The following is a 57671-nucleotide window of genomic DNA, read 5'->3' as shown; positions in this document are numbered from 1 at the left end:
TTTTTCACTCCCCTAATTTTATCTTTATATTAAAATCAGTTATTTATTAAATCACTTAATTTTAATTCTCCAAAATGCTATTGTTTCTCTTTTCCACGTGTAAGAAATGAAAACCTCATCTCCATCTGCTATGATTGCGGGATATGAGAACTCCCCCTCTCCACTATCTAAATCTAATAGTTTACTCCACGTTTTACCATTGTCCTTTGAAATTACAAGAGATATTGGTGTTCTGTCCCCCCAATTAATTCCTATAGGATTATATACTAGGACTAAAGTACCATCTTCTAGTTTTGCTAAATCAATACCGCTATTATTATTAGGAAGTGACGTTTCATAGGCTTTAATCCAAGTTTCTCCATAGTCATTTGAATCGCTCCTGTATATTTTACCCTCAGTACTTCTTAAAAGCATATGTATATTTCCTTTTACTGACTCCCATAATGTTGGCTGAATCACCCCTCTACCAAAGAATGACTGTTCACTCACTTGTATATTGCTTTCATCTGCTCTTACGGTACGCTCAAATTTACTTCCCACAATGCCTTCAATAATTATGCTATTACTTTTAGTCCAAGTTTCCCCACCATCGTCAGAGTAATCAACGAACGCACTCCATATTCCACCTTCTAATGATCCTGGTGCTAAAATTCTTTCGTTGGATAATCTAATTGGTTTATTTCTAACAGGTCCTCTACCACCTTCATCTCCTTTTACCATCTCATAGGCCTTGTCCCAGGTGATGCCATCATCATGGGATATTTTAATCATGGTCCGCCACTTGCTAATTTCTTTACCTACCTTATAAAACAATACTATCTCATCACTTTTATGTTGGAAAAGTACTGGATTCCAATGAACATTTTTTTCATTTGTAATCTTAACCGGTATACTCCAAGTATTGTCTTTTCTTTTGGACATCCATATAGATACGTCATCATTTCCTTCCTTACTTCCTCCAAACCATGCACATAATATAGTTCCATTTTTTAACTTTAATAGACTGGAAGCATGGCACATATCCGTCATAATTTTATTTGTTATAAATTCTCTACTTATAATCTCATACACTTTAATTCCTCCTATAGAGTAATTAGAAATCTTTATAGTTGTTCATCATTATAGAACATTGTTCATATATTTATATATTTTTTTAGGGAAAAATGTATTTTCCCAAAGGTTACGTGTTACGTTTTATTAATTCCGCCTTTTCTTTTAACATATTTGCAAAAATTTCAATATGTTTGTCGTCAAATCTAAGTGATGGGCCCGTTGTACTTAATGCACCAATTAAATCATTGTTTTTATCAAATACTGGTACACCAACACATTTGATGCCATATTCATGTTCCATGTTGTCTATGCTGTATCCAAATTTACGTATATTCTTAAGCTGCTCCTTAATTCCTTCTGGATCAAGAATTGTATAATCTGTAAATTTTGTTAGTGGCTTTTGTAAAATTGTCTCTATTAATTTTTCATCCAAAAATGCTAGCATCGCTTTCCCAATGGCAGTACATACAAGTGGTGCTGTTAGTCCCTGTATCCATCGTATATTATATGCTTTTTCAGGGAATCCACCCTCCATGTACATAACATTTTCTCCATCAGGTATACCAAAATATACAATTTCACCAATGCTGCCTGTAAGTTCATTTACGCACTTATGAACAATACTCTGAAAACCAATTGTTCTTGCACTAATATGAGACAATTTGATTATTTTACGACCTAATCTATACTTTTCATTATCCTTGTTTTGCTCTATATACCCACAAGCTTCTAGAGTTGAAATTATGTTATGAACATTACTTTTACATATATCTAACCTTTTGCTTATATCTGTAATGCCCAGCTCTAGTTCTTCTAGAGAAAAACATTCAAGTATATCTAATGCCTTTTTTAAAGATTTTACTTTTATTTTATCTTCCATCCCAAACCTCTTTCGTTCTTGTATGCTGAACATTGTTCCAAATTTACCATCTATATACAGTATACATCTTGACAACTATATTTTCAAGAGTATTTTGTAAGAATATTCTCTTTTGCTTTAAAGTTCTGCAATTATCCAGGATTAGCTACTAAGCATTGAAAATAGATTATAATTAATGCTACTTGATTACTTTATTGCAAAACTAAAAAGGAAATTGAATCACAATTTCCCTCTTCATCTCTATCACAGTATGCCTTTATTCATAATGCATCAATGTGTAAAACGTTCTTTCCTAGATAACATAATATCTTATTTATTTTTATCCTGCTAATATCGGTCCAATGAACGCCCAAACCATAACCCAAATCCAAAGTGCAGCCGCTCCAACCCAGGTCGCCTTTAAAACCGTTTTGGTATTGCTGCAGCGTGCTATACCTAACTGCCCTGCAAGATTTGCAGTTGGATATAAAGAACCTGTAATTCTTGTAGCTGCTAGTATTGCTGTGGCCCATATTTGCATTGGCAATCCAACTGAATTAACTAGATCTATAAACATTTTGTGTACTATTGTAATTTCAGCAACTGCAGCTGCTTCAATACCAAATCCTCCAACTAAAGAAGCAATAATTAAAACGCCTGCCTTTCCTCCACCAGCAACTAATCCTGTTAGAAGCTTACCTAAAGCATCAAATCCACCGCCAATATTTATCATGCTAAACATTACTTCAAAGAAAATAAACACAAAGAACATGTTTGTCATCTTTGATGCACCTTCAACAAATGTATCAATTGCTGAATCAATTTCAATTCTGCTGCTAATGGTAAGAATTGCAGATAAAATTAACATTACAATAATGGCATAATTTGTGCCCTGTTTTGTAACGACCCCATACCCAACTAAAATAGCAAATACTATTAAAAATAATATTGTTGTTCGTTTTTGCTCTATACTTACAACCATTTTATTAATATCAATCATGTCTTCAGTTATCTCATATACTTCAACGCCTTTTAGCTTCTTTTGAATTTTATTTGCTGCAAAAACTGTAGCACCAATCCATACGATACTAAATGGAATAACAGCCCAAAGCATTAATTTACCGTAAGAAAGCCCTGTAATACCCATAGTGGCAATAGTAACCCCAGTTAGCGGTCCCATAATTAATCCAACTTCTCCAGCAACTTTAAACAAAGCACATACAGTACTTGGAGTAAGTCCAACTGCAGCTACAACAGGAATAATAACAGGAGCAATAATTGCATTGCCGCCAGCTAATGTTCCAAGTAATCCACATATAACAATGGAACTAATTATAACTGCTGCCATACCCTTTTTTTCAGTGTTGACTCCAATTCCCTTTACAATCCAGTATACAAGTGTTTGACTTACCTTTGTTTTATTCATCAAGTAGCCAAGCCCACTTCCACACATAATTATAATTCCTATTATTGCCAAAAATGAACCTAATGAAGTGACAAATATTCCGGCTAGACTTTTAACTCCCTGTCCAGTTAAAATTGCAGCTACAATTACACCAATAATCAAACCCGATAAATTGGATTTATTTCTAAAAACCATTATCAAATAGGCTAGTAACGGTAATAGTGCTATTAGCGACGGAGCTGAAATCAATGCATATTTTCCTAATTCCATTTTCCTTCCCCCTTCGAAATTTTAATTATCTTTTAATAGAATTCTGCCTTTTTTATTTTCAGTTCTTACGTCGTTAAGAAGCTCAGGATTACCAGCTATAAAAACATGGTTAATTCCTACAGGCTTTACAGGAGAATGTATGAATGTAGACATATCTTTTATTTCATTAAAATCAAATACAGTTATATCAGCAATATTATTAACTTTTAGCGTTCCTCGATCCTGTAATTTAATAATACTGGCAGGAAGCCCTGTAATTTTATATACAGCATCCTCTAATGACATTAAATTATTTTCACGGATCATCTGCAAAAATCTCGGAAATGTTCCAAAACATCTAGGATGTGGATTATAGCTTAAATCATAACTAAAGTTATACCCGTCGCTTCCTACGGCTATATCTATTTCCTTCATAATATTAAGCACATCCTCTAAACTTAGTGAATAATATATGGCTGATGTCTCACCGCTGCACTTAAGTAAAACTTCAATTACAGCCTCCTCTGGTGATAATTTAAAAATCTTTGCAATTTCTTCAATGTTTTTTCCATCAAATTTGGTAATATGTCCATGTGTAGAAGAAATCCCTACTTTACTTGCTCCCCCACGTCGTTCCATCTCGCTTTTAATATCTAAAAGCAGCCTAGAGTCCTTTGCTTTAAGTCTTTCTAACATCCTTGAATTGCCGCCATCCTGAGCCCAACCAGGTACAAGTGCTGAAAGTCCTGTAGACGTTGCTTCATAGGGATATTGATCACAAGTAATAGTACATCCTCTTTGACGTGCTGCTTTAATATTATTGAGAAGTTTTTCTGAATTTCCCCATTGCGGTTTACCAATGAGCTTTAAATGTGAAATGTGCAAATGAACACCTGTACTTTCAGCTACTTTAATCATTTCATCAACAGCTTCAAATACTAAATTGCTTTCATTGCGTAAATGTACAGTAAGTATACCTTGATTTTCCTTTATTACCTTTGCAAGTTCTATGAACTCATCTAATTTTCCATAACTGCTTGGTGGGTAAATTAGCCCTAAAGACATACCATATGCTCCATTTTTTAATTCCATATCAAGGATATTCTTCATCTTATGAAGTTCTTCAGCAGTAGCTTCTCTATCATCAAAACCTACCACGCAAGCTCTAAGTGTGCCATGGCCAATTAAGGTACCACTATTAATTGTCAATTGCTTCTTACTTGCAATTTCAACATAGTCTTTCATACTATCCATTTTTAAAGATGTATCTTCAGGAATTATCTCAATTGTTCTAGAAAAAAACTCTCTAATTTCTTTTCTTTTTGATTCATTTGATGGAACTAAAGAAATGCCACAGTTTCCTGTAATTTCTAATGTAACTCCTTGATATAGCATACTTTCTGCTTCTTTTGAATTGAGAGGACATGCATCTGAGTGGGTGTGAAGGTCAATAAATCCCGGTGAAATAACTTTTCCCTCACAGTTAATTATTTTACTACCCGTAACATTTTGATTTTTAGTGATTTCTACAATTCTATCGCCTTTAATGCACACAGTGGCCTTATAAGGAATCTTCCTTGTACCGTCCACTACTAGACCGTCTTTTAGAACAAAATCATACATAGCTAGCACCCCCAAACATTATTTATAAAGCTTCTTTCATATTGTTAATGAAAGACCTTATACACCTCAAGTTAAGTATTAAACAACTCAACTCTCTTCCTTTGTGGGTTATAGTAATATATGAAATTTATTTGTCTTTTATTACGTTAATATATATGAAAAAAGCCTCCAAATTAGGAAGCTTCTTATTTTAAAGTTTTTCTATTATATCCACTTAGGACCAGTAAAATCTGTGATGGGAGATAAAATATCCATATCAATATAGATAAGTCTTTTAATATAACTGATAACGCCACGTTTATATCACAAAGCAAAAACAAAGTCATACCTATTACAACTAAGTACCTACTATACATTGGATAAAAAGCTCCCTTAAGAGTTTTCCATCCTGTATAGACGCTATAAAGTAAAATAACTGCATAAATAAATCCTATAATCAGAGTGACCTTTTTTATACCTTCATATCCTAGGTCTTCTATAAGTAAATTATTTGCAAGAGATATAACTATTAAGATAATAAATATAATAGTAACTACTAAAAAGTTTAAATTATATCTTCGCTCTACAGCCCTCCTATGACGTATTATGTAAGTAATTTGTACTAAGCAAAAAATCATTATGCCTAATTCATTTAAGCCTAAAATTATCATACACAAATCGGCTAAAGCAGTAAGAAAAATTGCCAATCTTAAAAATATAGTATCCATTTTATCATGTCCGTTGCTTCCTATTAGAATAGATAAAAACAAACACAATAGTATTCCAAAATACTTTAACACAGATGAGTACACTGTTTTAAAATTATTAGTGTAATCAATATAGATAAATGCACAATATATAATTAACTCAATAAAAAGTACAAGCTTTACGATTAATATCTTAACATGATTTTTTATAATAATCACTTCCAAAACATAATATTTTCCTTATATTATATTTTGCTAAATAATAAGTTTAAATATAATATCTTATTATAATAACCCATTAATAATTTTTATCCACTCATATAAAAATGCACCTCCAAGTGCTAGATTTTGTCTAACATTTGGGGCGCACTTCAAAAACAGATGCTTTTCCTTATTCTTCTTATCCTAATAGCTCTTTCAAATCATCTTCTGGTGTGCTAATTGGCCTAATATCAAAATTATCAACTAGGAATTGTAATACATTAGGACTTAAGAAAGCTGGTAAGCTCGGTCCAATATACATTCCTTTTACTCCTAATGAAAGTAATGCTAATAAATCAGCTACAGCCTTTTGCTCATACCAAGATAAAATTATTGACAATGGTAAATCATTAACTCCACAGTTAAATGCATCCGCTAACGCTAAAGCTATTCTAACCGCTGAATAAGCATCATTACACTGACCTACATCAAGTAATCTTGGAAGCCCTGCCACTTCTCCAAACTCTAATTTATTGAAACGATACTTACCACAAGCTAAAGTAAGTATAATACAATCCTTAGGTACTTTTTCCGCAAACTCTGTATAATAGTTTCTTCCAGGCTTTGCACCATCGCATCCACCTATCAAGAAGAAATGTTTAACTTTTCCATCCTTAACTGCATTTATAATTGTTTCAGCATGACCTAAAGTTGCCTTATGTCCAAAACCTACTAAAATTTCTTTAACTTCTTCATCTTCCTTAAATCCACCTAATTCCAATGCCTTGTTTATCACCTCAGAAAAATCCTTATATCCATTTTCATCTTTAGGTATGTGCTTAATACCATCCCATCCAACAACGCTTGTTGAAAAAATTCTATCTTTATAAGAATCTCTTGGTTTCATTAAGCAATTTGTTGTCATCAAGATACAACCTGGTATATCATCAAATTCCTTTTGCTGATTTTGCCAAGCGCCTCCAAAATTACCTACTAAATGAGGATACTTATTTAATTCAGGATATCCATGAGATGGCAGCATTTCACCATGAGTATAAATATTTATACCCTTACCATCCGTTTGCTCTAGTAACATTTCTAAGTCCCTTAAATCATGTCCAGAAACCACAATAAATGGTCCCTTCTTTATATTTACATTTACTTTCCTAGGAGAAGGAGAGCTATATTTTTCATTATTAGCTTTATCTAATACCTCCATAACCTTAACGCTCATCTCTCCAGTTTTTATTAAGTATCCTATAAGATCCTGAAGAGTTAAGCTATCATCAATTAAAGCTTTTAGAGCTTTAAAGTAAAATTCATCCACTTCATCATTATTATATTTTATAAATCTTGCTTGATGAGCATAAGCTGCAATTCCTTTCAAACCATACTTTATAGTTTCTCTAACGGAACGAATATCCTCATCTAAGTTTTTATCATACATAATTCCTGCTTTTTTAGCATCCTCAAGAATTTCTTCTTTAGAATTGCTTAGATCGTACAATGCTTCTTCACTATTTATATCTTCTTGTCCAACTTTTCTCCTAATTTCTTCTTTAATCTTTTGAGATTTTTTTAGCATGTCCAAATGAGTTTCAGGATCAAAATTTACATTGGTTAATGTCATAAATAATGAATCTTCAACAAATGAAATCAATGACTTATCTAGCTTTTCTCCCTTTTCTATTAATTTAACAACATATGAGCTAATTCCTTTTAGTTGATAAATTAACAAGTCCTGCATTGCAGCAATTTCTGGTGTCTTTCCACAAACCCCTATTTTAGTACAACCCTTACCTCCTGCGGTTTGTTCGCATTGATAACAAAACATTTCTTGTTGCATATATAATCCTCCTGAATTTTCAAAGTATTTTATTATTATTTTACAATTAACTAATATAATATGCAACAAAAAACCGACATTAACCTATAATTTTTACAAAAACATCTAATTTTTAACAATTTATTCATTTTCATTTTAGTTTATACTAACATCTATAAACGTTGTTTCCCTTCATAGTAAGGCTCTAAATGAAGTATAACTTGAGATTTTTCACCTAGCTCTTCTTTTACTCTATTTTCAATATTAATAGCAAGAGTATGTGAATCCTCAACACTCATATAGGCATCTACCATTATGTGAAAATCTATATACATTTCATCCTCTGTACCCCTACTTCTCACATTATGTGCATCCTTAACCTCTTCAAATTCAAGGGCTATATTCTTTATCTTTTCTGCATCTATAACCGCCTTATCCACTAGCACTCCACTGGTATCAGAAAATATTTCATAAGCAGCATGGAATATAAAACCACCTACTACTAGTGATGCTATCGGATCAATTACTGGAGGTAATCCAATTTTAATACCTATAAGGGTTATTATAACTCCAATAGAAACATAAATATCTGACCTTGTATGCATAGAGTCAGATATAAGAATCTGACTGCTTAGTTTTTTTCCTTCGCTATATTCAATCTTGCTTACAAATATGTTTATCAAAAGAGTTATAAATAAGGCAATTATACTTTCTAGAGTTATATTAGGTGTAACTGGATTATTAAATTTTTGAAATGCTCCAGCAACTACCTTTACTCCAACTATAGTCAGCATCCCCCCAATAAAAAGACCTGCAAGAGTTTCAAATTTTTTATGCCCATAAGGATGTTCTTCATCAACGGGTTTTGAAGCAAACCAAATACCTACTAATCCTACAATATTAGAAGCTCCATCAGAAAGCGAATGAAACCCATCAGCTGTTAAACTTGTACTTTTAGCAATAGATCCAATTACAATTTTAAGTACCGCAACAAAAATATTTGCAAATAATATAATAAGTAAGACATTCTTAACTCTTTTCATATTATGATTCATACTAGCACTCCTTTTTACAAATTAATATTATTTATTTTTATTTAATGTAAAACATAATTCAAAGCATTCAACACCTCAACAACATTATCAATTGATAATGTTGTTTTGATTTTACAATAGATATTATATGCTAACATCTATTGATTTGTCACTACTTTTTAAGGTGAATTTTAATTTCAATTGATAATGATAATCTAATTTATTTATTAAATATTTTCACAAGATTACTTCAACTACATTAAAAACTTTATTCACACTCTTAATTTAAAAATATAAAAAAAGCCAATATCATAAAGTATTGACTTCAATCTTCTATAAATGTATTCAGTTCTTTTTTAATTCCTCTCCAATTTGGCATAAACTTATCCATATAACCTATAAAGATATTATTATGACTCTTCTCAAGCAAATGAACTAATTCATGCACAATAACATATTCAAGGCACTTTGGAGGCTTTTTGGTTAACTGTAAATTAAGCCATATACGCTTATCTCTTACATTGCAAGTCCCCCACCGTGTTTTCATATTCTTAACTCCCCATTCTTCAGCTGTAACACCTATGATTTTCTGCCACTTCTCCAAAAGCTTAGGTATTTCACTTTTAATATTTTCACGGTACCATTCATTTAATAACTTTTCTCGCTGCTCCACTGTGCTATTTTCACGCACTTGCAATATAAGCTTATCTCCATTAATCTTTATATCGTTATTCTTATTTAAATAAACCACCTCAAGAACGTATTTCCTTCCCCAAAGATATACACTTTCATCTGATACATATTCTCGAATGCATTGTTTAGGCTGATTTTTATATTTATCCTTGTGTTTTTTTATCCATGGCATTTTAGAAATAAGAAACATTTTAATAGCTTCATCTTTCATATTTTTAGGGGCTGAGACTTGTACCCTTCCTTGGGGAGCTTCCACTCTCAAATATATATTTTTCATTTTCTTCTTTTGTACCCAAATTTCTATATCATCAATTATCAAACTTGTCACTTTAGCTTCTCCTTAGTTCACTGCCAACTTTATTTTTTAATCTATTTTATTTAATCTTAACTTAAATATCATACTAATAACAATATATATTAAATAATGTTAATGATAAATAAACATACATATAGAAAAAGGATAGAAGATATTAAATCCCCATCCTTTTTAATAATAATTATTTACTTATTCCCAATAGGTTCTTTATAACTTCTCCCCCAATAATCATTCCAGCTACTGGAGGCACAAAAGAAATGCTTCCTGGAATTTGTCTCTTTATGGAGCATCTTTTACTGCTTTCTGCTGTGCAAACACAGCCTCCCTTACAAGTTACAACTTCATCTTCTTTTGGCCTTGTTGGAATTTCTTCAGAGTATAATACTTTAAGCTTCTTTACTCCTCTTTTCTTAAGTTCATGTCTCATAACCTTAGCAAGAGGACAAACTTTTGTATTATATATATCAGCAATTTTAAATTGAGTTGGGTCAAACTTGTTTCCTGTTCCCATTGAGCAAATAATCTTCTTATTATGCTCCTGGCACCAAAGTACAAGTGCAATTTTTGAGGAAACTGTATCTATGGCATCAACCACATAATCAACATCCTCAGTTATAATCTCACCAATATTTTCTTCAGTAACAAAAGTTCTGTGTGCTATTACATTGCATTCCCTATTTATATCTAAAATTCTTTCACGAGCAACCTCAACCTTAGGTTTACCCACAGTTTTTAGAGTGGCAATAATCTGTCTATTTATATTAGTTAAACAAACAGCATCGTCATCTACAATAACTATACTTCCAACTCCAGCTCTTGCAAGTGCCTCTACTGTAAAGCTGCCAACTCCACCAACACCAAATACTACAACTTTACTATTTTTAAGTTTTTCAAGACCTTCTTTCCCTACTAAAAGCTCCGTTCTTGACAATGAATGCTGTGCCATATTTTTCTCTCCTTTAGTACTTTAATCAGTATATATTATATATCAACATTAGTTTAATTTAAATACTATAAAACAAATTTTATTATGGCGACTATATTTTACAATTTAAATCTCATGATGATAGATTGTAAATTTTGTGCTAGCTCTGACATTCCTTCGCTGGAACTTGCAATTTCTTCTATCGAAGCAGCTTGTTCTTCAATAGAAGCTGTTACTTGCTCTGTAGATGCAGCATTTTCCTCAGCAATAGCAGCAAGATTTTTTAAAGTATTTAGTATTTCATCTTTTATTTTTTCCATTTCTTCTCCTGAAATATTTAACTGTTCTATTATTTTTTCTACTTCTTCCATTGATTCAGCAATTAACATATATTTATCTTTGCTATTGATTACACTATTTGTCTGCTCATCAGTTATGACTGATACCCTTTTCATTGTACTTACAGCATCTTCAGCATTCCTTTGCAATTCATTAACAATTTTATCAATATCCTTTGTAGAAGTTGACGATTGCTCAGCTAACTTTCTTATTTCCTCTGCAACTACCGCAAACCCCTTACCTGCTTCTCCTGCTCTTGCAGCTTCTATAGCTGCATTTAGAGCCAACAAATTAGTTTGTTCTGCTATGGAGGCAATTACATCACTTGCTTGTCCAATTTTAATAGAACTATCATTTGTCTTTAATATAATCTCAAAAATCCCTTTTGTTGCATTATTGCTTTCTTCAGTTATTTTAGATAGTTTATCTATTTCTCTTAATCCTTCTTCAACAACCTCTGTTACCTTATTTGAAGCAGCATTTAAATTTTGCATATTACTTTGATCTTTTTCAATAGTTTTTTCTAACAAATCAGCCTTTAAAGAACCTGTTTCTGTATTTCGTGCTTGCTCTGAAGCACCCATTGCTATTTCCTCAACAGTTTTGGAAACCTCTTCTGCAGCAGTGGCGGATTGTTGTGATGCAGCTGTCAATTCTTCCGAAGCACTAGCCACTTGTTCTGAAGAATTCCCTATTTCTTTAATTATTTCTCTAAGGCTATTAATTATATTTTGTAATGCAGTGGCTAAAGTTCCAATTTCATCTTTTTTATTTATATAATTTTGAGAAATATCCTCAGTAATATCCAAATTAGCTATCTTTTCTGATTGTTTTACTATTTTAATAATAGGTTTTACAATTGAACTGCCGATTAAATATGTAATAATGATGCTTATTACCAAAACAATAAACATAACTGACACGATAACACTTATTAGTTTCGGAACCTCAGACAAAACTTCCTTTTGATTAGCAGTGATAATAAGCATCCAGTTAGTACCTTCAATAGGAGCATACCCAGCGTACATATCATTCCCATTAAAAGAATAGGAACTAACTCCCGTATTTTCCTGAAGTACCTTTTCAATCATTGTTGCTACTGATTTCTGATTTTCATCATTTTTTGCTTCATTAATTGGATTGTATTGATTTAAGACCTTCTCTCTGTCTGGATGACCAACTACTGTTCCATTGCTATTAATGACATAGCCGTATCCTTCTTTACCATATCCAGTATCATCTATAACTTTGCTTACAGAATCCCCATTTCTACGACCTATTAAAGCTCCAACTACTTTCCCATCCCTTTCAATGGGAGCAGCATACATAAGAACAATCTCATTTGTCACACGACTAACTAACAAGTCAGATACATTTACTTGACCATTTAAAGCTTTTTTCACGTAATCTCTATCACCTAATTTACTAGTTGTTCCATTTGAATAATGAGCAGTTCCATCAAGACCAACAATAGCAATGTCAAGAAAATTTGCTCTTTGTACTTGCCTTTTTAGTATAGGCTGCTGAATCTTCCAATCCATACCTTGAATGTCTGATCTTAGTGCTATCATCTCCAAAGCCTTTTTTTGAACTTCAATTCTACTTTGTATTACTTTTGATCCTTCCTTGGATAGAGAAAGCAGTGATTTTTCTGCTTCTACAGTAAGAGAATTGCTGGCTCTAACTATAGAAATCACCCCTAGCGAAATAGAGGAAAATAAAATCAATATGGAAAAGCATACTATCATCTTTGTTTTGACACTCTTAGAACTTTTAATATTCTTAATTCTAATTCTTTTCATTCTGATGCCCCCGTCTCATGCTAATTATTTTGCTTTTGATATATTTCTATTTTTCAGTTTGAAATTAATATATTTTTTCTAACATCTTTAATACCTCCTTTCAAAAATAAAAACCCCTTTTATTTGAAAAACACAAATAAAAGGGGTTACTAACAACACTATGCAACCGGCTGCCATATTTTTTTCAATTTAGGCCCTTGGCTTTGCGTCCTTATCTTTCGATAAGTTTGCCCTCTTAAATTAATGTATATATTTTTATTTCTAATGATTAAGTATTTCCACACAATTTAAACATACTTGTGTAAATTATACCATTTAAGTATATTTTACACAATACCTTTTGGTACAAAACTTTTCGACATATATTTGATTTTTATATTTTGTAAATTTTTTAATTTTACCAAACTTTTATATTTAAATTCAAAATTTTATCGTTGTTACTAAACCAAATAACATAATACTTAAATCATTAATCAACTCATACATTACTAACAAAAAAAATAATCATTAAAGTCGGATATTTAATTTTTCCGTCCTTAATGATTTCTCTCATTTTCTAATTTATTTACTTTTATGTGATTTTTCTTCTATAGGTTTGAATACCCATTCATAACCACCTTGTGCTGTCATGGTAATTAAAATAGCATTAATAAAAGTTAATAACAGCTTAGATATATCAAATGTACCCGACATAATTTGATATCCTATAATAAGTATTAATGAGTATATAAAAGCTACATATTTTGTAGGCAGCCCTTTAAATACCTTGTCAATTAAATCTTTTGTAAATTCAGTAATAAGTACAACTACAGCCACCATACCTCCGAATGTTGAAAGATAGTCTAATGTTATTAAATTATCCATAATAAAATCCCCCTATATTTTTATTAAATTATATTATTTTTAAAGGAATCTTATTACAAACTATTTTATATAAATCAACATCAATGTTTATTGATGCTCTTTGAATCTTTTTATAAAATATGACTTCTTACAAAAGTCAAAATGTCTTTTGCTCCTGTTCTTCCTATAATGTCTTTTAAATAACCCAACCCTTTACAAAAATCTATAGTTTTATTAGATCTTACTTTTACTTTTTTTCTTTGTCTACCAACTGCCAATTCAGCATTTAAATTTCTCAAATCAATAATTTCTCTATGTTTAATACCTCTTAATATTTCCATGGAAATTTCTCTACTAAGATCCTCAACTGAAAAATATGTATTTTTATCATTTCCTTCAAAGCATTTATATATTATGTTTTTTAAATTTTTATCTATATTCTCTGGATAATTATCTTCTATAAAAATATCTAACACTGTACGCGGCATCTTTCCAGTAGCCATAAAATACATAATCTTGCCTACGTTGTATAAATCATTTTGTTTACTAAGCTTCCATAATTTATAGTTTCTTAAATTATCATTCTTATTGAGCAGCATATGTGAATAGCTGTTTTTTTTAACTATTTTAACCTTATTATTTTCCATAATAATTATATTACGCGGATTTAGTTCTCTAAGAGTAATAAAAAAATCTTCTTTATGAAATTTTTCTATGATATCACACAAATTTAATGTAATTTTATATATTTCATAAAGATTAAAACTTTCTTTACCTCTTACATAATCCTCTAATATTTCTTCTTCTACTAATTGCGCATCCTCAAAAGCTCCAGTATTGCTCACTTATATTCCACCTTTTGTACTAAATCTCTTGTAACTTATCTTTTAATATATACGTATAAACTTGTTATTTTTGAGGTGTACAATTCTTATTTAATAAAATTTAAAATGCCCCATTAGTTCAAAATAAACCTAATGGGACATTTTAAGTTATGATATAGTTTATTAGTGCAGTCTAGTAGTATTATTATTTTCATATTTTTTCATTATTTTTTTTACTCTTCTTAACTGATTGCCATAGTCACTTACAACAGCCTTTACTTCTTCTAATAAACTTAAATCTAAGTCCTCATTTTCATCTATAAATTTCCCACCTTGATATATACCCATTTCCATAGCCTTTATGGCATGCTGGCAAACTTCTAAATCTGTATTTACAGGTATTAATTTAACCTTTTCAAAGAATTCTCCCATAGTTCCCATTAACCCAAGAGTATCTGCGGCATCTCCGCCTATTTTTTCTATTATATTGGTTATAGCCTCTTCATGTCTTTTGAAAGATTCTAGAATTGTTTTTAGTTCATTTTTAAGTTCTAAGTCTTCAGCCTTAGTAAGATAATCTTTAAACGTACTTCCACCCATATGTATTCCTTTTAAAAACTTATTAATTTCCTTCATATCATTCCCTGATTTTGTAATCATTTTTTTCACCTCACCATATTGTCTGTAGTCAGAATTCTTATTATTCTATAACTTTCATTTGTTATAGGAATAATTGATTATATATCTTCACAAAATAATTAAAGTGTATTAAAAACGCTGTAATTAAGCGGAAAAGAAATATAAAGAGGTGTTTATTATGGATTTTACAAATATTAAGAAGGTTGAAGATTTGACCATTATGAGTGATACAAATAAAAGATTAAAAGAGGGTTGGCTACTTATTGGTACATACACAAATAGTTATGACCCTCAATCCAATCCAGGTGAAAATACCTTTCACTATGTGGTAGGTCTTCCAGATGGAATTGCCTACACAGATATACCTCAAAATACTTATTATGATCATCCAGAGGATCTTGAAACATAAAACTTTACTACAACTATTAAACAGTAGAACCCTTAAACTTAAACACTTTAAGGGTTTTTTATTTGTTTAAAAATGGCTTTTCAACCACATCTATGCTATTATTATAACATTGGACAACTTCAAAATATAAAAAAATATACAACAAAGTAATTGTTATTCTAATAAAGGGAGGAATTTTATATGTGGAAAATTCTTTTATCCTTGGTAGTAGGAGCTATCATAGGGTATTTTTTTAATTTATCTTATAAACAAAAAAAGACAAATAGTAAAGTCCAGCAGTTTGCTGTGGTTTTTTTACTCTTTTCTATGGGAATTTCCGTTGGTGCTAATAAATCAGTTGTAGCTAACTTAAAAAACATAGGGACCACTGCTCTTACTTTTGCAATTTTAACATCTTTATTTAGTATAATATTGGTTTTTATAGTGACTAGTAAATTCATGAAGGGAAGTGACTAGACGTGACAATTGTTTTACTTGCAGCTGTGATAGGCGGGATTTTATGTGGTTACTATTTCGTTCCAGAGAATATAGCAAATAACATTAGCATTATCAGCAGTTTTGCACTTAATCTTACAATTTTATCCGTTGGAATTGATGTGGGTTCAAACAAAGGGCTTATAAAAGATTTAAAAAAAGCAGGTTTTAAAATATTATTGGTTCCCTTTTCCATAGTTCTTGGAAGCCTCCTTGGAGGTATTATGACATCAATAATTTATGATTTACCAATAAAATCAGGTTTATCAATAGCTTCTGGCTTTGGATGGTATAGTTTATCTGGAATAATGCTTACAAACCTCGATAGTGCACATGTTGGAACCATCGCACTTCTTACAAATATTTTTAGAGAATTAATTGCGGTAATATCTATTCCTATTATTGCATCAAAATTAAATCATTATACTGCCATAGCTCCAGCTGGTGCTACATCTATGGATACCACTCTTCCACTTATCTCGGAGGTTACTTCCCCTGAGGTAACGATAATATCTTTTTTAAACGGGGTGGTATTAAGTTCTTTAGTTCCTATACTTATTAGCTTTTTTTATACGCTATATTAGGTTTCAATTATCATGCACATAACACTTGCATATAAACTTTAAATATGTTATTATAATCTCACAACTTAGATAGATTACTTTTTCTGAAATATTCGTTAGGCTCTTATTTTGAACCTACATTTTAACTTCGGGAATCCAATATTTAGATGAGGAAATGTACCTTCTTATGAGTCCTTTTTACGGCATTGAAGGCGATTGATGCATCTGTGAGGATACCCACCTATCGAGAGATAGGTGTCAAAATTAGAGTACCGGTATTTTGGATATTATCTTTAAAGATTGTAAGCCAATACTTGATTATATCAAGCGTTGGCTTTATTATTTTTACATTCCTTTTTTTCTTTTACTATCAATCTTTTAATATAAAATTATTAATAGCATAAGCAATACCTGACTCATCATTTGATTTAGTTATATATTTTGCATGTAATTTAATACTATCTATAGCATTCTCCATAGCTATAGGCATCCCTGCACATTGAAACATCTCTAAATCATTATTATTATCTCCAAACGCAATCACTTTGCTTAAATCCACATCTAGTTTTTCTGATAAGATCTTTAAAGCATTACCCTTTGAGATATCAGATGCCATAATATCTAAAAGTCCATTAAATGAGCTTACTACTGTAAGATTATCAAACTTTGAGAACTTACTTTCTAAAATCTTAAATTTTTCTCCATCATCACAAATTAATAAAACTTTTAAAACATCAATATTATCAGTGTTTTTAATTGTTATATCATCTATATACTTTATAGGGACATACAAGTCCTTGGGAAGATGATTATTTAAATTTTCATAATGCTCTGCTCTAGGATTGTTTTTATTAGAATACACTAAATCAGTTGTATAAATAAGAAAATTTATGTTGTTTTCTAAACAATAAAATATTATATTCCTTGAAGTATCTTTATCAATTATTTTTGAATAAAGTATTTCCCCTGTTTCTATATTCTTAATTAAGCCTCCATTGCAAGCTATAATGTGTCCCCTTAAATTTAACTGCTTTATATAAGATTTCACTAAAAGATCAACTCTTCCTGACGCAATAATTATTTCTAGTCCTTTTCTCTCTAGATCTTTTAAGGCTTTCTCATTTTCTTGTGATATAATACCTTTTGAGTCCAAAAGTGTTCCATCCATATCACATACGCACCACTTATACTTAATCATAAGTCCTGTCCCCTTTGTCACTAAAAAATTATAGGTGTATATAATTAAAAATTACTACACCAAAATTATATTGTCATTATATTTTTATTTTTGAACTATTTTATTTATAATTTTTTCTTCCACAAGTTCGCTTTTACTAAAGCCTCTTCTAAAATATCGTATTTGTTTATATTTGATTCCATTCATCTCGAAATCTAAAACATCTATTCTCTCTCCGCTGTAAACCACAGGTTCCTTTTCACCTTTTATAAATACATGTACTTCCATAAGTAAATCACATCCTTAACTATATGTTTATCTAAGATTATTATATATATTAAATGTATTATCATCAATTATTTATATCTAAAAATTTACTCGGAGAATAACCTATATACTTTTTAAATACTTCAATAAAATATTTATAGTCCTTAAACCCAACTTCTTCTGCTATCTCATAAATCTTTAAATTCCCTTGCTTCAATAATGCAATAGATTGCAATATACGATAACGATTTAAAAAATCATTAAAAGTATAGGAAGTTTCCTCTTTAAATTTAGTATTAAGATAAGCAGAAGAAACATTAATTTCCTTACTTAAGTCTTCTAAAGATATTTTACAATTATATTTTGTTTCAATAAATTTAATCATTTTTCTCACATACTTTGTTTTAAAGGTTTGCTTTTCATAATACCCTATATCCAATACCTCTGAAGATTGCATATTACTAAATTTATTCATAACTTCCTTAATCTTATTTTTTGATTGAATCTTTTCAGTTAATTTCTCAATAGTTTCGTAAAGATATTCAAAATCTATAGGTTTTAATAAGTACTCCGTAACATTTAATTTTATAGCCTTTTTAGCATACTCAAATTCGCTATATCCTGAAATTATAATAGTTTCGTATTCATGTTCAAATATGGTTTCTTCTAACATCTCAATTCCATCTTTATATGGCATTTTTATATCTGTAATTACAATGTCCGGCTTTATTTCTTTGATTTTTTCTATACCCTCTTTCCCATCACTAGCTTCTCCTGCTATAACACAATTTACCTTCAACCAATCCACCATGTAAATTAACCCCTTGCGTATTATATCCTCGTCTTCAACAACCAGAATTTTATACATCACCATCACCTGCTATTATTGGAATTTTTAATATTATCTTTGTTCCGGAGTCATATTTACTATAAATATTTAAACCATAATCCTCCCCATACATTAATTTAATTGCTCTATTTACATTATATAATCCTATGTGTTCCGGCATAGCATACTCATCATTTAATATATTCAATAACTTTTCCATATCATTTCTTTGTATCCCCTTTCCATTATCTTCAATGGAAATTTCAATTCTATTCTCCACTATTTCTCCCCTAACATTTATTATAAGTTGAGCAGAATCCTTCATACCATGAACTAAACTGTTTTCTACTATTGGCTGTATAATTAATTTAGGTATTTTGCAAAGCATCAATTTTTTATCTACGTGAATATAGTATTCCAACCGATTATTATATCGAATCTTTTGTAGCATCAAGTAATTGTTTACATACTCAATATCTGTTTGTAATTCGACTTCAGAACTGCCGTAATTAATGCTGTATCTCATCAACTTAGCAAAGGAAACTAACATCTTTGAAGCTTCCTCAGGATTTAAAAGTATTTCATAGCGTAAAGTTTCTAATACGTTAAATACAAAGTGAGGATTTAATTGCCCTTCTAAATGTTTTATTTCCATGATTCTTTTTCTCTCAGAAATTTCTTTATTTTTATCAATTAAATATTGCACTTTAGTTATCATATTATTAAATTTATTATAAAGTATTTTGAATTCTTCAAAGGTATCTAAGCTTATTCTATATTCTAAATTCTCACTAGCACATTTATCTATAGCTTCTAACAAAGTATCAATTGCATTGATATTTTTATTAGTCATTTTATTAGCTAAAAAGCTTACTAAGATAATCACAAAAAAACCAATAATACAAATAATTATTACTCCAAAAATCAGCATTTGCTGCTGCACAGCAATAGAAGACATTGTTATTATTCTTATATTATTTGGTAGTTTATTATTTATGTTAGTATAATAAGATTTCTCATTAAGCTTAGTAATGTTATTTGAATTTATATCGGGGTTAAACTTCCCTGCAGAATCTATTAAATTATTATTATTAGAATATATTACATTATCAAACCTGTCATTAATACTTATAATATCCGCATCTGTGTTAATTACAAAATTATTTATATCACTATCTCTTAATTGAAGCATTAAATATCCTATAATACCATCCTTATCTGCAATACATTTAGCAAATGCGTAATCAGACCTTTGTCCATTATGATATTGTGTTTTATTAATAGTAGCTAACACTTCATCCTTTTCCTCATTTATCCTATTAATAATATCCCTTATTTCAGTACTGTTTGCAGAAATCAAAGTATTAGATTCATATAAATTAGTTGCCTTAATATTTTTATCTGCATCAAAAATTATAAAATTTGATTTAATATCTTGTCCATTTGAAAAATTATATAATAAAGTAAAGGCTTCCTTTCTGTTTTTTCCACTACCTATAAAATCTTTTATAATTTTATTTTGCGATAGCTTTTTTGTGTTTTCATAATATATATCATATTGCTGTTGAAAAAAATCACTTACTTTCCTATTCCCTGATTTATTAGTTTGAATAGAAGATAATTTGAAATTTATAATCATAGAAGTAATAAACAATATGAACACAAAAGAAATTAGTATTATTGCATATTGTATAAATGAATGTCTCATATAATCCTTGAACCTAGAATATTTATTCATTATTTATCCACCTACAAACAACCTTTTTATATAAATTATACCATATCAAGCGAAAATAATAGGTCCCCAGTTTTCGAAGTCCTATTATTTACTCTTCATAAAAAGTATTATATACTTATTTCACGTTTACCAGATATCTTAAAAAATAATAGAAGCGATACTACAGCTGTAAGTGTTAATACAGTAGAGTAAGCAGAAGCATTACCATAATTTCCACGAATAACTTCTGTGTATATTGAAACCGTAAGTGTTTTAGTTTTTGTAGTATATAGTATGATAGATGAACTTAACTCACTGATTACAGTTATCCAACTCATTATCGCCCCTGCAAGCACTCCTGGCAGCATCATAGGTACTGTAATTTTCGTAAAAGACTTTATCTCCGATGCTCCAAGACTTATAGCTGCTTCCTCCACACTAGGACTAATTTGTCCTATTATTGCTGTACTTGAACGTATAGTATAAGGCATTCTCCTAATTGCAAAAGCTATAATCATAATGGCAGCGGTACCGCTTAACAGTAAAGGTTTTTTATTAAAACCAAATAAAAATGATATACCTAGAACGGATCCCGGTATTATATACGGAAACATTGTTAGTGTATCTAATAAATGAGTAAAGAAATTTTTCTTCCTTACAGTTAAATATGAAATCAGAACTCCTATTATAACAATAATAGCTATTGCAACTAACCCAAATAAGTAAGTGTTTCTTATAACAGAATTATCCTTTGCAAGCAAAGTAGCTTTATAACTTTTTAGCGAAAATCCTTTTGTAAATACCTGTCCTCCATTATTATTTAAGAAGGATGTATATATTACTACGATTTGTGGGATTATTGAAAGAAATGCTACAAAATACACGAAAGTATGAGCTAATACATTTCTAAGTCCTTTTTCTTCTTTAGCTTCCATAGGTTTCAACGCAGACATTGAATAAGTATTTCGGTTTGCCAAGAATCTCTGAAGAAAGAATAATAGTATAGTTACAATTATTACAATAACACAAAGAGCTGCAGCAAAACCATCATCGCCACCTACTTCACTCATGAATTGAGTATATATAAGCACTGGAATTGTTTTAAATCCCTCCCCTATAAGCATAGGTGTTCCGAAATCTGCAAATACTCTCATAAATACCAATAAAGAGCTAGCGAACATAGTCGGCATTATTAATGGCATAATAATTTTTACAACGCGATCTACTCCTGTACACCCTAAACTTTCTGCTGCCTCATTTAACGAATTGTCTAGATTCTTTAATGCTCCTGTAATATACATGTAAACTAATGGATAGGATTGCAGAGAAAATACAAGCACAATCCCCGGAAATCCATATATACCATTCATTTTTACATGAAATATAGAATTAATTATATTAGTTAAAACTCCATTTCTTCCTAATAGCTGAATCCAAGCATATGCACCTATAAATGGTGGAGAAAGATATGATATTACAATTAAAATGCCTAACAATCCACTTCCTTTTATTTTAATTCTCTTCATTATATAGGCCATAGGTAATCCTATTAAGACAGAAATTAATGTAGCACAAATAGTAACCTGAAAACTATTTAATAGAGTACTCCAATAAAACTTTTTAGAAAAAAACTTAGTGAAATAATTTAAAGTTAGTCCTCCTGATTCTGGATCTATAAAACTTTTATATAAAACTAGAACTAAAGGATATACAATAAATAAAGCAAATATAGCTAAAATTGCTAAGGTTAATATGTTCCATATGTTATGACCCTTCTTGTTTATGGATTTCATCTATATCACCTCTTTTATTAAAGTATATTTACTTTCATAATTAAAAACATTTACTTTTTTACTATCAACGGTTAAGTAAATAGGAGTTTCATTTGGTATAATATCTTCTACATCTGAATTTTGTATAACCTCTACTTCTTGTCCATTGTCTAACTCAATAAAATAATGAGTAGTTAATCCTAGAAACACACTGCTTTTTATGGTTGCTTTAATTCCTTTTCCATTTCTATTAATAATAAACTCCTCAGGACGAACAGAAATTAAAACCTTTTCTTCATTTATAACATCATCCGAAACATTGTCCATTTTAACTTGATAGTCCTTATTAAATTCAATCCATTTATCGCCATTATCGTCAAATTTGATGACTGCTTCTAAAACATTTGATAGTCCAATGAATGTAGATACAAAGATATTAGCAGGTCTTTGGTATATTTCTTTTGGCTTACCTATTTGTTGAATTATTCCACCATTCATTACAGCTATTCTGTCTGATATAGCAAGTGCTTCTTCCTGGTCATGTGTTACATATACTGTAGTTATACCTATTTCATTTTGTATTTTTTTTACAGCATTTCTCATTTCAACTCTCAATTTAGCATCAAGATTTGACAATGGTTCATCCATAAGAAGTACTTCTGGTTGAATTACAATTGCTCTCGCTAAAGCCACACGCTGCTGCTGCCCACCAGAAAGATTTGCTGGCATCCTATCTTTTAAGTGATCTATTTTTACTATCTTTAATATTTCATCAACTTGTTTTTCTATCTCTTCTTTAGAAATTTTACGATTCTTCAACCCAAAAGCTACATTATCTTTTACAGACATGTGAGGGAAAATAGCATAATTTTGAAACACCATTCCCATATTTCTTTTTGCAGGAGGAATATTGTTTATAACCTTATCCTCAACTTTAATTTCTCCTCCATCAATAGAATTAAATCCTATAATCATGCGTAGTAAAGTAGTTTTACCACATCCAGAAGGTCCAAGTAAGGTAAAAAGCTCTCCTGGATTAATCTTTAATGATAAGTCTTTAATAATCACATCATTTCCATATCTTTTTACCGCTTTATCTATATTAATAGAAACACCCATACTATTATCCCTGCCTCTCCCGCTTTGTTTGTATTTTATAAAAGAGCATTTCTTTTGATGAAATACTCTTTTATATGAAATTACTTTAATATAATTATTATTTTACTTTTTCAATATGCTCATTGAACTTAGCTGTTACTTTATCCTTATTTTCTGTTACCCATTTTTCATCATAATTAGGTGTAATTTTAATTTTATCAAGTGGAATCATATATGATGCAAGCTTAGCGCCTTTTCTAAGAGGACGTACGGTTAATTCAGTTCCTACTGCATTTTGTATCTTTTCAGAAAGCAGATAGTCAACAAATTTCTTAGCATTTTCAGCATTTTTGCATCCCTTAATTATTTGTACAGATTCTCCTGGAAAAATTGCTCCTTCCTTAGGAAATACTACTTCTACTGGAGCACCATTTTTAATATAGTTAGCTGCTGGATCTTCCCAAGTTAATCCTACTGGATATTCTCCATCCGCAACGCTCTTATGAAGCTGTCCTGAACTACTTGCCATTTTCCCATCAAGATTAGCTAAAAACTTATCTACAAATTCCCAAGCTTCATTAGACATAGGATCACCATCTTTGCCCATATCATAGAGCATAGCCATAAGTGATTGAAATGCTGAACTTGAACTTGTTGGATCTCCAAAGGCAATTTTTCCCTTTAAGGCTGGATTTAATAAATCTTTAAATCCTTGAACTTTTATATCACCTATTAAATTTTTATTTACTATGAATACCGTTGGATCTGCAAAACAAGGTGTAAAATAACCGCTTTTATTTTTAAACTTTTCTTCCATATTCACATCTTCCGGAGAAACATATTCCATGAATAGCTCTTTAGAAGATGATAACATTGTTTCATCAGCAGCCCATAGTATGTCACCTAAAGGATTGTCCTTTTCTGACTTTACACGTTTCTGTAGCTCTCCTGTTCCAGCTACAACAAGATTTACTTTAATCCCCGTATCTTTTTCAAAATTACTAATTACTAAGTTATTTAAGCTCTCGCTACGAGCAGTGTAAACGGTTAACTCCTTGCTGTCAGAAGACTTGGTACTATTAGTGGCAGCTTCTTTAGAACCACAGCCAATTAAACTCATACCTAATACTGAAGTTAGTAGCATTGTTAGTATAAACTTTTTCATTTTTATTCCCCCTCTTGTATATTAATTCCATCTATATTAATTGTAACTTTTTTATTTTTAAAGTCTATCCTACAATACCAATATAACATCCAAAAAAATAAACCTAGAAAACTATTCTTCTAGGTCATGCGTAATATTCATAATATCCGGGGCACTTGCCTACTTATGTTGACACTGAATATACATCAGAGAATTCTATATTTATCATCTCTACATTAGTTTCATAAAAAGACTTGTTTTCATATTTTTCATCACTTATCAGATTAGCAGGCAGTACTATAGTAAATTCACTACCTTTACCTTCCTCACTAGTAACACTTATTTTGCCACCATGTATTTCAATAAAGGATTTTACAAGATATAGTCCTATTCCAGTTCCTTCACATTGTCTTGAAAGTGAACGATTTGCTTGTCCTAAGCGTTCGAATATGACATTAAGCATATTACTTGGAATACCATGTCCATCATCTCTTACTTTGATTACAACATTTTCTCCTTTATCCTCTAAATTTACATATATATGTCCATTGGAATTTGTATATTTAAAGGCATTAGATAGAAGATTTAATATTACACGTTCTATTTTGTCATGGTCAAAAGCCATAATCTTTTCTTCAACATTTGTATCAAATATAAGTTCTATATCTTTGCTTTTTATATAAGCTGCTACAGATTGGGTAATATCTTCAACAACACTTACTATATTACCATTCTTTTTATCAATTTTAATAAATCCAGAATCAACTTTAGTTATATCCATAAGATTATTTATAAGTCTAGTCATTCTAAAGCAATTTTGCTTAACTATTTTTAAATAGGATTTAAATTTATCTATATTATCAGTATTAAAATTCTCCAGATACATATTCATTGTTTGAATGGCAACAGAAATAACATTAACTGGCGTCTTAAATTCATGAGACATATTGATAAAAAACTCCGTTACAAGAGTATTAAATTCTCTAGACTCATTTAATAATTTTATATTCTTTTCTACATCATGTTTTAATGTTTCTATTTGCTTTTCTGGTGTTATATCAAGTAAGAAAGACATTACTGATTCCTTACCTTCATATACAAAAAAAGTGGATGTATTGCGTACCGCAATTGAATTACCTGTGCAGTTTAGTATATTGGATTCATATATAACTTTAGAAAGCTTACTTTTAATTATATTTAAATATCTTTCCTTTACAAATGCTATATCCTTCTGTGAACAATGATTATATATTGACTTGTTATTTAAATCTAGAGGACTTTCATATCCTAACAATCTAGCGGCACTCTCATTTGCATATAAAATTTTCCCATCAGCATGGACAATGATGGCATTTTGTGAGTTTTCAAATAAAATATCATAGCATATTTTATTTTTTATTAATGATTCCTCAATAATACGTCTCTCTGTATTTCTTTCCTTTAATTCAGTACTTAATAGTTGAAGCTCATTTTCCTTCTTCATTTTATTTTCATTCTCTAATTCCACATAATATCCAAGCACCCACGCAACAAAAATAAAAATACCTACCATTACTAAATCTTTTTGAAAATGCATATTAACACCACTAACTGACGGAGCATATAACAAGTCTACTCCGAGAATAAATATAGAAGAAAAAAACGCAGTAATAACTCCATAGTTTAACCCATATTGAATAACTGAAAATACTATTAATAATAAAAACAAGTACTTATATTCATTATCATAAGCTGAAAATAAGTAAATTGGCAAAGATATAATTGATAAAAAGAAAATGTTTTCAATTAACCATGAAATGTTAAATATACTTATTGATAATTTTACTTTTAAATTAGTTATTGTCCAGCTTACATAGATTAGTATCATAGTACATAAAAAAAATGCTGTAGTGTATAAATTGAATTGGCCATTATTTTTTATCCTCAAAATCGACCAATAATTGGGTATGTTAATATATACAATTATGCTGATGAATACTATTATTGCAATCTTTATAATAGATAGCATCTTAAAAATACTGTTTTCATTTTCATTAATGGCATATTTCATAAGTTAACCTCCTTAGATAAAAACAAAACCTTTATTAAAATATAAAAATCACTAATTAAATAAATCAGTAATTTTTATCTTGAAAAATATTTATCTCTTTCTTATTTGCTGTAAAATAACGAATTACTATAATAAATAAGTATGTAATAACCAATGAAGGAACGCCCAGTATAGATTTAGTGATAGGATTTATCACTTCAATATTTGTATTAATGTTTAGTAAATTTAATATTACTACATTTAAAAACTCACTTAATGAAACTATTAAAAACATAAGTAAAACACCATATATTGATTTTACCACTGGTATACCAGTTGCAGCCATGATACATATGGTAAAGAAAATAACAATGAACGTATGTACTCCCATATATATAGGAAGCATTCTTGTAAAATAAGTAGCTATTACCACTACCATACTGGAGAACATATAATTTTTCATATTAATTGAAGTCTTAGTTATTACATATATTCCCCAAATAATTAATAGCACTTCAGGAATACCTCTTAAAAAAACTTCAATCCAGTCAAGTTTAAACATTTTTCTATATCACTTCCTTATATAACTTTCCAATTATTTATATAAAAAGAATAGTTATTTATATAAATAATTATTTCTACAAATATCTATACCTTCATCACGCATTATCTATATTTCATATTATTCGATATAATTTGTAAATTTCCTTCTCAAAAATGCATAAAACCAATGTATTATCAAAAAACCTAGAAGAACTTCTTCCTCTAGGTCGTCTTTGTTAAATTATTTAATTAAATCACTAAGTGTCTTCCCTATTTCTTTTGTATCCATTCCCTTTGTAAAAGCAAGGCATGTACCTGAAGGATATCTTGTTTTTTCAATCCATCTCTCAGGCATTTGAGCAGCTCCATATTTTGCTCCGAGTATTGCACCTACAATGGCTCCAATTGTGTCTGCATCCCTACCGAAATTTCCAGCGGCTACTACTCCAGTTCTGAAATCCTTATTTACTAATTTAAGAACTCCAAAGGCTTCTGCAATTGCTTCCGGAACACTTGCTTTATAACTTGTCCAAAGCTCATCATGTAAAGGCATCCATGCGTCCATCATCTCACCATGAGCTTCATCAACGATTCTTAAAGCCTTTTTTATTGAATAATATAGCCATGAATCTTCAGGAATAACAGATAATGCAGCCTCTATTATTTCATCTATTGTTCCATCAACCATTGCAACAGAAACAGCTGCTGCTACAGCTTGAGCTCCCCATACGCCTTCTCTAAAATGGCTTACACTGGCATCTATTTCTGCTAGTTCTGCAGCTTTTTTAGGATCCCCAGCACAAATAATACCTATAGGTGCAATTCTCATTGCTCCACCATCACTGTTATGATATGAATTATATTTCCCTGAGTATGGAGGTTTAACTCCTCTTCTTAAGTTTCTAGCTGCTTCTATTTCACTGGCACCGCCTCTTGGAAATTCATCTTGAGTTACCACATTTTCCATCCAACCCTTTACAACTTCATCTGTAGTAAGCTTTCCACCGCAGTCTATTAATATCTTTGCAGTTAAAAGTGCAAATTCAGTATCATCTGTACTCCAGGAAGCCCCTTGGTTAAAATCTGTAGTTATTCCATAACTTAATTGATTATCTGGCTTTCTTGATGCATCTCCAAAAGAATCTCCTATTGATAATCCTGCAATTGCTCCTAGTGCCTTATCGTAAGCAAGTTCTCTATTATTTATTAAATCTTTTTTACTCAACATATAATCAATCCCTCCACTTTTTTATTTTAAGTTACTAATAACTTCTAGAAATATGTTTAACTGTTCGTCCCAATATTCAAAGCTGTGATTGCCATCATCATCCTTAAAAATTAAATCTATATCATTATTTATAGCAAAATTCTTATACCTAATATTTACATCATATAAGCTATCATTTTTGCCACAATAAATATAAAGTTTAGGAATATTTTTCCCTTCTTTTAATGCTTTACTTGTTAAATAATATATATCATTTTCTTCTTTTACCTTTTCTCCACAATCACCAAAGACAAGAAATAAATCCGGGCGTTCTCCACTGACTATTTTTGATTTATTTTCTTTCATGCTTCTTAAGCTTCCTGATAAAGTTCCAACTGCACTATATCTTTCTGGATAAGTTAATCCAAGCTTTAAAGCTCCATAACCTCCCATTGAATACCCACATACAAAAGTTTTTTCTTTAGAACTAGATATTTTAAGAGAATTCTCTAAAACTTTTGGTAGTTCTTCGGCTATAAAGCCCCAATACCTATCGCCATAAGCCATATTTGTATAAAAACTATTTGCTGCGAAAGGCATTATCATTATAACTCCGTATTGCTTCGCATATTTATATGCGTTACTTTCTATTCCCCAGGACTTTTCGTTATCACCCTTCCCATGAAGAAGGTACATAACCGCTGTATCTTTCATATTTCCTCTTTGTAGTATATTGTCGGGAATAAAAATTTTAACCCTAGCAGTTTGACACAACGTTTTAGATGCAAATTCAAAATTTATTATCGCCATATATTTTCCCCTTTTAAAGTTCTTGAACTGTTAAATTTCCAAAAAGTGTTCTTCCAAGTGAGTATTTTGCATAACCTGCCATTCCATAACTTAAAGTTTCATCTTCCACAGTTAGTAATTTTTTATTATCTATTGAAAGAGAAATAGTCTTTCCTTGTACTTTAAGTTCTAAAGCATATTTCTTCCCATATTCCCATTTAAATGTTGTTGATGCTAGTGTTTTCATAGACTTATTATTTAATAAAATTGAGATTTTATCTTTTCCATCAAATCCAGCATAATATCCTCTAATAGCTCCTTGAACCCTTGCAGATATTAAATGACTGTACCCATTTTCAGGTATTATTTCTCCCTTTACAGAGATGTCTTTCATAAAGTAGTTTCCAGTCATAGCCTCTGCATGATCTACAGTGATTGCTTGCATATAGTCTCCTTCTATGCTCCAAGCTCCATGATTGTGTGAAAAGGGAGTGATAGATCCAAATTCTTGTTTTTGTTTCTTTATATCTACACTATAGGAAGACTTGCCATATATTTTAAATTCATCAATAAATAATCTGCCAAGATCCTTATTTTTAGAAGGTGAATTACCTTCTAGAATTATTCCAACCTCATCTATAACTGCGTCATTCATATCTGGAATTGTAAATTTAATTTCCTGCCATCCTTCTTCTTTAATAACCATTCCACTTATTGTTACATCTTCCTTTGTATGTGTATTTCTTATATATGGCGAAATATATATACTCTCTCCATTCCATCTTTCTGCATATACCATCATAGAAACAGTTTGTCCTGGATAAGCCGTTGGAGAAAATACAGGGCTATATCTTTCATCACTAAAATCTTGTCTTCTATAAAATGGCTTGTAAAATATTTTGCACTTTTTACCTCTTTCCATCCTGTCAAATAGCACTTCAAGAGATCCTGTTCCCTTATAAGCTTTATCTGTGGTATGTCTAATGCTGCAATAAAATGGATCTGAAACCCTCATATTGTGAGTAGCTCCACTAAATTCAAAGTCAAAATAAATTTCGCCTTCTTTAAAGCTTTCCTGAAGTTCCTTTGGCGCCCCTTCTCCTGCAAGTTTATATCCTAGTAAACATAGTTCCTTTGCATAGCTAGGAACATCCATAATGTTTAAATATCCCGAAATGCCCGATAAGACTATACCGTCATTTATAGGTTTTCTATAATGTGGTGCAAGTCCTGATAATCCGCATGCAACTCCCATAATAGTTCCTACATTACCAGCATTGCAATCTGTATCCCAGCCACACATTGTAGCTATTTCAACAGTCCTATTAAAATCACCTTTTCCATAAAGAAGAGAAAGTATACAAACTCCAGCATTAGGTATAATATGACATACTCCTCTATACTTATCATATCCCCAATTCTCTTCTAGATATTTTCTACATGATCTAAAATCATCAGGGTGATTTTTATAAAAGTCTATTACTGCATTTGTAACTTTTGCATAAGTGCAGTCTTTAGGTATAACTGAAAGGCCAGCATATATAATTTCTTCTACATCACTGGTTACATATGCTTTAGAAATACATGCAGCTATAAACGCCGCTCCATTTATTCCATCCCCATCATGGGATACACTAGCTGCTGCCCTTGCAAAGGCTGCTGCCTTTTCTATATTATTGGGAAGTACAAGCCCCCAAGTATCTACAAATATTTGTCCGCCTATTTGTTCTGCTAGTATTACTCCATTTTGCTCTATAGATCCAGATTTAGGTGCTTCAATTCCATTTTTTAAATTTAAGTATGCAGTATGTTCTGTGCTTGTGCCATAACCACCCCACCAAAACATGCCTACTCCTTCTCTAGCATAATTAAGCCAAGCATTTCCTACATGCATCGGCAAAAGTTCATCATGAATTTTCTCATCATTTAGAGCTCTCAAGAAAAACACAGGACCATTAACATCATCATCTGCTGCAAAATTGATGAAATCTTTTACGTAATTAGTTATATCTCCATAGGTTTTCTCTATTCTTTCATATGTCCATATAGTTGGTTCCACTGGTGCACCAAGCCTTATTCCTATGTTCATTCCAAGAAAACCTGCATAAGTTTTTTCAAGATAATTTTCTGGTATCATTTTGTCCTCCTTTACAAGATAAGCAGCACTTTAGCGCCGCTTATCTTGATTACTTCATTTATTTATTTGCAAATTTTTCTTCAAGATACTTATTCAAATCATTACCGCCTGCTGCATTCCATTTAGTAACAAATTCATCAAAAGCACTTATAGGCTTAACCCCTCTTATTATATCTGCAGCATATTCCTTATAAAGAGCATTCATACCATCCCATTGTGGCAAATATTCTTCAGGTATTAAAATATTTGTATCCTCTTTATAATACTGCTGTGCCATTTCAAGAGATTTCATAGCTGGCTTAGCCATAACTGCTTTTTCTACTGCTGGTTTAGGATCAAACTTATTAAGTGTCTCCCAGAAACGTGGCCACCACTCAGAGAATTTTTCAGTATAAACTATTTTATCTCCATCAATTTTATAGTTAACGCCCTCTATTCCTAACTTATCTAACTTTCTTCCTTCGGGTCCTGCCATAAACTCAAGTACTGCCCATGCTGCATCCTTAGCTTCTGATTTTGCACTCATAGCAAAGCCTCTTGATTCCTTAGTTACATCTATAGATTGATAAGCCTGGGAAACTCCTTTTGCAGGTGGAAGAACAACAAGTTCTGCTCCTGCTCCCTTTGTTTGAGTCATTTTGTTATTATATATATTTATAACTGTTCCTGCAGTTGCTGCAACGAATGCTGCATCTCCTTCATAGAAGGACTTTTCCATGGTATCCCACTTTTTAGTTATATATTCTTTGTCTATTAAACCTTCCTTGTACAAAGTAGCATAAAATTCAAGTTTATCTCTTTCAAACTTAGTTGCTTTTGAAAATACCCATTTCCCATCCACTTTCATCACTGTAGATGTAACTCCAAAAGCATGATTAAATACAGTATCTAGCCTTGTAAGGTCACCATCCGCAGTGATAGCATATTTCACTAATCCCTTAGCAACAAGTTCTTTAAACATTTTATGATAATTTTCTGGTGTAGGATTTTCAATTAATGCTTTAGAACTATCTAGTTTATCAAATAAATCTTTTCTCATTACAGGAGTGTTTACTTTCGCTGGTGAAAGCCATAGTAAATATGGATAGTTTTTCATTTTCACTTTATTATGCTCTTCCATAAGATTCTTTACATTTGTTGAACTTTCAATATATGGTGTTAAGTCTTCAAGTAATCCTTCATTAGCTATAGGCTGGTCCCCACCCTGAAAATATATTAAATCTGGAGAAATTTGCCCTGTTCTAAAAGCTAATGGTACTGCATCTTTATAGGTTCCCGTTGGAGCTTCTAAAAATTGTACATCCACATATTTTTTCTCTGCTGCCATTCCCTTTTCCATTTTTTCTTCAAGTTTTTTTACATCTTCTTCCTTTGGGCTTACATCCTTTATGATTATACTAACTTTAACTGGCTTATCCGCACTTCCTATTTCCTTAGGAGCTGAAATAGTTTTCCCATTATCTTTTACTTCATTGGAAGTTGTACTACTTTTACCACAACCTGTAAATACTGAAGCCATGAGAGCTGCTGTCAGAACTAAAGTCAATGTTTTTTTCATTATAAATCCCCCTTAAAATAATCTATTCCTTAACTCCTCCACCCATAACGTCCTTAGCATAGTATTTAAGAACCATTGGATAGAGAATTAGAATCGGTATTATTGCCACAATAATTGTGGCGTATTTTAAAGCATTGAAATCTAGCTGAGCTAAGCTGTTGTAATTTAATATATTTTGAGCTCCTACAATTGAAACGGTATCGTTTAAGACAATAAACTGCCTTAGTATTACCTGCAAAGTAGTTTTTGAAGCATCACCTATATAAATGCTTGCCTTAAAATACTCATTCCATCTGATTACTGCATAAAACATTGTTATAGTTGCTACCCCAGCCTTTGCGAGAGGAAACACTATTTTAAACAGCATTTTAATGTGACCACATCCATCTATTTGAGCTGCTTCAAACATCTCCTTTGGTACTTCATTAAAATATCGCATCATTATTATTAAATAATAAACATTTACAGCAGATACTAGTATTACAGACCACTGACTTCCTATTAACCCTATATCCTTAATTACCAGATATTCAGGCACGAGTCCTGGATCAAATAACATCATAAATATTAAAAACACCATTAAAGCCTTTTTAAATATGAGTCCTGGCCTTGTTAAAACATAAGCTGCTGTAGTAGTTAATACTATATTTATAAAAGTCCCAACCACTGTAATAAACACTGAATTAAAAAGAGCTGGCAGTAATACAGGATGACTTAGCACTATTTTATAATTAATAAAATTAAGCTTTTTAGGTATTATGTCTAGTCCAGACATAGTAGGTGATACTGATGGATCTGAAAGCGATACTGCAAGTATGTTAAGCAAGGGGATTATCATAGTAAGCGTTAGAATAAATAGAAATATCATTAAAGTAATCTGATATATACTAAACTTTTTAAGTTTGCTTTTATACTTCATTTACTACCATACCCCCTCACCTGTTAATTTTTTACTGATGAAATGTGTTATTAACACTAGCAATACGCCTATAATACCCTTAAGAACACCTACTGCTGTAGCTAATGAATATTGACCATTTACAAGACCTAACCTATAAATATAGGTATCTAGTATATCAATTACACTGTTCACAGAATCATTAGTAAAGTTAAATACCTGATCAAATCCAGCATTTAAAAAGAATCCTAAATTTAAGATAAACATTGTAACCATTGGCACAACTAGTGCTGGAAGTACTATATACCTTATTATATCAAGCCTGTTTGCACCATCTATTTCAGCAGCCTCAAATATATTTGGACTTATTGAAATTATTGCTGTGAAATATATTATTGAGTCCCATCCTATACTTCTCCATGCTTCAGAAAATAATAATACCCATCTTATTTTTTCCTTATCTGTCATGAAGTCTATAGGTGATATATTAAATATTCCTAGTATTTGATTTATCGCTCCTGATGATGGAGATAAAAATGATATCCATATTCCCGCAATAACTACCCAAGAAAGAAAGTGCGGTAAAAATGAAACTACTTGTACATATTTTCTAAATATATTACTTTTTAGCTCTGTAAGTAATATTGCAAACAGTACTATAAATGGGAATAGTATCACATATTTCATAAAGCTTATAATTAATGTGTTTTTTACAATTACTTCAAATAATGGTGATTTAAAAATAAGCTTAAAGTATTTAAGTCCTGCCCATTTCCATGGTCCTAGTGATCTATAATCGTAAAAAGCAAGCTTCATATTCAAAATTGGCCATAGCCTAAAAATAATAAAGTAAATGAGTGTTGGAAGAAGCATTAGATAAAGAGCTTTATCTTCTTTAATCTTCTTAAGTTTTGACTTTACTGAAGGCTTTAGCTGTTTAGCTTTTATCTTATCGTATTTTTCTGTTGTTGATGGTTTTAACTCCATAGTCCTCCTCCTTTCATGGTATTAAAATATCAAAAAGAGGAGCATGCTGCTGTGCACCATAAACATCTCTGTCTCCGCAGGTTCCTGAAGACGTTTTCCTATTGAATGTTATTTTTATTCCCAGCCCCTTTTTGAAGAATACTAAATTAGTAATATCATCAGTAGGAATTTTATATAAAGAGGCTATTAACTCCTTATTTATTTTGCCTGATTTTACTACCCTTTCATATTTTTCTATAGTATCAAATAGAATATCTAATGTTATTTCAAAGGGTCCACTATTTTTACTTCTAAGAACCTTTGCAATATCAACTAACCTATCCATTACTGTACCTCCCTGTACTCGATAGGGAACATTTCCTTACCGTCTTTTACTTCCATTAGATGATAAACTGAAAACTCATATACAATACCAAATTCCACATCGCTAGGTGCAAAAGGAAATGCCAAATTCCCAGATGTTGACTTCCTCCCCTCATATCCATAGTGCATAAAGGTTGAACGTACTGAGCTGCATATGGTTGATGCCTGATTTTGAGTTTTTGCTAACACCTCAAAGAGCACTCCTATCTCATGTGGAGTATCCTTAATAGGCTCTAATTCACCCATTACCCCATTCTTGCCATAGTTATAAAAGTTTATTGTGTAATCTTCCGTTGGTATTTCAGAGAAATATTCTTTAACGCTTTTTACAACGTCATTTTGAACCTCTTCAATTTTGTCGATTAAAATCGGATCCCTTACACCTGCCATTACAAAAGTTCTAAACGCCTTCTGTCTAGCACCTTCTAGTTTAATTTTATAAACAGGAGTTTTTTCTATTCTGCTGCCCTTTACCCTTACTCTATTTTCACTTACAGCCTCAAATTCGCAATCTTCTAAGTTTAATACTATTCCCGGGCCTTTTAAAATATACGGATGGTCCTTCTCATAAAATGTGTGCGCTGCTACACTTATTGGAGTACATCTTCTAGCTTTGTTAATAGGATATACTTCAAAGTTATCCTTGCTTAATGCCCCCATAATACAATCCTTTGCAGAGCCAGGCTCAGAACATAGTGCACCACATTCTAGTATCTTACCAAGATGATAAGATAAAGCTTTGTCAAATCCATTATATATTCCAATGGCCGCAAAAGGTGCTGGATCATAGGCTCTGCCGCATATAATTATATCCGCCTTATTTTCTAAAGCTTCAAGTATTGGCTCCACTCCCATCTGTGCTACTATATTATTAGTTTCATCTACTATATCTTCAGTAAGCACTGGTATATTTTTTGACATACCTTCAACTTTGCTTTCCTTTATTGCTGCATTAATCCTATCTTTGGGAATATCGGCCCAAATTATAGCAAGCTTACACTTAATATTTTCTTCTTCTAAAATTTCATTTATTATATCCATAGTCCATTCAGTGTGGACTTTAGCCCCTGATCCCCCTGCCGAACCTATTACAAGTGGAATCTTATATTTTCTACTTTCTTTAATTAAAACTGATAAATCTTTTTTGCATGCGAGTCTACTAACTATGGCAACACCAGCACCCAGCTTATGGGGACCTGCATCTGTTGAACCTGCATCTACAACTACAGCGTCTGGGTTTTCCTTCATCCCATTTACAAAGGATTCAATAGAAAATCCATATCCTAAAATTGCACAGGGTGATAATATTTTAATTTGATCTTTCACTTTACTCCCCTCAATTCTATAGTTTATTTTATATCACCAGTTTGTATTGATTCTTTAACTTTTCTTAGGTGGTATGTAACTGCTGCCTTTGCTCCATCTGCATCTCTTTTAATTATTAAATCTATGATTGCTTTATGCTCTTCTATTATGACTTGTCTACGTTCTTGATTCTTGCTGCTCATTTTGCCGAGCTCTTTAATGAGTCCATAATAACTTTCTATAAAATTAATCAGCAATACATTTTTAGACAACTCTGCAAGCTTTAAATGAAAATCATAATCTGTTATGTTGTCATATGCATCATTGACATTTATGCTGTTTAGATAGGTTTCTATTTCCCTTATTTGTTCATCACTTGCTCTTTCTATAGCTAGTTCCACTGCCCTTTGCTCTAAAGATTCTCTAACTTCAATTAAATCTTGATAAGAAGCTTCTTTCAGGGATTTTAAAATTGATTCACCAATAGAATTATATTTAGATAATTCTCTAATATAAGTTCCATCTTTAGGTTTTCTACTAATGATACCTTGGAACTGCAGTAATGTCAGAGCTTCTCTAAGTATTCCTCTGCTTACTCCTAGCTTTTCAGCAAATATATTTTCAGCAGGTAGTTTGTCCCCAGGTTTTAATTCACCAGATTCAATAAGACCTATTATTTGTTGAGATACTCTTTCTGATAATTTCTTAGATTTTAGTTGTGTAAACAAAATATTACCTCCAATAGTAAAACAACTTATTGCACAATTGTTTAATTGTTTAATTGTTTAATTGTTCAACAATTAAATTTAAAAAAAATAAATAAAAACTTTTTCGGAAAATCTTTACAAAAATAATATAACACAAATATTCATTCAATTCAATATATTTCCTTTATTTAGTTTTGTTTTCCACTTATGTATTTTGCTCCATGAGATAAACCTATCTTATGGTATCCCCTGGGGCTCTACCTTAGCCTTTTAATAAAAAAGCACCCCGTAAATATAAAAATATTTACGGGGTGCTTTAATTCTTATTATATTAACTATATCTAGTAGTATTTATATTTCCATAATTATTGGAAGAATAATAGGTTTTCTTCTTGTTTTAGTGTATAAGAACTGTCCTAATGAGTATTTTATACTAGATTTTATTACTAACCATTCAGTAACCTTTTTCTCCATACATTTATCTAATTCAGCTTTTACTACTTCAGTTGCTTCATTTAATAAATTTCCAGATTCTTTTACATAAACAAATCCTCTTGTAATAATATCTGGTCCTGAAAGTACAGTAGATGAAGCTTTATCTATTGTTACTACTACGGTTAATATACCATCCTGTGATAAGTGCTTTCTATCCCTTAGTACTATATTTCCTACATCACCGATACCAAGACCATCTATCATAACCGCGCCTGAAGTAACTCTTCCTGATCTTTTAGCACTACTTCTACTTAGTTCTAGCGTCTGTCCAGTTTCTAAAAGAAATATATTTTTGGAATCCATACCTAAACTTTCAGCTAGCAATCCATGCTGTCTCAAATGCCTATATTCACCATGGACAGGCATGAAAAATTTAGGTTTAATTAACGTATGAATCAGCTTTAACTCTTCCTGACAAGCGTGACCTGAAACATGAACTTCTTCTAAGGCATTATAAATTACTTCTGCCCCCTTCTTAAAAAGCTCGTCTATGAGTTTAGATATAGGCTTCTCGTTTCCAGGAATTGGTGAAGCAGAAATAATTACCAAATCACCTCTATCAACACTTATCTTTCTGTGGGTTCCATATGCTATTCTTGAAAGGGCAGCCATTGGCTCTCCTTGACTTCCTGTTGTTACAATTGTTATTTTATCATCAGGATATTTGCCAATATCATCTACGCTTATAAGTTGATCTTCAGGTAATTGCATATAACCTAGTTCCATAGCTATTTTAGAAATCTTCTCCATACTTCTTCCACTAAATGCAACTTTTCTTCCGTAAAACAAGGATGAATTAATAATTTGTTGAATTCTATTAATATTGGATGCAAAGGAAGCTACAATTACTCTACCTTTTGCAGTGCCAAAGATCCTTGTTAAATTTTCCCCTATAATCTTTTCTGAAACTGTATAGCCTGGACGTTCAACATTTGTACTATCTGCCATTAATAATAGCACCTTTTGGCTTCCGAGCTTTGCAAAACGATGAAGATTTATTACTTCCCCATCAATAGGCGTATAATCTATTTTAAAATCTCCAGTATGAACTATGGTGCCTTCTGGAGTTTGTATGGCTAACGCACAAGCATCTGCAATACTATGGCAAGTTCGTATAAATTCAACTTTAAAATGTTCCGTTTTAACCTCTTCTCCTGGTTTAACTTCAATAAGAGTACAATCAGAAACCATATTATGCTCTTCTAATTTACTTTTTACTAAGCCTAATGTTAATCTTGTACCATAAACAGGTACATTTAACTCTTGTAAAACATATGGAAGACCACCTATATGATCTTCATGGCCATGGGTTAATACAAAACCCTTTACTTTCTCTCTATTATTGAGTAAATACGTTATATCTGGTATAACTAAATCTATACCATACATTTCTGAATCAGGAAAAGCTAAACCACAATCAATAACAATTATTTCATTATCATATTCTATAGCAGTAATATTTTTTCCAATCTCTCCTAGACCGCCTAAGGCAATCACCTTTACTTTGGGTTTGTTTTTCGTTATCATTTAATCTCCTATCCGGCAAAGAAACGTGCCCTACTTCCAGGCTCTTCACCATTAAATTCTTAAGTTTATTTCATTAACAATATTACAAAACAAGTGCCTTTATAATAATTAGGAACACTAGTTAATATTTCTTTTAAATTTTACATACTTACTTTTATTCATACTTATTTTTAAATTTCAATATTTTCATCTAAAATCCGGTTAACAGTTCACTAAAGTAATAAACTTTTCTATAATAATTTTCTCCATGCATTTCATTAATAATTTATTAAAGCCTACATCTACCCTTAGCCTGACTTTTTAATTTGATTTTTTCATATCAAAAATAATTATTCAACGTTGCAAAAGAGCAAAATTTAATTTAGTGTCACTATACAAATAATAAATTCACTAATAACTTCCACATTATATTAATATAATTGGACTTGTTCTTATGGTCCATTGCCCATGAAAAAACTTGGATAAATATAAAACCTTTGCCCTATAAATTGAGGCAATTTATATTCATTCATCTTTTTTCATATCTACATTCATATATATTAGTTAAAGTAGCTTCAGTAATTCTTATATACTCCTTATTTTACTTATGTTTATCATATTATTTATCACGCTATAATTTATGTTATTATATACTATAATTTACAAATAATCAAGTTCGAATAAATATCCCTATCAATAATTTATGTATAAATAATAAAAATTTAATAAAACTAAAGAAGATAATATTCAAAAGTAAATACTTCAATAAAATATATTGTAGAAAAACATGAAATTTAATTTTACTTGTGGCATAATAAAAATGAAATTAAGGAATATAAGGAGAAATTTGCATATGAAAAAAATTACAATAAATAATTCCAATCTTAAAAAGTTAAAAATGACAAATGTAGAAATTGCTGCACCAGAGCATACAGCTCATGTTCATGGTGGTTCCTATGTTGGCGACCGCAAAGACGGTAGAATGCATGGGGAAGGTACTTATTTTTATAAAGATGGCAGTATATATACAGGTCAATGGAAAAATGATCAAATGGATGGTCAAGGCACCTTTACCTGGTCATGTGGAGAAAAATATATAGGTCAATGGAAAAATGATGATAAACACGGTCATGGAATTTATACCTGGCCAGATGGAGAAGTATATGTAGGTAATTGGGAAAATGGTGCCCGATCTGGTGAAGGAGTTTGCTCTTGGCCAGATGGAGACGTTTATGCCGGTGAATGGTCAAATGACTTAAGGCATGGTTACGGCATTCATACCTGGTCCGATGGTGATAAATATGTAGGTGCTTGGAAAAATGATGTAAGAGAAGGGCAAGGGATGTACATATTTGCTGATGGTAAAGTTAATGTTGGAAACTTTAAAAATAATGAGTTTGTAGATTAAAAAGAAAACATACCTAGATTTAATTCACATAAATCTAGGTATGTTTTCATATTAGTACTTGCCACTTGTCACGTGGGTGGCACTTATGCCCAAATGTCTTTAGTCAATTCTTCAATAATCTTTTTTCTATTTTCGGTTTCTTCAGTATCAATGCTAATATTTATATCGAGCACATCGCCCTCTTTAGCTTCTTCAGGCAAAATTTCCTTGGGTATATCTATCATAGCTTTATTTTCTTTTTCACATACCGCAAAATCCCCTTCAAATCTATCAATTATTACTTTCATAGCCTTTTAAACCTCCTAGTAAGTACAAACATCACACGGATCTGAATGACTTGAGTTAATAGCTTCCCCTAAAGTAAATTGTAGTATTGTTTTACTTCTTGAAAGTGTTTTGCAATTTTTGTCATAATGATAGGATTTCCCTGAAGGCGTATGATATACTATCCTAGCATTATTATTTGCTGGTGCAGTTGTTTTAGGTGCCGTTGGTGCAGTAGACTTTGGAGCAACGATTGCTGGTACAACTTGAGTTTTTGTAGTTGCACTATTTCCTGTAGAGCTTGATGAGCTTGAACTTGAAGCTGCACCATTATAACTGCCAGGGTTTGTACTAAATTTTACTTCACTTCCGTTACTTGTAGCTACTATAGTTCCTTTTTCATCAGTTCTATAAACAGGTATATTTTTTACTTTTAATCTGTTCATCACTTCTTGTTTAGGATGTCCATAGTCATTATCTTTACCTACTGAAATAACTGCATACTTAGGATTTACTTTATTTAAGAAGCTTTGACTAGTTGATGATTTACTTCCATGGTGTCCTACTTTAAGTACTGTAGCTCTTAAATCTAAGCCCTTACTTACCATTTCGCTTTCACTTACACTTTCAGCATCTCCAGTTAGTAAAAACGAAGTACTGCCATAAGATACTTTAACTACTATTGAATAATCGTTAGCGTCCTGATAACTGGAGCTATTTGGAGCAAGTACAGTAACAATGGCATCTCCTAATTTAAAGCTTTCCCCTACAGTTGGAACAGTAAGCTTAAGTCCTTTACCCTTAACAACTCTTACAAAGTCTTCAAAGGTCTTTGTAGTTGCTGTCTGCTTTGGGAAATATACCTTTCCTACCTTAAAAGAATTTATTATGTAATCTGCACTTCCAATATGATCTTCATCCTTATGTGTGCCAATGAAGTACTTAAGTTCAGTAATTCCCTGCTTATCTAAATAACTCTTAACTGTTTGGTTATCTGCATTATTTCCTGCATCAACAAGCATCGCAGAGTTTCCTTGTTGAACTAATATAGAATCAGCCTGTCCCACATCTATGAAATGAACTTTAAGTTCTCCATTTACTGACACTTTAGTATCTTTAGATGTATTATCTTCCTTCTTTGTGTCCTTGGTTTCAACTGGAGCTATTGTTGCCTTATCATCTCCTGATGTAGATGTGCACCCCGTAGCCATTCCCATAATTACAAATGCTGATATACATGCTGCCATGGATACCTTAATATACTTAGCGCCTACCCTAAATCTAAAATCTAAGTTTAGTATCCTCTTAATTGTTTCTTTCAAAAAATCTCCTCCTTGTTGTTTTATCTAGATTATATTATACATAGTAGTAGTGATGCTTTTCAATTATTAGTTTATTAAAAACATTTCCTCAATTTATAAAATTAAAACCCTATGTCATATTAAATATTTATATATTCTGACACAGGTTTTATATATATTTTATTCATATCAGCACAGACCACTTATATTCTAAAATCTTTCTTTCTGTAAGTAATGTACGTAATTGAAATAGATAGAAAAATTATCACCAGTGCTAAAGCTATACTTATTCCATCAAATCCATCTTTTATAATTTCTAATGGTACTGCATAGTGAAAAGGTGAAAAATACTTTAGGAATTTAAGCTGACCTATCATATTAGAGAACATACCTAAAAGATATGTTGTAAAGAAAAACCCCATGAATATAGGCATTGCAAGTCTTAGATGTGAAATTAAGGAAGACAGTAAAAACCCTACAGCCATAAATACTAAACCTACTAACATGAATGCTGAAAAAAGCATTTTCAAATCTATAATCAAGCTTATTATTTTTAAATCAGATGGTTTTACAATTAGCGATATTATAGTTGAAGCAACAGCTATTATTACAACAAATATATAAAATAATGCCAGTGAAGATAAAATTTTCATTGTAACGATTTTATTCCTGCTTATTGGCTGTGCATAAAGAAATTCTATAGTTCCTTCACTTTCTTCTTTGATAAGGGATTTTGCTCCCAACATACCTGCGTAAATGCCTCCTGCTATCACTATATATTGAAAAACGTATGCAAAATATTCATTTAACTTTGTAAAATCAGGCATGCTCTTTAAATTAAAAGCCTCTAATATTGCCTGAGGCATTGCATCCATTTTTGTATTTACTATTTCCTTCATCCCACTATCCTTCATAGAAGGAAACATGGACATAAATAAAATAGTCAAAAGCACACAAATAATGCTCCATATACTCAAGGGTCTCATACCATTTTTCACTTCCATCTTAAATACATTCATTTATTTCCCCCCCTTACTTATAGTAACTCATGAATACTTCCGATAGCTTCTTTTCTTCTATTGTAATATCCTTTAAATTGTATTTTATTATTACGGAAATAAGCTTATTTATATTTCCATTGTAGTCAAAAACCAAACTTTCCTTACCCTTATTCAAGATTTCTCCACCAATGCTTCTAATTTCATCTTCAATACTTTCTGAAAGCTTTAGAGTAACTCTTTTTATCTTTCTGTTAGTAAAACTAGATATATCTTTAACATCTACTATTTTCCCTTCCTTTATGATAGCAACTTTATCACAAAATGCTTCCACTTCTGTAAGGTTATGACTTGATAAAAATATAGTTGTACCTTTTCCCTTTAAAGATAATAACGTATTAAAAAGCTTTTGCTGGATTAAAGGATCTAACCCATTAGTAGGTTCATCTAAAATTAAAAGCTCTGGCTTATGAAGCATGGCTTGAACAATGGCAACCTTCTTCCTATTTCCAAGGGAAAGTTCAGAAATGCTTTTATCAAGTTCCACATCAAAAATTTTGCATAACTGGGCTACATAATCACTATCCACATTTTTGTGAAAGGATTCAGCATAATGGATAAGCTCAGAAACCTTCATATTGTCATAATATCTAACTTCACTTGGCACATATCCTATGCTTTCTTTAATTTTAGTCCCTTCACTAACACAATTTAAACCAAAAATTTTTGCCTCCCCTGAGGTTGGAAAAATGAGATTTAATAACACCTTTATGGTAGTAGATTTACCGGCACCATTGGGTCCTATAAATCCAAATATCTCTCCTTGTTTAACCTGTAAGTTTACACTTTCTATGCCACGAATTTTACCATATGACTTTGTTAAACTTTGGATTTCAATTACATTCATCATTGACTTTTCTCCTTATTTAAATTTTGTTTATATGCTGTTAACCTATTATTCAATTCCTCTCCAGTTGACTTATAATAAATATAAAATGAAAGCATACATAGTGAGTATAAAGTAATATACCCTAAAGTAAATATCATCACAGAGATAATACTTGAAATGCTTACCCAATTAAGGAATGCACTCCATATAAATAATGTAACATAGCACAATATAGAATGTATCATCACTTTATATTTGGTTTTAGTAGTACTTAATATTAGTTCCCCAAAAATAAGGTAATGAAAGGAAGTAATAATAAGAGTTATTAAAACAAATTTCCACACAACAACAAACTCCATAGATTTAGCACCCAAAATCATACTTATCGTGGTATATAATAACATTGCTGCTGTAAAAAATAATCCCCACACAAATTTAAATTGGACAGTAAATTCTACAAACTTTTTCACTGTAACCCCTCCTCTATAGTCCTAAAATTTCTTTTATAATCCTCACATATTGTCTTGAAATAATAAGCCTTTCATCATTTTCTAAAAGTACCTCCAGCTTTCCATTAAATCTTGGTGATAGTCTTTTAATCTTTGAAATGTTAATTACAGTTGACTTACTGGCTCTAAAAAAATCATATTTTGTCAATTTCTTCTCAATCTCATATAATTTTAAATGTGTTTCGAGTACCTGTGACTTTGTATACATAAATGTCTTTTTATCCACACTTTCAAAATAAAATATATTCTCGGGCTCTATAAAATGAGTTGAACCATCCACTATGCCAAGAATTTTTTCTTCAGAGTTTTTAATCATAGACATTATCCTATGAATTTCATCGTCAACTGCTTTACATTTAATTATTATTTCTACTTCTGAATTGTTAGAGGATTCATTTATTGTAATCTTCAATCTAACACCACCTGTAAAAGCATTATTTATAATTTAACTATAAACAACTCAACTTATTAAGTAAATATGTGTAATGCTAAGTTGCATTATATAACTACTAAGTTACAAACAAGCATCTGCATAAAAGTAAATTTTTTCATTTTATTACAATTAAATAATTTTATTCATTTTATTTAATTTTCAATTTGTTCATAATTTTTTAGCGTGACAAATGTAGACATTTTTCGCTTCCCATGCTACTATTACTTAGTATGAATTTCACAATATTATTTGTAGAATAAGGAGGCACTATATGGAACAATTAGTTGAACAAATTGTAAACGTACAAATGCTTAATCAGCTTTGGCTAACGCTATTATTATTAATTCCTATTGTGTTAATTGCTCGTACTGTTGTAGCCGGAACGAGATATTCACCAATCCTAATCATAGTAATTTTCGGATTGGGTATGGGATTAGCACTAGTTAAGGGTAACGTTGCCACACCTGGCTTATCTGAATTTCCGATAGTAAATTTAATGAGTAAGGTAACTATAATTGCATTAATTGCATCCTTCTTTGTTGGAGGACAAGAACTTAAGAAAATACTATCCCATGAAAAATTAGAAAGCGAAGACATGGTTGTACCATCCGATGAGGAAATTATTCTTGGAACTAAGCGTACACAACTTGTATTTATTATAAGATCTTTCTTTATACTTCTTGGTATAGAAGGTGTTAACAAATTAATTTTAGGAGTACCAGAAAATGATGTACTCGGAAAATTTTATCCAATTATAGCTTATATTGGTATATGTGGTTCAATTATTTTAATCGATTACAAAGCAACAATATCAGATAGATCACATTATATAAGAAAAGGTGTATTTGAGATTATTGCTATTATTTTAGTATTAGTTATATCCGCTAATGTGGCACAATGGATTAAACCAATCATTGCATTACCTCAGATTTTCTTTGCTATGATTTTATCTGCAGGTTTAGGTGCGATATTATCTAACTGGAAATTTGGTCCAACACTTAGATCATTAATCTTTGCTGGAATACCAGTAGTGCTTGCCGCTAACTTTATAGTAGGTGGTTCACAAATTCTTGAAGCAATAAAGCTTACTGAAATGAGAGCAGTTTTAACTTATGGTCTTTCTGGACAGTTATTTTGGATGTTTGGTGGTTTATCAATACTTATATTATTTGGTAAAGCTAACCACGTACGTAACCTTGCACCTGGTATGGCAGGAGCACTTTCTCACTCAGGATTAACCGGAGCTTGTACTGCTGGTGACTTAGGTCCAGATGCAGCATCTAGAGCACCAATAATGATAAACATTCCTTTCTTTGGACATGTGTTTGTATTCTCTATACTAGCAGCAAGCGCAGAACGTGGTTCCCTATTAGTTGCTTGGGTTGTTCCGCTAGTTATTATTGGACTTGGGCTAACAGTAGTATCTTTAAAAACACTTAGAAACGCAAATGGTGAGGAAGCTGCAGAAGTTAAAGGCTTAATGCAATTCTCCTTTGGATTACAGGTAGTTGCAGTATTCTCAAGCTTTTTAATGTTAAGCCTTAGCGGTATGCCAATAAGCGATGCATCTATGGCGGCATCTTCCGCTCTATCTCACTTTGGATTGTTTGCAGCAGTTCAGGGAGGTATGTTTGGAGAACAGGCAGCAGCTATGATTCCATTTATATTTGCTATGCCATTCTTAGTTCATCCATTTGTTTTCGGTATATTTGGTAAGTCAGTTGAAAATGATGGAGTAATGCCTGCTAAAATAGTATACACATTAGCTTCTCTAGGAACTTTAGGTCTTGCATATGCATTAATATTTTCATAATAAACTCGCACATTTATTTTATAATTTATGCAAAAGAACCCTTCATTAATTGAAGGGTTTTTTCTTATTAGGATATATACTAATTATAATATAGGCCTTTTGTATACATAGTATAGTTATCATCACTAATTTAAGATTAGTTATTTCAGCAACTATTTAGTCCACAAAAGTTTGTATAAATTTCTGTGGCTTTTTCTCGGTAATATCATCTATCATCTATCCACACTAACAATTTACATAATTTTCGTTCTTTATGCTAATATTACTATATATAAAAATAATTAAGATGTTTACATGTTAAGGAGGCACTATGGAACAATTAGTTGAACAAATTTCGCATGTACAAATGCTCGATCAACTTTGGTTGACACTGCTATTATTAATTCCTATTGTTTTAATTGCCCGTACTGTTGTAGCAGGAACAAAGTACTCTCCAATTCTAATTATAGTAATTTTTGGATTAGGAATGGGCTTAGCATTAGTTAAAGGCAATATTGCTACACCTGGTTTAGGTGAGTTTCCTATAGTAAATTTAATGAGTAAGGTGACAATAACTGCACTAATTGCTTCCTTTTTTGTTGGAGGACAGGAACTTAAAAAAATACTCTCCCACGAAAAGTTAGAAAGCGAAGATATGTTTGTTCCATCTGACGAAGAGGTTATTCTTGGAACTAGACGTACAGAACTTGTATTTATTCTAAGATCTTTCTTTATACTTCTTGGTATTGAGGGAGTTTATAGACTAATCATAGGATCCTCGGCAGGTGATCCACTTAAAGGTTTTTATCCAATTATAGCTTATATTGGCATAGCTGGATCAATAATTTTAATTGATTATAAAGCAACCGTAAAAGATAAATCAGAGTATATAAGAAAAGGTCTATATGAACTTGTTGTTATTCTTATAATATTAATTATTTCAGCGACCATTGCTGGGTGGATTAAGCCAATTATTGCATTACCTCAAATCTTTTTTGCTATGATTATGTCTGCTGGATTGGGTGCAATACTTTCTAATTGGAAGTTTGGCCCAACACTTAGATCATTACTTTTTGCTGGAATTCCAGTAGTGCTTGCCGCTAACTTTATAGTCGGTGGTTCACAAATTCTTGAAGCATTAAAGCTCACTGAAATGAGAGCAGTTTTAACTTATGGTCTTTCTGGACAGTTGTTTTGGATGTTTGGTGGTTTATCAATACTTATATTATTTGGTAAAGCTAATCACGTACGTAACCTTGCACCTGGTATGGCAGGAGCACTTTCTCACTCAGGATTAACTGGAGCCTGTACTGCTGGTGACTTAGGCCCAGATGCAGCATCTAGAGCACCAATAATGATAAATATTCCTTTCTTCGGACATGTGTTTGTATTTTCTATACTAGCAGCAAGTGCAGAACGTGGTTCTCTATTAGTTGGCTGGGTTGTTCCACTAGTTATTATTGGACTTGGGCTAACAGTAATATCCTTAAAAACACTTAGAAACGCAAACGGTGAGGAAGCTATCGAAGTTAAAGGATTAATGCAATTCTCCTTTGGATTGCAGGTAGTTGCAGTATTCTCAAGCTTTTTAATGTTAAGCCTTAGCGGTATGCCAATAAGCGATGCATCTATGGCCGCTTCATCAGCTTTATCTCACTTTGGATTATTTGCAGCAGTTCAAGGAGGTATGTTCGGGGCACAAGCAGCAGCTATGATTCCATTTATCTTTGCAATGCCATTTTTAGTTCATCCATTTGTTTTTGGTATGTTTGGTAAGTCTGTTGAAAATGACGGGGTAATGCCTGCTAAAATAGTATATACCCTAGCTGCTATTGGTGTTGTAGGTGTTACATATGCTCTAATATTTTCATAATTAATTCAAGTATTTTTTAATAAATAAAAAGGGCTGTTACATTAGCATAAAAAAATTCGCTAACGCGGCAGCGTTTTTTTGTGTTTTTCACAGAAAATTTAATGATATTTTACTCTCCAATAAGCTCGATAATTAAAAAATGTCGCACTAATTTTTAGTGCGACAGCCTCTTTTATTTATTAAAATGTATAGTAAGACATAGCTTTTCTTTTCAAAAATTTTTCTTTTTTAATTGGTCATCTTTCATGTGATTATAATTCTATATATCTTTACTTTTTTATCAATCTTAACTATTGCTTTTTATCTGCATTCCTTAAAATATAAGCATTTATTATAGATAGTACACTTGCTATAAACGCCATAAATACAAAAGCAAATTTCAGAGAAAAAGATTCCCCTAGCTTCCCTATCAAAGGGAATATCAATATCATAAACAAACTGAAAATCATGCTTTGAAAAGATAAAATAGTAGCCCTATTTTGGCTAGGAATTAATTTATTTATATAATCACCTATAGTTACATAAACAATAGAATCTGCAATCCCTATTATAATATAAAAGACCTGGGATAGACTAGTTAATGCAATTCCCCAAATAGATAAAGCAATTATTATAGGCATAAAAATAATTATTCCTTTTTCTTTCAAAATCCTTTCTAATCTATAAACCCTCGTGGCTACAATTCCAGCTAACAAAGATGATACGGATAAGTATATTCCTATTTTGAATTCAGAACTACCCTGAGTTTTCCAGTAATTTTGAAGATAATAAAATAAACTAGTAACAAATAGAGATATTATATTAATAAAGATAATTAAAAACCCAACTTTTTTATTATCCCTAATTATTTTAACACTATCTATGATTTGTTTTAATAATAAATTTCTTGTCTTTCCTTCAGATACTGTAGCTGCCTTTGTTTCTATAATTTCTACAGGCTCTACAAAAGTAAAAGACTGCATAAAAGTTATTGCAGCTATTATGGCACTTACTCCAAATGCCAGTAGATAGTCTTTAGAGCCTAAATAGCCTCCCAAAATTAAAGCTGCAACACTACCTATCTGCATAAACATTTCATTTTTGCCATTAATCTTTATATAATCCTTCTCCTTATCTATTGCTTTTAAAGAATCATAAATTAAGGCCTCTCCTGCACCTGATTCTAGGTTATAGGATATTGCTAAGGTTGCAAAGGACAAACTAAACATATAGAAATCATCAGAAAATATTAGTATTATCATGCTTACCATTGACAATAATCTTCCAAATACTCTACTAACTTTTCTCCCCCATAAATCAGCAACTATCCCTGTAGGCACTTCCATAGAAAAAGATACTAAATGAAAAATCCCTTCTAAAACCCCTAGCTTAGTTAAACTCATTCCTTTTGTAGAAAGATATATCATCCATATACCTTGCGTTAAATCTAATCGGCTTAAAAAAATAAATATATAATTTTTAACTATGTTTAACTCTAACTCGCGCTTATTTATTTTCATAAAAATTCCCTCCGTTAACCTTTTATATATTAACCTTTCTCTTATACCCTCCCACCAAAATGCGCGCAAAAAAACCTAAGTAGAAAGATACACTTCCACTTAGGCATATATTAATATTTCATTAGATTTTATTCTAAGTTTGAAGGATTATATCTTCAGTTAATTCACAAGATATTCAATTTTGGACGCACTTTCCCCTTGGTATCCAAAAGTGAATGTTATATTGCATACTACACTCAAATAATCTCGAATGTATGAACTAACTAATATGTTCATATTTGTCCTCCATTTACTTACTTTAATTTAAATTATATCACTAAGTAATAGCTAGCTTCAATTAATTTTCATTTATCCCATCTTACGAAAAATATAGGTAACAAAAATCCTCTGTCATCCTCATTTTCACTGTACTTAATTAAATCCTCATAAATAAATATCAGAAAACTCAACTTTAATTTCATTTACTAGCCTATTTTCAAAATCTAAACAAGCTTCAACTTCATCATCCGCTATTCCTTCCTTCAGAGGTAATTTTATAATAAAAGTACTGCCAACGCCTAATTCACTTTCAACTTCTATTGTTCCTTCTAAAATATCCACTAATGATTTTACAAGGGATAATCCAATTCCCGTACCTTCTGCCTGTCTAGATAAGTTGCTATCAACTTGTCCAAATCGCTCAAATATTAACTCCTGCTTATCTTTTGGAATTCCTATACCTGTGTCTATTATTTTAATCTCTACTAAGTTCAACTCACTGTTTTCATTAAGTATAACATCAACCCTTCCACCATTGTCCGTAAATTTTATAGCATTTGAAAGAATATTTAATATAATCCTTTCAATCTTTTCCTCATCGATACTAATAATCTTGCTTATTACATTTGAGTCAAAAGATATTTCAATATTCTTTTGGTTTGCATATAACTCTACTGACTCAGTAATAGCTTCAATCAAGAATACTATATCAATGTTTTTCATATTTAATTTAAAATGCCCTGAATTTAACTTTGTAATATCTAATAAATTATTTGCAAGTCTGAGCTGCCTAAATGTATTTATCTTTATACTTCCAATAAGTTCTTTAACACGATCTGATATTTGATTAAAATATATGCACTCAATCAATTGAATAGCTGAGTAAATGACATTTAAAGGAGTTTTAAATTCATGACTGATTAAAGATATAAACTGATCTTTCATAACAAGTGCTTTTTCTAGTATTTCTCGCTGTTCTATTTCTGCCTTAAGCAAGAGTTCTTGCTGCTTCTTAATCATATTTTCTGTGTGTTTACGTTGGGTTATGTCTTGAATACTTCCTTCTAAGTACATCTTTTCATCTTTAGAATCACAAACAATGTTTATATTTATCTGCACCCAGATAATTGTTCCATCATAATGTTTAAGCTGTGTTTCAAAGCTTTTTTCATTCCATATGTCTTCAATCACAGCTTCCTCTTTTGTATTATCCATTGAAGGTTTATATAGTAAGTTTTTAATATTTATTTTAAATAATTCTTCTTTACTTGGATATCCCAATATAAATACAACCATTGGGTTAACATTCAATATTTCACCGCTTATGGTAACCCGAAAAAGTCCGATTGGAACTCTATTAAAGAGCCCTCGGTAACGCTTTTCGCTTTCTTGAAGTGAATTTTCTCGCACTTGTAGATTATAATTCATGAACTGAAAATCTGCTGCAAGTTTATTTAACTCATTAAATGCGGTAGGAATAGATTCTATTGAATTATATTGACTAAAATCTCCAGCTGTTAATGCATTTGTCCCTTTACTAAGATGCTCTAAAGGACTAACCACATATCGCTGAAGCTCCTTACCCAAATTTCGTACCAAAACCAGCCAAATAGCTATTGAGGCCAATAACATTAACCCCAAGTTTAACGCATATGTACTAAAAAAAACAGATAATGGCACTTGGTCTACAATAATCCATCCAGTTTCTTCAAGCCTTGCAGCACTACCAATAACTATTCTTCCATTATATATATATAAATCATTAGTTTTCCCTGTTAGTATGCTCTGGTACATCTCTAGATTACTGAAATTAATTTGCTGCTTAACCATATCAGAAGATGGATGTGCTAATAACTTACCTGTTTCATCCATAATAAATACAAAATCTTTATTTGATGTATCTGATATACTTAAAATTTCATGTTGAAATAGCCCTAGGTTCAGTTCTCCAATCACATATCCTCCATTTGAAAGAGCTCTATTTAAATAAACCGTTGGTTCACCAGTACGTGGGGAAATAAATGGTAGCGAAATTGTAATATCTTTATTAACTCCACTTTTCTTGAAACCTGGTATATTAGACATATCTAACCCTATATAACGATAATCAGAAGGCATCATTAACATAATTTTATTATCTTTATCGAGATGATATATAGTTTCAAAATAACCGTAGGATTTCCAAGTACTTTCCATAAAAATTGATAAGTTTGACTCCCCCGATGTTTCAGCTACCCTAGCAACAGCATCTAATATTCTTCCGCCTTGATCAAGATGATACCCTACTGTATCAGCTACTGAATGTATTACTTGTTTCTGTTGTTTTACAAGATTTTGTTCAGCTGAATAAGCCATACCTACATTAGCAATAACCCCTACCAACACTAATGGAATAAACAAACGAAAAAGTAGTAATTGTAAAACTACTTGCCGAAGGCACGGTGACTCTTTGCTACACTCCATTATCTATTCACCCCCATGGCCGCTGTAATTCAACATATCTATATTAATAAATTTGCCGTTACGAATTGTACTTAAATAAAGAGGCCGCTGAACATCACCAAATTGATTAAAAGAGAATGTGCCCATCACACCTTGAAAGTCAGTAGTGTTTATTAATGCCTGCTTTAATCCTTTAGCTTTTCCTTCAGTCTTCTTAAGGGCTGCTGCTAATACCATAGCAGCATCATAGGCAAGGGTTGCTCCATATGATGGTACATTCCCAAACCTATCTTCATAACAAAGCTTAAAATCATTAAAAGTTGGTATTTGGCTGCTTAATGCATAGGCTTGCTCAATTATTAACCCTTCAACTGCCTTACCACCAATTTTAATTAGTTTATCTGTCGCGGACCAAGACGATGTAAATAGTGCAACCTTCCATCCCATAAGTCGAGCTCTTTGAGCAATAAAGGCTGTATCGATATCTGAAGCTATAATAAGCAACCCTTCTGCCTTAGCTTCACGTAACTTTGACAATAATGGAAAAAAATCTGGTTTAGCTATCGAAGAAAACTTAGCTTCACCAGTTATATCTCCACCTAATGTTTCAAATCTATCACCAAAGTTTTTACAATATCTGTTGGAGTATGCATAGTTATCTATATCATAAATAATTGCCAGCTGAGTTATATTCATTTTCTCATAAATATATCTTGAAAAAATTTGGAAACCATCTTCAAAAGATGGATACACCCGAAAAAAATAATCATCTAAGTTACTTAGTTCGGCAGTAGAAACAGTTGGGCCTATCATTACCACCTTAGCAGGGTTTGTTACCTTTAATCCTGCTAAGGTTTGTTCACTTGTTGTATGCCCTATAATGGCAACGGCCCCTTCCTTAATTAATTCACTATCAACTATCTTAGCCTTTTCGGGTATGCCAAAATCATCACGAGTCATCAATTGAATTTTCCGCCCGTCAATTCCACCAGAAGAATTAATTTTTTCTACCGCCAGTTGTACCCCATTACGTTCTTGAACTCCAAGCTCAGCTTGTCTTCCCGTCAATTGAGAAGCAAATCCAATAATTATTGGTTTGTTAGTCTTCCTCTTTACAAAAAAGCAGCCTAATATTACAACTAATAAAAACATCGGGATAACCCATCTCAATAAATATTTGCTTATTCTTAGCCTATTAGTATTAATTTTTAATACCCCCTTAATTGCTTTATCAACGCTCTTAAGATTATCAAAGATAGCTTATTTTTACCTTATTTCTGCTTTTATTACTATATCCTACCATATACTTATTTTTTATATAATTCTCTATTTTTATAGAAAAACCTCTATTTTATTAACAAAATTGCGCGACAAAAATCCCTAAAAACATACACTCTTGTTAGTTTTATTATAAAATAAAAACTACAGAAATTTATTCTTCATAAACTCCTGTAGTTTCCCTAATATTCACATCTCATAATTAATTCTTTTTCATTAGTATCTTCATCTATTTTTTCTTCATATAAAATGAAGCCTATACTTTTATAAAATTCTACTGCCTTTTTATTGTTTTCATATACAGCTAAACTTAGTGTATGGTATCTTTCCTTTACAAAATCCACTAGTTGGCTGCCAATTCCCTTTCCTTGGCTAGATACGTCCACAAATAATGCTCCAATAAAGTCATTATTTAAAATGCTTATAAATCCTTTTATATCATTACTTTCTTCATAAATAAATGTTTTAGACATTGGTATATATACACCTTTGACCTCGTTATACTTACCTAGCCAGTATTCCTTATCTATAAAACTATGTGCCTCTATAGTAGCATGTTTCCATATTTCCATAACTTTATTTATATCATTTGTTTCTAATTCCCTAATCATAATCTTTCACCCTTCTTAAACACACAATACTTCTATAAGTATTCATTTATTATATTTATTAATTATTTTTTTTATTGAGCATTCTGATAAGAAAAACCTTTCAGCTAAAACTTTTATATTATTTCCTTTATTATATAATAGAAAAATCTCTTTATTTCTACTATCTATTAAATCTCTAGTTCCGCTTTTACATCCCCAAGATGTTCTCTCTTTTGCCTTTGGAATGTATATGATTTCTCCATCTATATATTTTTGTATCTCTTTTACCAATTCTTCTGGTAAAACCTGAGCTCCGTTTATATATTGCACTACCTTATCCTCCGAATTTAAAGAATCATAAAGACTCTTTAAAGAGGATTATTACACTTTAGTAATGTAAAAGTTTCCTCTTTAAAGAGCAACTAATCCAGCATTAAAGTGCTTCTTAGCTAACATAAATTCACCCCCACCTATTGTCATTAAACTTTCTTGCTAAGCTAATCTTACTATATGCTAAATTAAATTTAAATAGAAAGAATAATTATAATCATTCTTTACTCACGATTATAATTTTAGTGAGTTATACATTCTTTCATAAATGTAAGACCTTGCTTCATATTTTTATGTTTTAATGACTTTGCATCAAACCTAAATATCTTAAAAACTATTTGAACAAAATAGCCTATTCCAAGTGCATTTATTAATGTTCCAATTCCAACAAATCCACCTAAAAACCACCCAACAGTTAATGCTGCAATTTCTATAGCCGCTCTTATAATTCCTACTGGCTTACCTGTAATCTTTGCTAGCACAATCATAAGTCCATCTCTAGGACCGCATCCCATTCCACATGCTACATATAAGTAACTGCCTATCGCTATTAAAAACATTCCTACTATCATCATAAATATACCTGAATATATATTATTGCAAACAGGAATAATATTTCTATATATTATAAAATCTATAAAATATCCAATCACTAATATATTAGCTATAGTTCCAAGTCCTACCTTAAGTCCTAGTATACTTGTGATTATCACTATAGCTACGCCAACTATAATACTGGCCTGACCCATAGTTAAACTAGTTAAGTTTGTTAAGCCTTGATGGAATACATCCCATGGACTTAATCCTAAATTCGAATTAATTGCCATTACGGTTCCACATGCGCATAATGCAAATCCTAATGTCATTTTCATTATAATTTCTAATATCTTATACATAATATTTCCTTCCATTAACTAACTTTTTTCATTTCTATCTTAACATATTTTTGTTAAACTTTATTACCTTTTCTTATTGACTATTTCTAATATAAAATTCTTTATAATATATTTACTTAAGCTAATAGATAAAGTAATAGGAATTATTTATATACTCTGCTTTATATTTTTTACACAGTTTTTTCAATAAACTCTTTATCTTATCCTTATTTTCAGCAGGACTTTTTAAAAGGTCATTGTAATTCTCTCTTTCTTTTATTGTTACTTTGTCCTTTATATATCCATATACATGCTCTGCTGTATTTACAAAATTCCCTTCATCAAAAGACTCTTGTAGGCACTGGTCAATATACATGTAAACCTCTTTCATATGCACCTTAGAATTTACTAAGCTGCTGCACTTTTTATAGTAAGAATAATTCTTTTCCATTAAGGAATATTTATATTTTGCCCACTGCTTTGTTCTCTCTGATATGGCCAAATCCTCCTTGAGGGCATATGTACATTTTATAGCTGATACTTCCTTATCCTTAACTTCAAGCATCACATCCGCATCCAAATTTTTAATACTTTCTATGTAGCTTAAAAAGTTTTTAGTAATAACAAATTTAGAGTGAGCTCCACCTTTCTTATCCATATCCTGATCTGAATAATGAAGTTTTACCCGTCCATCCTCAGCTTTCCATGTGCTTTTCACAGCATTTAAAATATCTTCTATTTCTAATGAGCAGCAGTTAAGTTTATGATGAAGATTATCAAAAACCGCTGGAATACTGAGTTCATTACAAATATCTAATACATCCTCTATGTTATAACTTTTATCATCATTTTCAACTATGAGTCTTTTTTTCATGGAATCTGACAATCTATAGAAATTATACTTAAACCTTTCTATTGCAGAATGCTTATCTCCGTATACTCCTCCAACATGAAGTACAATCTTATTGGAATAATCAGCTTCCATACTATCTAAAAATCTGCAATGATACTCCAAATCTGCAATACTTTTTTTCACCACCTCTTCATTTGGAGAATTTAAAACCGTATATTGTCCTGGATGCATTGAAACTCTAATGTTATTTTTCTTTATAAACTGCCCACATTCTCTGAGTGCTTCCCTATGAGTATTCCACCATTTTATTTCGTTAATAGAATGACTACCAAAGGGTATAATATCAGAACTTATTCTAAACATATAAATTTCATTTTCTTTATTCCATCTTAATATATTTAGTAAATCCTTTATATTTTCTCTAACGCATTCATTAAAGATATTCTCATTATAATTTTTTAACATAAAGCTTCTTGAAGTTTTATAGGGCAGAGAAATTGGAGTGCATGCATATCCAATTCTATTATTAAGCAATTAATCTCACCAACTTTCTTTAAATTTTTCAATAGTTTACTTAATAACAATTTGAGTCCTTCATTTTGTTTTATCTTATTTCTATTATAATCATTAATTATTCATTCTTCCTAGTTATTTTTTCCACACTTCTGCCAACTATGTTCTAACTTATAGTATTTTTGTATTTTTATTGTAACCAATTGCTGGATAAATAAGTATATACTTATAAGTATAAAATATATTAAAACATTAAAAGAAAGGAATATAATAAAA

At 31.1% G+C, this 57671-nt stretch carries 51 protein-coding genes, 1 other RNA gene, 1 pseudogene and 1 riboswitch (1 of these 54 only partly in view); of the genes and pseudogenes, 8 read left to right on the top strand and 45 right to left on the bottom strand.

Annotation, left to right across the window (positions count from 1 at the left end):
- Positions 1-51 precede the first annotated feature (51 nt).
- The 13 genes from DP68_RS03095 to DP68_RS03035 form a co-directional block, all read right to left on the bottom strand.
- Positions 52-1071, bottom strand: a complete 1020-nt coding sequence (locus DP68_RS03095) for a sialidase family protein (RefSeq protein WP_291546993.1) — start codon at positions 1069-1071, stop codon at positions 52-54.
- Between the two features lie 109 nt (positions 1072-1180).
- Positions 1181-1933 carry an IclR family transcriptional regulator gene (locus DP68_RS03090; protein ID WP_035305909.1) on the bottom strand — a complete coding sequence of 251 codons (753 nt, stop codon included), beginning with the start codon at positions 1931-1933 and terminating at the stop codon, positions 1181-1183.
- 319 nt (positions 1934-2252) lie between these two features.
- Positions 2253-3587: a TRAP transporter large permease subunit gene (locus DP68_RS03085; RefSeq protein ID WP_035305905.1), complete on the bottom strand. Its 1335-nt coding sequence runs from the start codon at positions 3585-3587 to the stop codon at positions 2253-2255.
- 21 nt (positions 3588-3608) lie between these two features.
- Positions 3609-5189 carry a D-aminoacylase gene (locus tag DP68_RS03080; RefSeq protein WP_035305903.1) on the bottom strand — a complete coding sequence of 527 codons (1581 nt, stop codon included), beginning with the start codon at positions 5187-5189 and terminating at the stop codon, positions 3609-3611.
- Positions 5190-5374: 185 nt separating this feature from the next.
- Positions 5375-5968 carry a hypothetical protein gene (locus tag DP68_RS03075; RefSeq protein ID WP_291546991.1) on the bottom strand — a complete coding sequence of 198 codons (594 nt, stop codon included), beginning with the start codon at positions 5966-5968 and terminating at the stop codon, positions 5375-5377.
- Between the two features lie 307 nt (positions 5969-6275).
- Positions 6276-7922 carry a hydroxylamine reductase gene (gene hcp / locus DP68_RS03070; protein ID WP_081957068.1) on the bottom strand — a complete coding sequence of 549 codons (1647 nt, stop codon included), beginning with the start codon at positions 7920-7922 and terminating at the stop codon, positions 6276-6278.
- A gap of 152 nt (positions 7923-8074) precedes the next feature.
- Positions 8075-8956, bottom strand: a complete 882-nt coding sequence (locus DP68_RS03065) for a cation diffusion facilitator family transporter (RefSeq protein ID WP_035305900.1) — start codon at positions 8954-8956, stop codon at positions 8075-8077.
- A 304-nt stretch (positions 8957-9260) separates the two neighbouring features.
- On the bottom strand, positions 9261-9956 hold the full coding sequence (locus DP68_RS03060) for a SprT family zinc-dependent metalloprotease (RefSeq protein ID WP_035305897.1): 696 nt from the start codon (positions 9954-9956) through the stop codon (positions 9261-9263).
- Between the two features lie 169 nt (positions 9957-10125).
- The gene (locus DP68_RS03055; protein WP_035305894.1) at positions 10126-10890 is read right to left on the bottom strand and encodes a tRNA threonylcarbamoyladenosine dehydratase; all 765 of its coding nucleotides are present in this window, start codon (positions 10888-10890) and stop codon (positions 10126-10128) included.
- Positions 10891-10988: 98 nt separating this feature from the next.
- Positions 10989-13010 (bottom strand): methyl-accepting chemotaxis protein, encoded by a 2022-nt coding sequence (locus tag DP68_RS03050; protein WP_052085611.1) that lies wholly within the window; start codon positions 13008-13010, stop codon positions 10989-10991.
- A gap of 158 nt (positions 13011-13168) precedes the next feature.
- Positions 13169-13252, bottom strand: a riboswitch (cyclic di-GMP riboswitch).
- 319 nt (positions 13253-13571) lie between these two features.
- A complete protein-coding gene (locus DP68_RS03045; protein WP_035305891.1) occupies positions 13572-13874 on the bottom strand; it encodes a hypothetical protein in 303 nt (100 codons plus the stop codon).
- A 110-nt stretch (positions 13875-13984) separates the two neighbouring features.
- On the bottom strand, positions 13985-14698 hold the full coding sequence (locus DP68_RS03040; protein WP_035305889.1) for a hypothetical protein: 714 nt from the start codon (positions 14696-14698) through the stop codon (positions 13985-13987).
- Positions 14699-14860: 162 nt separating this feature from the next.
- Positions 14861-15337: a DUF2383 domain-containing protein gene (locus DP68_RS03035; RefSeq protein ID WP_035305886.1), complete on the bottom strand. Its 477-nt coding sequence runs from the start codon at positions 15335-15337 to the stop codon at positions 14861-14863.
- A gap of 157 nt (positions 15338-15494) precedes the next feature.
- On the opposite strand from DP68_RS03035, the gene DP68_RS03030 reads away from it, so the two are divergent.
- The 4 genes from DP68_RS03030 (at position 15495) to ssrS (ending at position 17053) form a co-directional block, all read left to right on the top strand.
- Positions 15495-15725, top strand: coding sequence for a hypothetical protein (locus DP68_RS03030; protein WP_035305883.1), 231 nt, complete (start codon positions 15495-15497; stop codon positions 15723-15725).
- Positions 15726-15905: 180 nt separating this feature from the next.
- The gene (locus tag DP68_RS03025) at positions 15906-16181 is read left to right on the top strand and encodes a LysO family transporter (protein WP_035305880.1); all 276 of its coding nucleotides are present in this window, start codon (positions 15906-15908) and stop codon (positions 16179-16181) included.
- 2 nt (positions 16182-16183) lie between these two features.
- The gene (locus DP68_RS03020; protein ID WP_035305878.1) at positions 16184-16783 is read left to right on the top strand and encodes a lysine exporter LysO family protein; all 600 of its coding nucleotides are present in this window, start codon (positions 16184-16186) and stop codon (positions 16781-16783) included.
- Positions 16784-16860: 77 nt separating this feature from the next.
- Positions 16861-17053: non-coding RNA, 6S RNA (ssrS, locus tag DP68_RS19145), on the top strand.
- Between the two features lie 79 nt (positions 17054-17132).
- Here the strand turns inward: ssrS and DP68_RS03015 are convergent.
- The 19 genes from DP68_RS03015 to DP68_RS02925 form a co-directional block, all read right to left on the bottom strand.
- On the bottom strand, positions 17133-17960 hold the full coding sequence (locus DP68_RS03015) for a Cof-type HAD-IIB family hydrolase (protein ID WP_035305876.1): 828 nt from the start codon (positions 17958-17960) through the stop codon (positions 17133-17135).
- 84 nt (positions 17961-18044) lie between these two features.
- On the bottom strand, positions 18045-18227 hold the full coding sequence (locus DP68_RS03010; RefSeq protein WP_035305873.1) for a hypothetical protein: 183 nt from the start codon (positions 18225-18227) through the stop codon (positions 18045-18047).
- 64 nt (positions 18228-18291) lie between these two features.
- Positions 18292-19074, bottom strand: a complete 783-nt coding sequence (locus tag DP68_RS03005) for a response regulator (protein WP_035305870.1) — start codon at positions 19072-19074, stop codon at positions 18292-18294.
- Positions 19067-20773 (bottom strand): histidine kinase, encoded by a 1707-nt coding sequence (locus tag DP68_RS03000; RefSeq protein WP_035305867.1) that lies wholly within the window; start codon positions 20771-20773, stop codon positions 19067-19069. The genes DP68_RS03005 and DP68_RS03000 overlap by 8 nt, the downstream gene beginning before the upstream one ends.
- 107 nt (positions 20774-20880) lie before the next feature.
- Positions 20881-22545, bottom strand: coding sequence for an iron ABC transporter permease (locus DP68_RS02995; RefSeq protein ID WP_035305864.1), 1665 nt, complete (start codon positions 22543-22545; stop codon positions 20881-20883).
- Positions 22546-23643 (bottom strand): ABC transporter ATP-binding protein, encoded by a 1098-nt coding sequence (locus DP68_RS02990; RefSeq protein WP_035305862.1) that lies wholly within the window; start codon positions 23641-23643, stop codon positions 22546-22548. It lies immediately after the preceding gene.
- A gap of 97 nt (positions 23644-23740) precedes the next feature.
- A complete protein-coding gene (locus DP68_RS02985) occupies positions 23741-24787 on the bottom strand; it encodes an extracellular solute-binding protein (RefSeq protein ID WP_035305858.1) in 1047 nt (348 codons plus the stop codon).
- A gap of 163 nt (positions 24788-24950) precedes the next feature.
- A complete protein-coding gene (locus tag DP68_RS02980) occupies positions 24951-26816 on the bottom strand; it encodes an ATP-binding protein (RefSeq protein ID WP_035305856.1) in 1866 nt (621 codons plus the stop codon).
- Positions 26817-26880: 64 nt separating this feature from the next.
- Positions 26881-27357 (bottom strand): hypothetical protein, encoded by a 477-nt coding sequence (locus tag DP68_RS02975; protein ID WP_035305854.1) that lies wholly within the window; start codon positions 27355-27357, stop codon positions 26881-26883.
- Between the two features lie 222 nt (positions 27358-27579).
- The gene (locus DP68_RS02970) at positions 27580-28566 is read right to left on the bottom strand and encodes an ADP-ribosylglycohydrolase family protein (protein WP_035305852.1); all 987 of its coding nucleotides are present in this window, start codon (positions 28564-28566) and stop codon (positions 27580-27582) included.
- A gap of 21 nt (positions 28567-28587) precedes the next feature.
- Positions 28588-29355 (bottom strand): alpha/beta hydrolase family protein, encoded by a 768-nt coding sequence (locus tag DP68_RS02965; RefSeq protein WP_035305850.1) that lies wholly within the window; start codon positions 29353-29355, stop codon positions 28588-28590.
- A gap of 13 nt (positions 29356-29368) precedes the next feature.
- On the bottom strand, positions 29369-31471 hold the full coding sequence (locus tag DP68_RS02960; protein WP_291546983.1) for an ADP-ribosylglycohydrolase family protein: 2103 nt from the start codon (positions 31469-31471) through the stop codon (positions 29369-29371).
- A 58-nt stretch (positions 31472-31529) separates the two neighbouring features.
- Positions 31530-33029, bottom strand: coding sequence for an extracellular solute-binding protein (locus DP68_RS02955; protein WP_035305847.1), 1500 nt, complete (start codon positions 33027-33029; stop codon positions 31530-31532).
- Positions 33030-33051: 22 nt separating this feature from the next.
- On the bottom strand, positions 33052-33948 hold the full coding sequence (locus DP68_RS02950; protein ID WP_035305845.1) for a carbohydrate ABC transporter permease: 897 nt from the start codon (positions 33946-33948) through the stop codon (positions 33052-33054).
- Positions 33949-33951: 3 nt separating this feature from the next.
- Positions 33952-34914 (bottom strand): ABC transporter permease subunit, encoded by a 963-nt coding sequence (locus tag DP68_RS02945; RefSeq protein WP_291546982.1) that lies wholly within the window; start codon positions 34912-34914, stop codon positions 33952-33954.
- Between the two features lie 13 nt (positions 34915-34927).
- Positions 34928-35239: a DUF4387 domain-containing protein gene (locus DP68_RS02940; RefSeq protein WP_035305842.1), complete on the bottom strand. Its 312-nt coding sequence runs from the start codon at positions 35237-35239 to the stop codon at positions 34928-34930.
- On the bottom strand, positions 35239-36603 hold the full coding sequence (locus DP68_RS02935) for an acyclic terpene utilization AtuA family protein (RefSeq protein WP_291546979.1): 1365 nt from the start codon (positions 36601-36603) through the stop codon (positions 35239-35241). The genes DP68_RS02940 and DP68_RS02935 overlap by 1 nt, the downstream gene beginning before the upstream one ends.
- A 23-nt stretch (positions 36604-36626) precedes the next feature.
- A complete protein-coding gene (locus DP68_RS02930) occupies positions 36627-37310 on the bottom strand; it encodes a FadR/GntR family transcriptional regulator (RefSeq protein WP_035305837.1) in 684 nt (227 codons plus the stop codon).
- Between the two features lie 330 nt (positions 37311-37640).
- A complete protein-coding gene (locus tag DP68_RS02925; protein WP_035305835.1) occupies positions 37641-39311 on the bottom strand; it encodes a ribonuclease J in 1671 nt (556 codons plus the stop codon).
- An 832-nt stretch (positions 39312-40143) separates the two neighbouring features.
- On the opposite strand from DP68_RS02925, the gene DP68_RS02920 reads away from it, so the two are divergent.
- The gene (locus tag DP68_RS02920; protein ID WP_035305833.1) at positions 40144-40698 is read left to right on the top strand and encodes a phosphatidylinositol kinase; all 555 of its coding nucleotides are present in this window, start codon (positions 40144-40146) and stop codon (positions 40696-40698) included.
- 83 nt (positions 40699-40781) lie between these two features.
- Here the strand turns inward: DP68_RS02920 and DP68_RS02915 are convergent, their stop codons facing one another.
- The 6 genes from DP68_RS02915 to DP68_RS02890 form a co-directional block, all read right to left on the bottom strand.
- Positions 40782-40985 carry a DUF3006 domain-containing protein gene (locus DP68_RS02915; protein ID WP_035305830.1) on the bottom strand — a complete coding sequence of 68 codons (204 nt, stop codon included), beginning with the start codon at positions 40983-40985 and terminating at the stop codon, positions 40782-40784.
- Positions 40986-41000: 15 nt separating this feature from the next.
- Positions 41001-42284, bottom strand: coding sequence for a ComEC/Rec2 family competence protein (locus tag DP68_RS02910; protein ID WP_291546976.1), 1284 nt, complete (start codon positions 42282-42284; stop codon positions 41001-41003).
- 182 nt (positions 42285-42466) lie between these two features.
- A complete protein-coding gene (locus tag DP68_RS02905) occupies positions 42467-43282 on the bottom strand; it encodes an ABC transporter permease subunit (RefSeq protein ID WP_035305827.1) in 816 nt (271 codons plus the stop codon).
- 13 nt (positions 43283-43295) lie between these two features.
- The gene (locus tag DP68_RS02900) at positions 43296-44171 is read right to left on the bottom strand and encodes an ABC transporter ATP-binding protein (protein ID WP_363330941.1); all 876 of its coding nucleotides are present in this window, start codon (positions 44169-44171) and stop codon (positions 43296-43298) included.
- Entirely contained in the window at positions 44168-44620 is a 453-nt protein-coding gene (locus DP68_RS02895; RefSeq protein ID WP_035305823.1) for a DUF3021 family protein, read from the bottom strand. Before DP68_RS02895 ends, DP68_RS02900 begins: the two co-directional genes overlap by 4 nt.
- A gap of 13 nt (positions 44621-44633) precedes the next feature.
- A complete protein-coding gene (locus DP68_RS02890; RefSeq protein ID WP_035305820.1) occupies positions 44634-45071 on the bottom strand; it encodes a LytTR family DNA-binding domain-containing protein in 438 nt (145 codons plus the stop codon).
- A 292-nt stretch (positions 45072-45363) separates the two neighbouring features.
- On the opposite strand from DP68_RS02890, the gene DP68_RS02885 reads away from it, so the two are divergent.
- Positions 45364-46905, top strand: coding sequence for a hypothetical protein (locus DP68_RS02885; protein ID WP_035305818.1), 1542 nt, complete (start codon positions 45364-45366; stop codon positions 46903-46905).
- A gap of 310 nt (positions 46906-47215) precedes the next feature.
- The gene (locus tag DP68_RS02880; protein WP_035305816.1) at positions 47216-48757 is read left to right on the top strand and encodes a hypothetical protein; all 1542 of its coding nucleotides are present in this window, start codon (positions 47216-47218) and stop codon (positions 48755-48757) included.
- Positions 48758-49047: 290 nt separating this feature from the next.
- Here the strand turns inward: DP68_RS02880 and DP68_RS02875 are convergent, their stop codons facing one another.
- The 7 genes and pseudogenes from DP68_RS02875 to uvsE form a co-directional block, all read right to left on the bottom strand.
- Complete coding sequence (locus DP68_RS02875; protein ID WP_035305814.1) at positions 49048-50256, bottom strand: MFS transporter; 1209 nt, start codon at positions 50254-50256, stop codon at positions 49048-49050.
- Between the two features lie 423 nt (positions 50257-50679).
- Positions 50680-52977, bottom strand: a complete 2298-nt coding sequence (locus DP68_RS02870; RefSeq protein ID WP_035305813.1) for an ATP-binding protein — start codon at positions 52975-52977, stop codon at positions 50680-50682.
- Between the two features lie 3 nt (positions 52978-52980).
- Entirely contained in the window at positions 52981-54108 is a 1128-nt protein-coding gene (locus DP68_RS02865; RefSeq protein ID WP_052085610.1) for an ABC transporter substrate-binding protein, read from the bottom strand.
- A 308-nt stretch (positions 54109-54416) separates the two neighbouring features.
- On the bottom strand, positions 54417-54845 hold the full coding sequence (locus DP68_RS02860; protein ID WP_035305807.1) for an N-acetyltransferase: 429 nt from the start codon (positions 54843-54845) through the stop codon (positions 54417-54419).
- A 42-nt stretch (positions 54846-54887) separates the two neighbouring features.
- Positions 54888-55184 (bottom strand): annotated as a pseudogene (locus DP68_RS02855) (CD3324 family protein); the annotation flags it as partial.
- Positions 55185-55396: 212 nt separating this feature from the next.
- Positions 55397-56050 (bottom strand): membrane protein, encoded by a 654-nt coding sequence (locus DP68_RS02850; protein ID WP_035305801.1) that lies wholly within the window; start codon positions 56048-56050, stop codon positions 55397-55399.
- Positions 56051-56171: 121 nt separating this feature from the next.
- Entirely contained in the window at positions 56172-57416 is a 1245-nt protein-coding gene (uvsE, locus tag DP68_RS02845) for a UV DNA damage repair endonuclease UvsE (protein WP_035305799.1), read from the bottom strand.
- 254 nt (positions 57417-57670) lie between these two features.
- Here uvsE and DP68_RS02840 point away from each other — a divergent pair, with 254 nt between their 5' ends.
- On the top strand, position 57671 holds a 1-nt sliver of the coding sequence (locus tag DP68_RS02840; RefSeq protein ID WP_035305796.1) for a DUF4163 domain-containing protein. The gene runs 1433 nt beyond the window's last position; a 1-nt sliver of its 1434-nt coding sequence is all that appears in the window; only part of the start codon is in view: it crosses the right edge, with 1 base visible at position 57671; its stop codon lies off the right edge, out of view.

The sequence above is a fragment of the Clostridium sp. HMP27 genome (assembly GCF_000765165.1).
Lineage (GTDB): Bacteria > Bacillota > Clostridia > Clostridiales > Clostridiaceae > Clostridium_AK.
The sequence above is the reverse complement of the archived record's forward strand: the minus strand, read 5'-3'. Positions and strand labels throughout refer to the sequence as shown.

Coding starts and splice junctions, on each gene's coding strand:
- DP68_RS03090 (WP_035305909.1), bottom strand. CDS start 1,933: ATGGAAGATAAAATAAAAGTAAAATCTTTAAAAAAGGCATTAGATATA.
- DP68_RS03085 (WP_035305905.1), bottom strand. CDS start 3,587: ATGGAATTAGGAAAATATGCATTGATTTCAGCTCCGTCGCTAATAGCA.
- DP68_RS03080 (WP_035305903.1), bottom strand. CDS start 5,189: ATGTATGATTTTGTTCTAAAAGACGGTCTAGTAGTGGACGGTACAAGG.
- hcp (WP_081957068.1), bottom strand. CDS start 7,922: ATGCAACAAGAAATGTTTTGTTATCAATGCGAACAAACCGCAGGAGGT.
- DP68_RS03065 (WP_035305900.1), bottom strand. CDS start 8,956: ATGAATCATAATATGAAAAGAGTTAAGAATGTCTTACTTATTATATTA.
- DP68_RS03055 (WP_035305894.1), bottom strand. CDS start 10,890: ATGGCACAGCATTCATTGTCAAGAACGGAGCTTTTAGTAGGGAAAGAA.
- DP68_RS03050 (WP_052085611.1), bottom strand. CDS start 13,010: ATGAAAAGAATTAGAATTAAGAATATTAAAAGTTCTAAGAGTGTCAAA.
- DP68_RS03045 (WP_035305891.1), bottom strand. CDS start 13,874: ATGGATAATTTAATAACATTAGACTATCTTTCAACATTCGGAGGTATG.
- DP68_RS03035 (WP_035305886.1), bottom strand. CDS start 15,337: ATGATTACAAAATCAGGGAATGATATGAAGGAAATTAATAAGTTTTTA.
- DP68_RS03030 (WP_035305883.1), top strand. CDS start 15,495: ATGGATTTTACAAATATTAAGAAGGTTGAAGATTTGACCATTATGAGT.
- DP68_RS03025 (WP_035305880.1), top strand. CDS start 15,906: ATGTGGAAAATTCTTTTATCCTTGGTAGTAGGAGCTATCATAGGGTAT.
- DP68_RS03015 (WP_035305876.1), bottom strand. CDS start 17,960: ATGATTAAGTATAAGTGGTGCGTATGTGATATGGATGGAACACTTTTG.
- DP68_RS03010 (WP_035305873.1), bottom strand. CDS start 18,227: ATGGAAGTACATGTATTTATAAAAGGTGAAAAGGAACCTGTGGTTTAC.
- DP68_RS03005 (WP_035305870.1), bottom strand. CDS start 19,074: ATGTATAAAATTCTGGTTGTTGAAGACGAGGATATAATACGCAAGGGG.
- DP68_RS03000 (WP_035305867.1), bottom strand. CDS start 20,773: ATGAATAAATATTCTAGGTTCAAGGATTATATGAGACATTCATTTATA.
- DP68_RS02995 (WP_035305864.1), bottom strand. CDS start 22,545: ATGAAATCCATAAACAAGAAGGGTCATAACATATGGAACATATTAACC.
- DP68_RS02990 (WP_035305862.1), bottom strand. CDS start 23,643: ATGGGTGTTTCTATTAATATAGATAAAGCGGTAAAAAGATATGGAAAT.
- DP68_RS02985 (WP_035305858.1), bottom strand. CDS start 24,787: ATGAAAAAGTTTATACTAACAATGCTACTAACTTCAGTATTAGGTATG.
- DP68_RS02980 (WP_035305856.1), bottom strand. CDS start 26,816: ATGAAATATGCCATTAATGAAAATGAAAACAGTATTTTTAAGATGCTA.
- DP68_RS02975 (WP_035305854.1), bottom strand. CDS start 27,357: ATGTTTAAACTTGACTGGATTGAAGTTTTTTTAAGAGGTATTCCTGAA.
- DP68_RS02970 (WP_035305852.1), bottom strand. CDS start 28,566: ATGTTGAGTAAAAAAGATTTAATAAATAATAGAGAACTTGCTTACGAT.
- DP68_RS02965 (WP_035305850.1), bottom strand. CDS start 29,355: ATGGCGATAATAAATTTTGAATTTGCATCTAAAACGTTGTGTCAAACT.
- DP68_RS02960 (WP_291546983.1), bottom strand. CDS start 31,471: ATGATACCAGAAAATTATCTTGAAAAAACTTATGCAGGTTTTCTTGGA.
- DP68_RS02955 (WP_035305847.1), bottom strand. CDS start 33,029: ATGAAAAAAACATTGACTTTAGTTCTGACAGCAGCTCTCATGGCTTCA.
- DP68_RS02950 (WP_035305845.1), bottom strand. CDS start 33,948: ATGAAGTATAAAAGCAAACTTAAAAAGTTTAGTATATATCAGATTACT.
- DP68_RS02945 (WP_291546982.1), bottom strand. CDS start 34,914: ATGGAGTTAAAACCATCAACAACAGAAAAATACGATAAGATAAAAGCT.
- DP68_RS02940 (WP_035305842.1), bottom strand. CDS start 35,239: ATGGATAGGTTAGTTGATATTGCAAAGGTTCTTAGAAGTAAAAATAGT.
- DP68_RS02925 (WP_035305835.1), bottom strand. CDS start 39,311: ATGATAACGAAAAACAAACCCAAAGTAAAGGTGATTGCCTTAGGCGGT.
- DP68_RS02920 (WP_035305833.1), top strand. CDS start 40,144: ATGAAAAAAATTACAATAAATAATTCCAATCTTAAAAAGTTAAAAATG.
- DP68_RS02915 (WP_035305830.1), bottom strand. CDS start 40,985: ATGAAAGTAATAATTGATAGATTTGAAGGGGATTTTGCGGTATGTGAA.
- DP68_RS02905 (WP_035305827.1), bottom strand. CDS start 43,282: ATGAATGTATTTAAGATGGAAGTGAAAAATGGTATGAGACCCTTGAGT.
- DP68_RS02900 (WP_363330941.1), bottom strand. CDS start 44,171: ATGATGAATGTAATTGAAATCCAAAGTTTAACAAAGTCATATGGTAAA.
- DP68_RS02885 (WP_035305818.1), top strand. CDS start 45,364: ATGGAACAATTAGTTGAACAAATTGTAAACGTACAAATGCTTAATCAG.
- DP68_RS02880 (WP_035305816.1), top strand. CDS start 47,216: ATGGAACAATTAGTTGAACAAATTTCGCATGTACAAATGCTCGATCAA.
- DP68_RS02875 (WP_035305814.1), bottom strand. CDS start 50,256: ATGAAAATAAATAAGCGCGAGTTAGAGTTAAACATAGTTAAAAATTAT.
- DP68_RS02870 (WP_035305813.1), bottom strand. CDS start 52,977: ATGGAGTGTAGCAAAGAGTCACCGTGCCTTCGGCAAGTAGTTTTACAA.
- DP68_RS02865 (WP_052085610.1), bottom strand. CDS start 54,108: ATGTTTTTATTAGTTGTAATATTAGGCTGCTTTTTTGTAAAGAGGAAG.
- DP68_RS02860 (WP_035305807.1), bottom strand. CDS start 54,845: ATGATTAGGGAATTAGAAACAAATGATATAAATAAAGTTATGGAAATA.
- DP68_RS02850 (WP_035305801.1), bottom strand. CDS start 56,050: ATGTATAAGATATTAGAAATTATAATGAAAATGACATTAGGATTTGCA.